The sequence below is a fragment of the Pseudomonas sp. RL_15y_Pfl2_60 genome (genome assembly GCF_963970595.1).
GTDB lineage: Bacteria > Pseudomonadota > Gammaproteobacteria > Pseudomonadales > Pseudomonadaceae > Aquipseudomonas.
Window position 1 is genome coordinate 227,263 of record NZ_CAXAOE010000002.1, and the last position, 57,671, is coordinate 284,933.

Below are 57,671 nucleotides of genomic sequence, written 5' to 3' on the forward strand. Positions count from 1 at the left end.
CTATCTCGACGCCGGCGCTGACATTCTCGAAACCAACACCTTTAACGCCACCCGCGTGTCGCAAGCCGATTACGGCATGGAGTCGTTAGCTTACGAGCTCAACGTAGAAGGTGCTCGCCTGGCGCGCCAGGTGGCTGATGCGAAGACCGCTGAAACACCGGATCGGCCAAGATTCGTTGCCGGCGTCCTCGGTCCGACCAGCCGTACCTGCTCGATCTCCCCAGACGTGAACAACCCAGGTTATCGCAACGTCACTTTTGATGTGCTGGTTGAAAACTACACCGAAGCCACCCGTGGCTTGATCGAAGGCGGCGCCGACCTGATCTTGATCGAAACCATCTTCGACACGCTCAACGCCAAAGCCGCCATCTTTGCGGTGCAGCAGGTGTATGAAGACCTGGGCGTTGAATTGCCGATCATGATCTCCGGCACCATTACTGATGCCTCAGGCCGCACCCTGTCGGGTCAAACTACTGAAGCCTTCTGGAACTCGGTACGACACGCCAAACCCATTTCGGTCGGACTTAACTGCGCCTTGGGTGCCAAGGACCTGCGCCCCTATTTGGAAGAGCTTTCCAACAAGGCCGAAACCCATGTTTCAGCCCACCCCAACGCGGGTCTGCCAAATGCCTTCGGTGAATACGACGAAACCCCAGCTGAAATGGCGGCAGTGGTCGAAGAGTTTGCAGCTTCTGGCTTCTTGAACATCGTCGGCGGCTGCTGCGGTACCACGCCAGGGCATATCCAGGCGATTGCCGAAGCCGTTGCCAAGTATGCGCCACGTGCGCTGCCTGATATTCCCAAGGCCTGCCGCCTGTCTGGCCTTGAGCCCTTCACCATCGACCGCAACTCGCTGTTCGTCAACGTTGGCGAGCGCACCAACATCACAGGTTCAGCCAAGTTCGCCCGGCTGATTCGCGAAGATAACTACACAGAAGCACTGGAAGTCGCTCTGCAACAGGTCGAAGCTGGCGCTCAGGTGATCGATATCAACATGGACGAAGGCATGCTTGATTCCAAGCATGCAATGGTCACCTTTCTCAACCTGATTGCTGGCGAGCCGGATATCTCGCGCGTGCCAATCATGATCGACTCCTCCAAATGGGAGGTGATCGAAGCGGGCCTCAAGTGCATTCAAGGCAAAGGCATCGTTAACTCGATCTCGATGAAAGAAGGTGTCGAGCAATTCAAGCACCACGCCAAGCTGTGCAAGCGTTATGGCGCTGCCGTTGTGGTCATGGCGTTTGACGAAGATGGCCAGGCTGACACTCAGGCGCGCAAAGAAGAAATCTGCAAGCGCTCCTACGACATTCTGGTCGATGAAGTTGGCTTTCCACCGGAAGACATCATCTTCGACCCGAATATTTTCGCCATCGCCACCGGCATTGAAGAGCACAACAACTACGCTGTCGACTTCATCAACGCCTGCGCATACATCCGTGACAACCTGCCCTACGCCCTGACTTCGGGCGGCGTATCCAACGTCTCGTTCTCGTTCCGTGGCAACAACCCGGTGCGTGAAGCGATTCACTCGGTGTTTTTGTATTACGCGATCAAGAACGGCCTGAGCATGGGTATCGTCAATGCTGGGCAGTTGGAAATTTACGACCAGATTCCAACCGAGCTGCGTGACGCCGTAGAAGATGTAGTGCTCAACCGCACGACCAATGGCACCGATGCCCTGCTGGCCCTGGCTGATAAATACAAAGGCGACGGCAGTGTTAAAGAAGCCGAGACCGAAGAATGGCGTGGCTTTGCCGTTCAGCAGCGCCTTGAGCACGCGCTGGTCAAGGGCATCACAGCGTTTATCGTTGAAGACACCGAGGAGTTCCGCCAACAGTGCGCGCGCCCGATCGAAGTGATCGAAGGCCCATTGATGAGCGGGATGAATATCGTTGGCGACCTGTTCGGCTCCGGCAAAATGTTCCTGCCGCAAGTGGTCAAGTCGGCACGCGTGATGAAACAAGCCGTGGCCCACCTGATTCCCTTTATCGAAGCAGAAAAAGGCGACAAGCCAGAAGCCAAGGGCAAGATCTTGATGGCCACGGTTAAAGGCGACGTCCACGACATCGGCAAAAACATTGTTGGCGTGGTGCTCGGTTGTAACGGCTATGACATCGTCGATCTTGGCGTGATGGTACCCGCCGAGAAAATCCTGCAAACCGCTATCGCCGAAAAGTGCGACATCATTGGTTTGTCCGGCTTGATCACCCCATCGCTCGATGAAATGGTCCACGTCGCCCGTGAAATGCAGCGCCAAGGCTTTACCCTGCCGCTGATGATCGGCGGTGCAACCACATCCAAAGCCCACACCGCGGTGAAGATCGAACCCAAGTACCAGAATGATGCCGTGGTCTATGTGACCGACGCCTCGCGTGCCGTGGGCGTTGCGACCCAGTTGCTGTCCAAGGAGCTGAAGGCTGCATTCGTTGAAAAGACCCGTGAAGATTACGCCGTCGTTCGTGAACGCACAGCCAATCGCAGCGCCCGCACCGAGCGCCTGAGCTACAGCGAAGCCATCGCCAAGAAGCCACAGTTTGACTGGGCCAGCTATGAACCCACGGTGCCGACTTTTACCGGCGTCAAGGTTTTGGAGGATATCGACCTGGCGGTGCTGGCTGAGTTTATCGACTGGACGCCATTCTTCATCTCCTGGGATCTGGCGGGCAAATACCCACGTATTCTCACCGATGAAGTCGTCGGTGAAGCAGCCACCGCGCTGTTTGCCGATGCCCAGGAAATGCTCAAGAAGCTGATTGATGAAAAACTGATCAGCGCCCGCGCCGTGCTGGGCTTCTGGCCTGCCAACCAAGTGCAAGACGATGACCTTGAGATTTATGGCGATGATGGCCAACCATTGGCCAAGCTGCATCACCTGCGTCAGCAAACCATCAAGCCAGACGGCAAGCCAAACTTCTCGCTTGCTGACTTTGTCGCACCTAAAGAATCCGGCGTGCAGGATTATATCGGCGGCTTTATTACCACCGCAGGTATTGGCGCAGAAGAAGTGGCCAAGGCTTACCAAGACAAAGGCGACGATTACAACTCGATCATGGTCAAGGCACTGGCCGATCGCCTGGCCGAGGCCTGTGCAGAATGGCTGCACCAGCAAGTGCGTAAAAACTACTGGGGCTACGACCCAGAAGAACAGTTAAGCAATGACGAACTGATCAAGGAAGCCTACAAGGGCATCCGCCCTGCCCCAGGTTATCCAGCGTGCCCCGACCATACCGAGAAAGGCACCCTGTTCGACCTGCTTAATGATAACCAGCAGAGCGGCGTGTTCCTCACCGAACACTACGCAATGTTTCCTGCTGCGTCGGTCAGCGGCTGGTATTTTGCTCACCCGCAGGCGCAATACTTTGCTGTCGGCAAGATTGATAAAGACCAGGTCGAAAGCTACACCGCCCGCAAGCAACAAGAACTGCGCACTACCGAGCGCTGGCTCGCACCCAACCTGGGTTATGACGATTAGACTTCATCAACCTCAGCCACAAAGAAGCCCGCAGTTGCGGGCTTCTTTGTGCTTGTCGACAGCTTAGCTGAACTTTGACTCGGAACGACGAACCAGCTTGATCGAGTGCTTCAGCGTGGGCTTGCGCGTCACGCTGATCGCCTTGCGCGATACGGTATCAATCGTAATATTCCAGAAGCCTGTGCTCGGTACAGTGATACGCACCGGGAACTTATCGAATGCGCCGCCATGATAGGTATGACGCCCGCCGTTTTTGAAACTGCGGAAATTCGCGTCGTTCATCAGGCGGATATTGCAGGTTTGTGAGCACTCGATAACGACCAGATCGTCTTCATTGAGATGTTCACGCTGATGTATAAATTTCATCGACCGCTCCACGCAGCTGTATGCAAACCAATAGCTAGTATATAGCCTGCATCGCTTAACAATCCTCTGAAAATATCTTTACGGCAGCCGACATGCATTGATTGGCTGAATTTTGCGCTGCTCATTATGTTGCAGGACGCGCAAACGCCCTGAGCGAAAACCGCTAGACTATGCGGCCATTTCCGCTAGCAAGGCTCATGGTTTGTCGCTAAATACTGTTTATCTGATGTTGCTGATGATTTGCGTTGCCGCATTGGTGGTCTTCTATTGCCTGCTTAGGGGTATCAGCAAGCGTACAGAGGCGCTACGCAGCAAGGAACAGCAGCAGGCTGAAATCCTGCGTCAGCTTCAGGCCGTGGCAGATAACAGCCAATCAAGGATCCTCTGAAAAAGATATCGAGCGCAGTAGTTTTTCAGAGGTTCCGTAACCGACGAGCAACTGAATACCAAGACGCAAGCGCTTGCCCAAGGTTTGAAACAGCTGAAATAAGCTGACTGATAGACCACGCGCCTTGCTGGCTCATCGGGGTTATCATGGCCACTGCCACAACTGTAAATGCCCCGCCACTTGATACATCACTGCTGCTAACAGACTGCCAAATGTTGATTCGTGTACTGAAACCCACTGATGCCCACGCCTACAGATCCTTGATGCTGGCCGCCTACAGTGCGCATCCGGATGCCTTTTCCTCAAGCCGCCACGAGCGAGAAAAGAAATCCCTGGCATGGTGGCAAGCTCGATTGAGTGATACGAAGCAACCAGGCTCGGTGGTTCTTGGCGCGCATGACGATGCAGGCGAGCTTTGCGCGGTGATCGGTGTGTCTTTCAAAAGCCAAGAAAAAACCCGGCATAAAGCCACATTATTTGGCTTGTACGTTGTGCAAAACCACCGTAGCCAGGGCCTTGGCCGTAGCCTTGTCGAGCAGGCCCAGCAACTGGCAAGCAAGCGCGATGGTATCAAGCAGATGCAACTCAGCGTCAGCGAGACCAACCCCGCCGCTATTGCGCTTTATCGCAGTTGCGGCTTTGAGCAATTTGGCCTTGAGCCGATGGCAATAGCGCTGGCTGACCGCTATATCAGCAAACTGCATATGGCATGCCTAATTGGCTAGTGCTTAATTAACGACGCGCCACCACTTCAGCCCAATGCGGTATCAAGAAACATCATCAAGGCAAAACCGCCCATCAACCCCAGTGTTGCACTGGTTTGGTGACCGTTACGGTGGGTTTCCGGAATAATTTCATGGGACACCACAAACAACATGGCACCTGCAGCCAAGCTCAGGCTGATCGGGTAAGCCAATGCATAGCCGCTTGAAATACCCACGCCAATCAATGCACCAATGGGCTCCATCAAGCCCGTTGCAATCGCGATCAGTGCAGCGGTAAGCGTCGACAGCCCAGTGGTACGAAGCGCCAAGGCCACGGCCAGGCCCTCGGGTATGTCTTGAATCGAAATAGCACTGGCCAATGGAATGCCTACACTCAGATCACCGCCCGCAAACCCCACGCCCATTGCCATGCCTTCTGGCAAGTTGTGCAACGTGATTGCAAATATGAATAACCAGACCCTGTTGATGCGCTCCGCGTTTGGCCCGCAGGGCCCGGTACTTTCATGCTCATGCGGAGTAAAGTGATCCAGACCGAGCATTAACAGCGTGCCTAGTCCCAGCCCGAGCACCACAGTGGCAGCTGATAAAAAGCTGCTGCCGGTAATATCTTTTGCAGCGTCCAACCCCGGAAGAATCAGCGAAAATGAACTGGCTGCAAGCATCATCCCAGCGGCAAAGCCAAGCATGCAGTCCTGGGTGCGGTTGCTTATTTGTTTAAGCGCGACGGCCAACACAGCACCAAACCCAGTTGCAACAAAGCCCGCCCCGCCAGCATAGAACGCATAACGCAGGCGCTCGGCATGATCAGCATCAGCAGCGCTGAGCACAGCGGTAACCAGCAGGTATACAACCGCCAGTACTGCGCCAAAAAAGCCAGCCGTCACCCAGGGATTTGCCTGAGCCTGGGCGACCCAGGCAGCCCGAAAGTTTGCATAGTCGGCTTGCGTTGAATCCATAGCAGTAAACACTCCAAAGTTGAATGGCTACTATCTACGCACGAGGTTGGCTATACAAGGTCAAAGCACTTATCACGGCCATAGAGGAAAAACATCATGGGCTGGGGTCAACAGGCAACAGACGCAGCCCTGGTCGAGTCGTTATGCATTGGCCAGAAAACCATCAAAGCTTCTTGGCATTTGTACGCCATAGCCTTGGACAAAATCCACGCCCATGTCGATCAATAACTGGCGGATTTCTTGGTTCTCGACGTATTCAGCCACAGTGACGCGACCCAGTGTATGCGCTACCTCATTGATTGAACGAACCATCGCCAGATCGCTGGATGAATGAACGATCTCACGCACGAAACTGCCGTCAATTTTTACGATATCAACAGGCAAGCGCTTGAGGTAATCAAACGAGGAAAAACCAACACCGAAATCATCCAGCGCGAACGAACAGCCAAGTTTCTGCAAACGACGAATCAGGTCTGCGACCTTGGCCAGGTTGGCAACTGCCGTGGTTTCAGTAATTTCAAAGCAAATGCGCTGCGGCTCTATCGCATAGCGCTCAAACAGATCCTCGATAAAAGCCAGCAACCCACCATCATTCAAACTGTTGCCCGACAAGTTGATTGAGATTGAAGAACAGCGCTGCCACAAATCCGGGGCTTTTTCGAGCTGGCTAAATGCCTGCTCAAGAACCCAGCGATCGACCTTTGCCATGCGGTTATAGCGTTCGGCAGCCGCAATAAAATCTTCGAGCGGCAGGTCATTCTCCATCACCAGCAACAACTCGTAGTGAGGAAGTTGATGCGCGTCAATGTCGGTGGTAGCAATCTGTTGAACGCGTAACGAGAGATTTTCACACCTGATTATCTCGTCAATCCGAGCCGCGATGGCCAACAGGCCCACTCGCTCATCATCGGCTGAAACACTAAACCGATGGACCCGGTTACGGCCAGCTTCTTTTGCGTGATTGCACGCCGCGTATAGATTGCTGAATACACTGGCGACATCATAGCTATCAGCGCTGCTGACGATGCCAATGCTCAGGGTTACGGTATGACTTTGCCCTTGCCAGTCGAATGCGTCATTTTCTACACCTGCCCGCAACTTCTCAGCCAATACAAAGGCGTTGATCTCATCGCATTGCGGAATCATTGCCGCAAACTCGACCCCATCAAGGCGCGCAAGCAATCCTTGTTCGGGCAACATGCGCTGTAGCGCCTGGGCTACATGTTTGAGACAAGTATCACCGGCAATCAGACCCAGGTGACTATTCAGGACACTAAACTGGTCAATCTGCGCAATCAAATAGATTGTCTCAGGCTCGCTGGGCAAGCTCTTGGCTACTACGGTTTCAAAACTTCGCCGATTGAGCAAACCGGTCAACTCATCATGACTGCGTGCGTGGGTAATTTCACGGTAAAGACGCCCCACAATGCCTTGCAGTGCGCGCTGGATAATACCTTGACCGCCGCTGCCACTTTGCGCAATCAACAACAGTCCTTTAGAGACGAGCTCGCTCAGTTCGGCAATCGTCAAGTCACTTACCTCGTTACCTTTTTTATCAACCAGCACAAATTGGTCTTTTTGCGAACTACGCCATACCAACTGCAGTGGCTGTCCATCGGCATTTTCCAGCCAGTCGCCTTCCTCAAGGTTTTCAAGGGACTCCTGCCAGCGCTGTAACGCCGGGGGCACTTGCGAACGTGGCATTTCAGGCACATCAAGCTCGCCCAACTCAACCTCTTGCCCGGCGAACATCTGCTCGCGCATCGTTTTGAGTATCAATTTGCAATTGGCATTGGCGATACCAAAGTCGTCGAGCTTGCGTGCTATGCACGACAGCAGGTGATCAACATCCTGGCTACGTTTATCCCTTTCGCGCTCGCCTCTCTGTGCACGAGACGACAGCAGATCATCTGCCAACACGCGAGTCAGTTCCAAGTCTGCGCGCCATTGATCCTGACGACCACCTGCCCTTATCAGCTTGTACACCAAAAAGTCACGCCAGCCAGCTTGCAACCACTGCAGCAACAACTTCGGCGGTCGAGCCCCCAGCACCGCACTCAATCCCTGGTCGACCTCGCGCCTGGCATTCAGCAAGGCTTCTTGGCCACGGTAGAGTTCCACCACCCGCTCAACACTGCGCCGATACGCGCGCTGCTGAATCTCAAGTAGGTCATCCAGTTCCGCATCAAGGCTGGAAAACACAAGGCTATTACCCTGGTAATGGGTCACCAAGTAATCGATTAGAACTTCAAGACGCGCCTCAAGCGATCTGTTTGGCGGATCGGATGATTCAGCCAGCTGCAGCAGACGATCCAGAGTTGCGCGCACAGGGTGGCGCTCATCGGCGATGGCAGCAGACTCTCGGAGCGTTGCATCCAGCACCGGCAGTAATAGCTTGCGCAGTGCGGGCTTTAGCGAATTGGCCATTGCCTGTTCATGCTGCAATGACTGGAACACGCCACTGACCAAGTGGGTGTCTTCGCGCTGGCGCTCATTGAGATAGAAACCGTTGCTCTCGAAATGTCTTAGTAAACCCTCGGCTGTCCAACCTTGTTCGGGTGGCGGACATTTCAACAGGCGTTCAAGAACATCGCACTGGATAGGGCTAAGTGCCGCTTCTTCTGGCTGTTTAAGTTGGGCGGTACGGCCATCCAATCTGTTGACCTGATAGTCAGCATCGCGTCTTTGCTGGATCGAGAACCTTGGTTCAGGCAAAAGAGGCGTGATGCGCCGCCAGGCAAACTCTGCGGCGAGCGCCGCGAAATAGGCAGTCAATGACTGCGGCAGAACCCTACACATCTGCCGAAAAAAAATTCGCCGAATCGATTCGCTACGCGTGCCCAGGCCTAATGCCTTGAGCCAGTGAAGAATCAAATAGTCGAGGGAGAAAGGGTTATCGACATTGGCAACATGCTGCCCAGCCACCTGACTGAAGCAGCCACACAAGTTCAGCTCCTGTTCGGCCAAGGTTTCACGAAGGTGGCTTACAAGTGCATCTGCCAGCAACTGGTTTTCGACGTCTGCGAACTCGACCAGCGCCAGCTCTTGCTTACCCATATAGGCTTGCTGGGCAGAGCTGGGCTTTCGCAACAGGCCGTTGTGAATGCTGCTTACGCACTCACTGATCAGCTGCTGCCCTTGAAGCTCGTAAAATGTAGAGGCATCTTCAAAGGCTAGAGCCTCTTGGTTGGAAAATGCCTGAATGGCGTTATCCTTCAGCTCCACCACTAAAACGCTAAGCAATTGACTGAGTGCTTTAGGCAGCTGGACTTGCACAATCGAATTCAGCGCGTTCGTAAGCGCGAGTAATGAGGTATTTGATATCAAACGCATGCCTCCTGCATGAGATTGCTTCCCTGCTGAAACCACTGTTATTTTTCTACTCAGTGGCCTTCTCTAGACAAACGAGCGATTACTGGCATTAACGCTCCAATGTCATTATGCCGTATACCATGAGTCTAGAGCCCACCGCTCAAGTCACGGTTCGAATTAAGGCGTTCAAATGACTGAATACACAGCTAAAGTTATGTGGGTCAGAGGGACTCAAAGTTTCCTAGATAACCGCTACAGCCGAGCCCATAGATGGCAGTTTGATGGCGGCATACAGGTGCCAGCATCCTCTTCCCCACATGTTGTTCCACTGCCCTATTCCGATCCTGCTGCAGTCGATCCTGAGGAGGCATTTGTCGCCTCATTATCGAGCTGCCACATGCTGTGGTTTTTAGCTATCGCCGCCAAACAAGGCTTTGCTATTGATCAGTATGAAGACAACCCAGTCGGAGTCATGGCCAAGAACGCACAGGGGCGACTGGCCATGACCCAAGTCACCCTGTACCCACGGGTAACATTTACCGATAACAGCCCAACTCAGAAGCAACTCGACGATTTGCATCACCAAGCCCATGAGCAATGCTTTATCGCCAACTCGGTACTCACTACCGTGGACTGCAAACCTGTGCTTGCCTGAACGTTTCGCATGCTCAAGAGCAAATGCGTCAGCAACGGCAGAATCTAGACTTGGCCAATAAACAGCTAAACTGAAGGCTCACACTCATGAACAGGGACCCCTTATGAGTGACAATCAAGATGACAAGCCGCTGACCATCTGGGAAATGCTGCAAAGTGTTTTCGCCGCTGCACTTGGTGTGCAAAGCGGCAAGAACCGGAGTCGCGACTTCAGCCGTGGAAAGCCAAGCCAGTTTATTATCCTGGGGCTGCTGTTCACGGCAGGATTTGTTTTGTTGATCGCCGCCATCGTGCAGCTGGTGCTGTACTTCGCGGGCGTCTGAGCTGCGAGGCTGGTCTCCACATAAAACAAACCGCACAAAAGTGCGGCTTGTTTTCATGCGATTGTCTTAACAGATCTACTGGTGGCTGACCCAGTACACGGCGGTCGCCACGGCAATAATGATCAAGGCAAATATTGCCTTGGCGTCGATAGCACTGTCGGCCGGATCTGGCTCGGTTTGATCATTCATAGGCAACCCCTCGCAGTTATTATGATTATGGCTGATACGCCTTGAGTAAAGACCAGGTATGCGACTTGCTCAAGGGCTGTGGTTATGCATGGCCAGTCACTTAGAGCTTTAAGTTCTTTCCATATATTGAAACATCACTTTTGCGCATAACCCTGAACTGGTATCTTCCATCGCCTCCGTATGGAGTGCGCGGCCGTGCGCGCAGTTTTGCTGTAAATAGCTATTTATGCGTTTCGCTGAATGATTGACTGAATGCCTGCCGCCTTAATTGCCGGCGGCAAAACATAAATAGAAGCTACGCAGCCTGATAACAGGACCCGTCATGTACGTTTACGACCAGTACGATCAAACCATCATCGAGGACCGCGTCAAGCAGTTCCGTGATCAAACACGCCGTTACCTGGCTGGCGAACTGAGCGAGGCTGAGTTCCGCCCGCTGCGCCTGCAAAACGGTCTGTATATCCAGCGCTACGCGCCAATGCTGCGCATTGCGGTTCCCTATGGCCTGCTTTCTTCACAGCAAGTGCGCAAGCTGGCAGACATTGCCCGCGACTACGACAAAGGCTATGCGCACATCAGCACCCGTCAGAACGTACAGTTCAACTGGTGTGAACTGGAAGACATCCCAGAGATCCTTGCCGAGCTATCGACCGTGCAAATGCACGCGATCCAGACCAGCGGTAACTGTATTCGTAACACCACCACCGACCAGTTCGCCGGTGTTGCCAAGGACGAACTCATTGATCCGCGCCCATGGTGCGAAATCATCCGCCAGTGGTCGACATTCCACCCGGAGTTCGCCCATCTGCCGCGCAAGTTCAAGATTGCCGTTAACGGCGCTGTTAGCGACCGTGCAGCGATTGAAGTGCACGACATTGGCCTTGAAGCGGTCAACAATGAGGCTGGCGAGCTGGGCTTTCGCGTATCGGTTGGCGGCGGCTTGGGCCGCACGCCTATCGTTGGCAGCTTCATCAACGAGTTCCTGCCGTGGCAGCACTTGATCAGCTACCTGGATGCCATCCTGCGTGTTTATAACCGCTATGGCCGTCGTGACAACAAGTACAAGGCACGCATCAAAATCCTGGTCAAAGCACTGACTCCAGAAGTCTTTGCTGAGCGTGTCAACGCCGAATGGGCACACCTCAAGGATGGGCCAACCACCCTGACCGAGGCTGAAGTCCAGCGTGTCGCGGCACACTTCGTCGACCCGGACTACAAGACCCTGCAAGACCAGGACGCCGAACTGGCCGCCCTTGACGCTGAGCACCCAGGCTTTGCCCGCTGGCGCCAACGCAACACCTTTGCCCACAAAAAGCCGGGCTATGTTGCGGTCACCCTGTCGCTCAAGCCTACAGCCGTTGCGCCTGGCGACCTGACCGACAAGCAGCTCGACGCCGTTGCCGACCTCGCTGATCGCTACAGCTTTGGCGAAGTGCGCAACAGTCATAACCAGAACATTATCCTGGCCGACATTGAACAAGCCCAGCTTTTCACCCTCTGGGGTGAGTTGCGTGAAAAAGGTTTTGCCACGCCAAACGTTGGCCTGTTGACCGATATTATCTGCTGCCCGGGCGGCGACTTCTGCTCGCTGGCCAACGCCAAGTCGATTCCGATCGCCGAAGCTATCCAGCGTCGTTTCGATGACCTCGACTACTTGTTCGACATTGGTGAAATCGACCTCAATATCTCAGGTTGCATGAACGCCTGCGGTCACCACCACGTTGGCCACATCGGCATCCTGGGTGTGGACAAGAAAGGCGAAGAGTTCTACCAGATTTCACTGGGTGGCAGCGCTGGCCGTGACGCCAGCCTGGCAAAAATCCTCGGCCCGGCCTTTGCACAAGATGATGTGGCTGGCGTGATCGAGAACATCATCAAGGTTTACGTTGAAAAACGTGACGATGAAGAAAGCTTCCTCGACACCTTCCGCCGCGTCGGTGTGGACCCGTTTAAGGAGCGCGTATATGCAGCGAATAATTAAGAACGGCCAGATCATCGACGAAACCTGGCATCTGCTGCCTAAAGACGCGACGCTCGAGGGGCTATCAAACTGCGACGACCTGATCGTGCCGCTGGAGTTATGGTCTGAACACGCCCACGCCTTGAAAGCCCGCGATGGCGGCCTAGGCGTTTGGCTCGAAGCCGGTGAAGAGATCGAAGAGATTGCCGATCAACTCGACAACTTCCAGGTCATTGCCCTGAACTTTCCAGCCTTCACCGATGGCCGTCACTCATCGACTGCCTATATGCTGCGCACTCGCTATGGTTACAAAGGCGAAGTCCGCGCTATCGGTGACGTACTGCGTGACCAACTGTTTGCTCTACAGCGCTGCGGTTTCGATGCCTTCGCCCTGCGCGAAGACAAAGACCCGCAAGATGCCTTGAAAGCCTTTACTGAATATTCAGAAGTCTACCAAGCGTCGAGCGACCAGCCTTTGCCGCTGTTCCGCCGTCGCGCATAAGGTACCTCTCAAAAACTACTGCGCTACATTTTTAAGAGGTCCTTGTTCAACTCAGGCAATAAAAAAACGCCCGCGGCAGTGATGCACCGGGCGTTTTTTTACGACGCAATTTAAGGCTTTGGCTCGACGCTCAATACATCACTGAGAAAGCCCGGAGCGATATAGCGCTCATAGTGCGCCTCGGAAAGAATGAAGAACTCACGATCAATGGCATCGCGCAGCTCCGGCAACGACCAGTTGCGAAACTCAGGCAACAGCACCATGCCGTAGGCCTCAAGCTGATTGATCACGCGCGCCCCCCGGGCAATTAACTGATACGCCCAGCAATAAGGCGACTGATTGGGCACAAAGCGAATTTGGCGCTGCACCAACTGTTCGCGCAAGCGCGGCGCATCGAACACCTCGACCTTTGCCTCCATCACCTGCACCAGCAGCACTTCTAGGCGCTGCCATACGGCTTGCTTGGCTTGCTCGTCATAGCCGTTCCAGGCAATCACCTCATGGTGAAAACGCTTGCAGCCGCGGCACACAAGGTCGCCATAGACCGTAGAACACAGGCCAACACAGGGCGTTTTAATCGGCTGACTGGACATAGCAAAAACAACATTCACATGACTAACAGGCGGGCATATTAGCCCTTTGTCTAAGTCAGTTCACCCAGGAAAAACTGTGTGAATAGATGTTTTTCTAAAAATGCCGTTTCCGACAAAAGATGACAAAACTGCCATTATCTCGACTCACAAGACATTAAAATCGGCGCGTGTAGGATTTTTAAGCCGCTTTTGATTGTTTTTTGTACAAACATGCGCAATCAAGGCTTTAGCTTAACTTTACTCGCGCTTTCCAGTAGAATCGTCGGGCCTTTTATAGGCGCCAAAGTCCGTTGGAAGCTGTTTTCAAAGCGTCACGAGCACAGTTAATCCTGCAGGTACGATGTTGGCACCGCTATTTGGTTACCCCAAATACTGGTGCCAGCCCTCATCGATCTCGTCCTGCCGGCGTAAAACTTTGAAAGCAGCTTCTGGAAGAAATCCCTGAAATCTCGGCTGATTGGCCCATAAAGCCTTTACAGCGCTTGATTCGGTGTTTTCTGGATATGCGTCCCGGACAGAATTTGGGACCACTGATGAGGGTAATAACTGTGCTTGAAGCCTATCGCAAACACGTAGCAGAGCGTGCCGCTCAGGGTATCGTGCCCCAGCCGCTGAACGCCGAACAAACTGCAGGTCTTGTTGAACTGCTGAAAAACCCGCCTGCTGGCGAAGAAGAATTCCTCGTCGACCTGATCACCAATCGCGTACCACCAGGAGTGGACGAAGCCGCCTACGTCAAGGCAGGTTTCCTCTCTGCTGTCGCCAAAGGTGAAGCAACCTCCCCACTTATCGACAAAAAGCGTGCTGTCGAACTGCTGGGCACCATGCAAGGCGGTTACAACATCGCCACCATGGTTGAACTGCTCGAAGACGCCACCCTGGGCGCCGTTGCCGCCGAGCAACTGAAGCACACCCTGCTGATGTTCGACGCATTCCACGACGTCGCCGAAAAAGCTAAGGCAGGCAACGCCAACGCTAAAGCAGTGCTGCAGTCCTGGGCAGACGGCGAATGGTTCACCAAACGCGCTCCAATCGCTGAGAAGTACAGCCTGAGCGTGTTCAAGGTGACCGGCGAAACCAACACCGACGACCTGTCACCCGCTCCAGATGCATGGTCGCGTCCAGATATCCCGCTGCACGCCCTGGCCATGTTGAAAATGGCTCGCGACGGCATCGTGCCTGAGCAACAAGGCGTGACTGGCCCACTGAAGCAGATCGAAGAGATCCGCGCTGCTGGTTTCCCAGTTGCCTATGTAGGTGACGTAGTCGGTACCGGCTCTTCGCGTAAATCCGCGACCAACTCGGTACTCTGGTTCTTCGGTGACGACATCCCTTACGTGCCAAACAAGCGCGCTGGCGGTTTCTGCTTCGGTAACAAAATTGCGCCAATCTTCTACAACACCATGGAAGATGCTGGCGCCCTGCCGATCGAATTTGATGTAACCAACATCGCCATGGGCGACGTCATCGACGTATACCCATACGCCGGTAAAGTGTGCAAACACGGCACTGACGAAGTTATCACCACCTTCGAACTGAAAACCCCTGTGCTGCTCGACGAAGTTCGTGCAGGCGGCCGTATTCCGTTGATCGTGGGCCGTGGCCTGACCGACAAAGCACGCGCTGAGTTGGGGCTTCCACCTGCTGACCTGTTCAAAAAGCCTGAGCAGCCAGCCGACAGCAACAAAGGCTTCACCCTGGCGCAGAAGATGGTTGGCAAGGCTTGCGGCGTAGCAGGCGTGCGTCCTGGCACTTACTGCGAACCGAAGATGACCACCGTCGGCTCACAAGACACCACAGGTCCGATGACCCGTGATGAACTGAAAGACCTGGCGTGCCTGGGCTTCTCTGCTGATCTGGTGTTGCAGTCGTTCTGCCACACTGCGGCTTATCCAAAGCCAATCGATGTGACCACTCACCACACTCTGCCTGACTTCATCCGCACCCGCGGTGGTGTCTCGCTGCGTCCCGGTGACGGCATCATCCACAGCTGGCTGAACCGCATGCTGCTGCCAGATACCGTTGGTACTGGTGGTGACTCGCACACCCGTTTCCCAATGGGTATCTCGTTCCCTGCAGGTTCGGGCCTGGTTGCATTCGCAGCAGCTACCGGCGTTATGCCGCTAGACATGCCGGAATCCATCCTGGTTCGTTTCAAGGGCAAAATGCAGCCTGGTATCACCCTGCGTGACCTGGTCCATGCAATCCCTTACTACGCGATCCAGAAAGGCCTGCTGACTGTTGAGAAGAAAGGCAAGATCAACGCCTTCTCCGGCCGTATTCTTGAGATCGAAGGTCTCGACGAACTGACCGTTGAACAAGCGTTCGAGCTGTCTGACGCCTCGGCAGAGCGTTCCGCTGCTGGTTGCACCATCAAGATGCCGGAAAAGGCAATTGCCGAATACCTGCAGTCGAACATCACCCTGCTGCGCTGGATGATCAGCGAAGGCTACGGCGATGCACGCACCATGGAACGTCGCGCGCAAGCGATGGAAGCATGGCTGGCTAACCCGGAACTGATGAGCGCTGATGCTGACGCCGAATACGCTGAAGTCATCGAAATCGACCTGTCAGAACTGAAAGAACCAGTTCTGTGCGCTCCAAACGACCCAGACGATGCTCGTCTGCTGTCGAGCGTTCAGGGCGAGAAGATCGACGAAGTGTTTATCGGCTCGTGCATGACCAACATTGGTCACTTCCGCGCGGCTGGCAAGCTGCTGGATAAAGTCAAAGGTGGCATCCCTACTCGTCTGTGGCTGTCGCCGCCGACCAAGATGGACGCTCACCAACTGACTGAAGAAGGCTACTACGGCATCTTCGGCAAGGCTGGCGCACGCATGGAAATGCCGGGTTGCTCGCTGTGCATGGGTAACCAGGCACGTGTAGAAGCCAACTCCACAGTGGTTTCCACCTCGACGCGTAACTTCCCGAACCGTCTGGGCGATGGCGCTAACGTGTACCTGGCCTCTGCCGAACTGGCTGCGGTCGCTGCAATCACCGGCAAACTGCCGACGGTTGAAGAGTACATGGGCTACGCGAAAGACATCGACAGCATGGCTGCTGATGTTTATCGCTACCTGAGCTTCGACCAGATTGCTGAGTTCCGCGAAGCAGCTGCGAACGCCAATATCCCGGTCGTTCAAGCCTAAGCGTTACTAGCATCGAAAAAGCCCCGCCCAGTGCGGGGCTTTTTTTTGCGTGTGATCACGCCCTTTGCTCAAGTCCGCTGGCACATGGATTGCTTTGCTAGACACACAGCAAGCAGCTCCAACTACGGATCTCGCTTATCGACAATGGCGTCGTCTCGGTACTGCTCTGCGCAGCGACTGGAACGGCGCTTTTTTGTGTTGTAAAGGGAATGCTAAATGGGTGATCAAACACTTAACCGCACAGATGTACTGGATTGGGTTAACGGCTCCGATGGCCCAGAAAAGAGCGTCCTCAATCTTGGGTTTATGGCCCTGACAGACTCGGCATCATTGATTGTGGCTGCCACACAAGGCTTTGCCCAACCCTATGGCTTGACCCTCAATCTGCAGCGCCAATCATCTTGGGCCACCCTGCGCGACAAGCTGCTGAGCCGCGAGCTCGACGCTGCACAATCACTATACGGCCAAATCTACGGCACCCACTTGGGAATTGGCGGCCAGCCCACCGAGATGGCAATTCTGATGGGCCTTAATCACAACGGCCAGGCGATTAACCTCTCGGAACAACTCAAGCGCGAAGGCGTGACCAATGGCGATGCACTCAAACAATACGTGCATCAAAGCAGTGCAAAACTTACTTTCGCGCAAACCTTTCCCACCGGCACGCACGCCATGTGGCTTTACTATTGGCTGGCCAGCCAAGGCATACACCCGCTCACTGACGTCAATACCGTAGTGGTGCCGCCCGCACAAATGGTTGCACACCTTAACGCGCAACGTATCGACGGTTTCTGCGCAGGCGGGCCATGGGGAGCCTTGGCAGTAGACCAAGGTCAAGGCTTTACCGTGGCTACGACTCAAGCGATCTGGCCAGACCACCCGGAAAAGGTATTGGGCCTCACACGCGAGTTCATCGAGCTTTATCCCAATACCGCGCGAGCCCTCACCATGGCCGTCCTTGAAGCCAGCCGTTTCATTGACGAAAACCCGGAAAACAAACGCAGCACGGCCAAGCTGATCAGCAGCGCCGACTATGTTGACGCTCCCTTGTCTGCCATAGAACCGCGATTTCTTGGCAACTACCAAGACGGTCTCGGCAATGCCTGGGCCGACCCGCACCCACTGCGCTTCCACGCCGGCGGCGCAGTCAACATGCCGTATTTATCCGACGGCATCTGGTTTATGACCCAATTCCGCCGCTGGGGCTTGCTACGTGATGATCCCGACTACCTGGGTATCGCGCAGCGTATCCAGCAAATCGACATCTACAGCCAGGCGGCGCAGGCATTGAACATCCCGGTGCCACCTGCGATGCGCAGCAGCACCCTGCTCGATGGCAAAAGCTGGGACGGCAGCAACCCGGTGGACTATGCGCGAGGTTTTGCCCTTCACGCCTTGAGCGATAACTCAGTCACCGCCCAATAACTGGCAGGAGGCCAAGATATGCTGCGCATACTGCTGATAAACGACACACCGAAAAAAGTCGGCCGGCTCAAAGCGGCACTGACCGAGGCCGGATTTGAAGTCATCGACGAATCCGGCTTGACCATCGACCTGCCCGCTCGGGTTGAGGCTGTGCGCCCGGATGTAATCCTGATCGACAGTGAATCCCCCAGCCGTGACGTCATGGAGCAAGTGGTGCTGGTGACTCGTGACCAGCCGCGCCCAATTGTCATGTTCACTGACGAACACAACCCCAGCGTCATGCGCCAAGCCATTCAGTCGGGCGTCAGTGCTTACATAGTGGAAGGTATTCACGCCCAGCGCCTGCAACCGATTTTAGATGTGGCAATGGCCCGCTTTGAGAGCGATCAAGCCTTGCGCGCGCAATTACACGCACGCGACGCACAACTGGCTGAACGCAAACGGATTGAGCTGGCCAAGGGCTTGTTGATGAAAATGAAAAGCTGCGATGAAGAAGCCGCCTACACCCTGATGCGTCGCCAAGCCATGAGCCGCCAACAAAAGCTCGCACAAGTGGCCGAGCAGATTATTGCCATGCACGATTTGCTCGGCAAATAAGCGGACTGTACCGCTTGGGGCGCCACTGTTCTGCTCGCACCTGTCACGGACAGCAAACTGTATAGCCGGCTCAATGGCCGGTTGTATCTGCGCCAGCAACTGTTCAATGGCTAAGATCAAGTATCAGCAGCCACCAACAGTGAACTCAACATGCCCCAGCAAAGTGACGAGCGCCTGCTTCTTGCCGAAGCAGACCAGCGTGCCCTCAACTACCTCGACAGCCTGCCACAGCGCCCGGTATTCCCCAGTCACCAAGCCATTGCCGGACTCAAGACGCTTGACCTGCCATTCAGTGAACAAGGCATAGCTGCAAACCAGGTGTTAGCCCTGCTTGATGACATCGCATCCCCGGCCACAGTCAGCTCCAACAGCTCGCGCTATTTCGGCTTTGTTATCGGCGCCACCCTCCCCGCCGCTGCGGCAGCCGAACGCATAGTGCTCGCCTGGGATCAATGCGCTTCGTCGTTCGACAACTCCCCGGCCGTTGATGCAATCGAGCGCATTGCCGGGCGCTGGGTGCTCGAAGCTTTGGGGCTAGCTAGTAACAGTGCAGTCGGCTTTGGTACCAGCGCAACGGCCTGCACCCTGGCGTGCCTATCTGCAGCCCGGCGCTCACTGCTGGCACGCAAAGGCTGGGACTTTGACGGTGATGGTTTAATTGGCGCGCCCGAGATACGTGTCGTGGTATCAGCTAGCGTACACATCACCGTGAAGAAGGCTTTGCGCGTACTGGGTTTTGGCATGAACCGGCTAGTCGTTGCGCCTGTGGACGAGCATGGCCGGATTGATCCACTGCAGTTGCCAGCGCTGGATGATATGACGATCCTTTGCCTACAGGCAGGCGAAGTCAATACCGGCGAGTTCGACCCCTTCTGCAGCCTTATTCCCAGCGCCAAAGCAGCGGGTGCATGGGTCCACGTCGACGGTGCTTTTGGTTTGTGGGCTCGCGCCTCATCTGCTGCTGAACTCGTCGACGGCGTCGAACTGGCGGATAGCTGGACCACCGACGGACACAAATGGCTAAACACACCATACGACGGCGCCATGGCTATTTGCCGTGATGCGGATGCACTTGCTGCGGCGATGAACAGCGATGCGGCCTACGCCACGGCATCAAAGGATGCACAGAAAAACCTGACCCTGGAGTTCTCGCGCCGGGCGCGCGGGGTGCCGATCTGGGCGGCTCTCGCCTCACTTGGCCGCGAGGGGTTGCGCCAGATGATAGACAACCACATTCGTCAGGCCAGCCATCTGGCTGAACGGCTGCGCACTGCCGGATATCAGGTGCTCAACCGGGTTGTACTTAACCAAGTTCTGGTGCGGGCAGATACTGATCAACAGACCACTGCAATCCGCCTGGCCGCCCAGGCATCCGGACAAGTCTGGTTTGGACCGACAATCTGGCAAGAACGCCCTGCCTTTCGCCTGAGTATTTCATCCTGGCGCACCACTGATGCGGATATCGAACTACTCGCTGACCTGCTGATTGCACTCAAACAGCAAACCAGCAGCTGAACCTGTAATTGCAGCGCAACCACTCGACAACCCTGGCTCACTGCGTATATCTTCATCACCGGCCACCGCAGTGGCCAGCGTCGCTCGGACGGTTCCGGGCGCTTACGTACGTTGAGGTTTACATGGCTGAGCAAGCTAAGCGCCGCTTTGCGCGCATCGATCGTCTCCCTCCCTATGTTTTCAATATCACCGCTGAACTGAAGATGGCAGCCCGTCGCCGTGGCGAGGACATCATTGACTTCAGCATGGGCAACCCAGACGGCCCGACGCCTCCCCATATCGTTGAAAAACTCTGCACTGTTGCCCAGCGTGAAGACACCCACGGCTATTCGACTTCGCGCGGTATTCCGCGCCTGCGCCGAGCGATCTCACGCTGGTATGCCGACCGTTACCAGGTGGATATCGATCCTGAAGATGAGGCCATCGTCACCATCGGCTCCAAAGAAGGCTTGGCTCACCTGATGCTAGCGACGCTGGATCATGGTGATACGGTACTGGTGCCAAACCCCAGCTACCCGATCCATATTTATGGTGCCGTGCTTGCTGGCGCCCAGGTACGTTCAGTGCCGCTGGTGCCAGGTGTCGATTTCTTTGCTGAGCTGGAGCGCGCCATTCGCGAGTCCATCCCTAAGCCGAAGATGATGATTTTGGGTTTCCCATCCAACCCGACGGCGCAGTGTGTCGAGCTGGACTTCTTTGAGCGCGTAGTGGCGCTGGCCAAACAATATGACGTGTTGGTGGTGCACGATCTCGCCTACGCCGATATCGTCTATGACGGCTGGAAGGCGCCATCGATCATGCAGGTTCCGGGCGCCAAGGATGTCGCCGTGGAGTTCTTCACCCTGTCCAAGAGCTACAACATGGCTGGTTGGCGGATTGGCTTCATGGTTGGCAACAAGGAACTGGTTAATGCCTTGGCACGAATCAAGAGCTATCACGACTACGGCACCTTTACCCCGCTACAAGTGGCTGCTATCGCCGCACTTGAGGGTGACCAGCAATGCGTACGCGACATTGCCGAGCAGTACCGGCAGCGGCGCAACTTAATGGTCAAAGGCCTGCATGAGCTGGGTTGGATGGTTGAGAATCCGAAGGCCTCAATGTATGTCTGGGCCAAGATACCTGAGGCCTATGCCGAGCTTGGCTCACTGGAGTTTGCTAAAAAACTGCTGGCGCAAGCCAAGGTCTGCGTCTCACCGGGCATTGGCTTTGGCGATTATGGTGATGACCATGTGCGCTTCGCCTTGATCGAGAATCAGGATCGCATTCGTCAGGCCTTGCGCGGCATCAAGCATATGTTCAGAACCGATGGCGTGCTTGCCCAGCCCATCAAGTAACGCCCAGCAACCTACAGCATCCATTCACAGCGAGCGCCCGGTAATCCATGATTACCGGGCGCTCGTCGTTTAGAGATCCTTTGAAAAATGTCGCGCTCGACCTTAGTGGTCTAATCGGGGCCAAACTGAAGCTCATTCAACCGAAAGGCTGTGAGCCGTTTTTCAACGACGCAAGGGCTGCACAGTAATATCGAGCGCAGTAGGTTTTCAGAGATTCATTAGCTTGAATAATCAAGCACAGTCCAGATGCTGCTCACGCCTTCCCCGATCACGCAATTGGACGCAGTCAACGCCTTGTTGTAGCTGAGCGCCATCAAACTGGTCGCGCCATCGACCACATCATCATGTTGCGCCATCCACTGCACGCGCCCGCAATTGGGTGTGTCAATTACATAGCTGTTGGCCACGGCGGCGCCCCTTGCAGGCATACCGATCACATCCACAACTAATCCGTGCTCCTCAACCCGCTTGCCATCAGAAATGACCACGGCCCAAGCATCGTTATTGTCGATCACTAAATAGGTGCCATTGGCTTTGGGTTGCTCAAGAGATGGTTGCGCGCATCCGCCGAGCATGACCAATACCAAAACTGTCATCAGCATCTGTTGCATTGTTTGCTACCCCTTTGCCTAAACGATGGGCTGGGGCTTGGTTACCTTCAGGCCATCGCAATGAGTGAAATTTGCAGCGCGATGGCAAGACTATTAACCAATACTGTTTATTTGTACAGTGTTTTTGTACTAAACTCATTTACGCCATCTGACAGATACCGTACAGGCTTGATTGGGAGCGCAACGATGCTGGACGTAATGCAATTAAAACAAACAGTTAACCTAATGCCCCTGGAAAAAGTACGGGCCACAGTGGACGAGCTTCACCTTGAAGGGATAGTCACTGAAGGCAAAACCCCCTTCAACAGGCTGCACTTCAACACCTGCTTTGCGGAAATAGAGGCGCTTCTCCAGCGTGCGGGATATCACCGGCCACTTGATGTTGTTGGCTACCAGGGCTTGGTCTATGCGATGTTCGACCCCACGCGCTGGGAAGCTGTTGAAGTCCTGCGCTGGCTCAAGGACTTCGTCGAGGAGCCTCGCAAACGCCCAGCCAGCTAAGTCCTGTACTTGCACCCAAAAGCCAGGTCAATCGCTGCGCTGTTATTGCGCACGTTAGGCGGCACGCTAATGAACCACGCACCAGCCTGGCTCAGAGCCGAGCGCTATTGATGCTTGTACAGCCGCCAGCAAAATCTCTATTCAACTTTAAAATACATAGGTAATTTATTGTTTTTAATGACTTTTTATCTTATATAAAAATCTTCATACAGCATCTGAGCCGGAGTCTGGCAAGGGCCTTGCAATAACCTCACTACATCCGTCTTCGGGTCGCCAACGACGGTGATCGAGACGAAATAGACAAAGACGTCAAGGCTGCACGCATTGTTATCGCGTGCAGGTTTAGACGTCTTTTTTCGTTTCTGATAGCTGAGGAATTTCAATGCGCCATTCCATACGACCGTGCTCATTATTCAAGAAGGCCTTGGCCCGTGTCAGCTGCGCCGCGCTTCTAGTACTCGCTGCGCCTTTTAGCAGTGCTGCAGAGCCAGAAAAAGCAGAGCTCAAACTAGGCTTTATCAAGCTCACTGACATGGCGCCCCTGGCAATTGCTTATGAGAAAGGTTACTTCGAGGACGAAGGCCTGTATGTCACCCTTGAGGCCCAAGCGAACTGGAAGGTACTACTCGACCGGGTGATCACTGGCGAGCTCGACGGCGCACATATGTTGGCCGGCCAACCACTTGGCGCAACAATCGGCTTTGGCACCAAGGCGCAGATTGTCACTGCGTTTTCCATGGACCTCAATGGCAACGGCATCACTGTTTCCAATGCGGTCTGGGCTGAAATGAAAAAGCACATCCCGATGGAAAATGGTAAACCGGTTCACCCCATAAGCGCCGCCGCGCTAAAACCGGTTATCGAGCGCTATAAGGCTGAAGGCAAGCCGTTCAACATGGGCATGGTCTTTCCCGTGTCCACCCACAACTACGAGCTGCGGTACTGGTTGGCGGCTGGCGGAATCAACCCCGGTTACTACGCCCCTGCCAAGGGCGATATTTCCGGCACATTAAATGCCGATGCCCTGCTCTCGGTCACACCTCCGCCGCAAATGCCTTCGACCATGGAAGCCGGGACCATCAATGGCTACAGCGTGGGAGAGCCCTGGAACCAGCAAGCGGTGTTCAAAGGCATAGGCGTACCAGTCATCACCGACTATGAAATCTGGAGAAACAACCCGGAGAAAGTCCTCGGGGTATCTAAAAAATGGGCCGATGCCAACCCTGAAACCCACAAGCGCCTAGTCAAGGCCCTGATCCGCGCCGCCATGTGGCTGGATGAAAACAATAACGCCAACCGCCAGGAGGCCGTGGATATTCTGTCACGCCCTGAATACGTGGGTGCCGATGCCAAAGTCATCGCCAACTCCATGACCGGAACATTCGAATACGAGAAAGGCGACAAGCGCAGCGTGCCGGACTTCAATGTGTTCTTTCGCTACAACGCCACCTACCCCTTTTACTCCGACGCAATCTGGTACCTCACACAAATGCGCCGCTGGGGGCAAATCGCCGAGTCCAAGCCAGACAGCTGGTATTTCGATATCGCCAAGCAGGTCTACCAACCCGCGGTATATCGCCAGGCTGCCGAGGAGTTGATCGCTGAAGGCAAGGCTAAAGCCAGTGATTTTCCAGCTGCGAATGAAAGCGGATTTCGCGCGCCGACCCATGAATTCATCGATGGTCTGACCTACGACGGGCGCAAGCCCAACGCCTATATCGAACAAATGAAAATTGGCTTGAAGCAAGACTCAGTGCTCTAAGGCGCTTGTGACAATTAGAGCACTGCAACCGCCCCTGCGGCTCAGTGCCACCAGATAACCCGTCTTCAGCTTTGCTGGAGGCTGTATAAGCCGAGGATTGGACGATGAGTAACCCTGCCATCTCCGAACAAATTACCCAGACCGTGAAGAGCGCGCGTAGCGCGGCATTCAAGCGCTGGCTGCCCAACCTGCTGATGCCAGTTATTGGGCTAGCTGCATTTCTGTTGTTCTGGCAAATGATTGCCGGCAGCATCAATACCAGCTTGGGAACCTTTCCTGGGCCTGCACAAGTCGCCAGACAGTTCAGCAACCTGGTGGCCGAACACCAACGCGAAGCCTCGCGTGAAGCGGCATTCTATCAACGCCAGGAAGTACGCAATGCCACCCTGCTCAGCAAAAACCCGGAGGCTGAGGTAAAGATCCGTTCTTACACCGGCAAACCAACCTTCTTCAAGCAAATCATCACCAGCCTCTACACGGTCATGACCGGCTTTATCATTGCTTCACTGATAGCCATTCCACTGGGAATTGTTTGCGGCCTGAGCAAGCCTCTGTACAACGCCATTAATCCACTGATCCAGATATTCAAACCCATATCACCATTGGCCTGGCTGCCACTGGTGACCATGGTGGTCAGCGCGGTCTACACCAGCACCGATCCGTTGTTTGCCAAGTCATTTATCACCTCGGCCGTGACAGTCGCTTTGTGCTGCCTGTGGCCGACGGTAATCAATACCATTGTTGGCGTCGCGAACCTGGATAAAGACCTGCAAAACGTCAGCCGTGTACTCAGTTTGTCACCGCTCAGCCATATACGAAGAATCGTCCTGCCAGCCGCCATACCGATGATTTTCACTGGCCTGCGCTTGTCACTGGCAACTGGCTGGATGGTGTTGATCGCCGCTGAAATGCTCGCGCAAAACCCTGGCTTGGGTAAGTTCATTTGGGACGAGTTCCAAAATGGCAGCTCGAACTCGCTTGGCAGAATCATGGTTGCCGTAATTGTGATTGGTTTGATCGGCTTTGCTTTAGACCGGCTGATGCTGGCCCTGCAAAAATATGTGAGCTGGGACAAAACCGCTGACCTGCGCTAACACTGAGGATATTTTATGAACACTGCACACCTTGAACTGACAGGCGTAGGCATTAGTTTCCCGACGGATAAAGGCCTGTTTTGCGCGCTTAAGGATGTTGATTTGAAAATTGCCAAGGGCGAATTTGTCTCACTGATTGGTCACTCGGGCTGCGGCAAGTCCACCGTACTCAATATTGTTGCTGGGCTGTATCAAGCCACCACTGGCGGGGTGATTCTCGACAACCGCGAAGTCAATTCGCCCGGCCCTGAGCGCGCCGTGGTGTTTCAGAACCATAGCCTGCTGCCTTGGCTCAGTTGCTACCAAAACATCGAACTGGCGGTGCGCCAAGTATTCAAAAACAGCAAAAGCAAAGCGCAGATGCGTGAGTGGATTGAGCACAACTTGGCGCTGGTGCACATGACGCACGCCCGCGACAAACGCCCCAGCGAGATATCCGGCGGCATGAAACAGCGTATCGGTATTGCCCGGGCCCTGGCTATGCAGCCAAAAATCCTGTTGATGGACGAACCCTTTGGCGCACTTGATGCCCTAACCCGTGCGCATCTGCAGGACTCACTGATGGAAATTCACGCCGATCTCGGCAACACCGTAATCATGATCACCCATGATGTTGATGAAGCAGTCTTGCTCTCCGATCGCATTGTCATGATGAGCAACGGGCCTTCGGCAACAGTCGGCGAGATTCTTCAGGTCGACCTGGCCAGACCCCGTGAGCGCATGGCCTTGGCTCACGATCCTCGCTATCACGAGTATCGCGCCGCAGTGCTTGAATTCCTGTATCAAAAGCAACATCGCCCTGCAGCTTGAAGCAGATAGGCTAATGTCAAATAGATGCCATAAGCCCTCTAGAACAACGGTTTGCAGTCCGTTGGTCAGATACGTTGAACCTAGCACAGCGAAGGTCGCCGAACAGTTGCAATTAAATTGTTCACTGAGCGGCGCCCCTCTAAGGACCTAATGTGTTTGATCTGTCCACCTGGAATCTATCTGTCCCAACACCTCCAACCCCCACCGAAATCAGCGCGGCCCGTATACAAAGCGGTTACTCGAGCCAATATTTTCGCAATGATGGTAAGCAAACCGTCGTATTTTGGGTGCCTGTAACCGGCTCACGCACCGAGGATGCCAGTTACCCGCGTAGCGAACTACGGGAAACCTATGCCGATGGCACATTGCACAACTGGTACTACAAAGATGGTGATAACTATTTAAATGCCGTACTGGCGGTCAACGTGGTGCCAAGCAAGAACAAAGTTATTGTCGGTCAAATCCACAGCAAGGATCAGCCCGGAAGTGAAAATGACCCATTGGTAAAGCTGCAATATCATTATAAAAACGGTACGGGAAGGCTCGAACTTCTGTATCGAGCACAGCCGGGAAGCTCGACGGTACGAAATATACTTCTGGCAGAAAACGTCGACCTTAATGAACGCTTCAGCTACCAGCTTCGCATTACCTCGACCGGGCGTTTAGGCGTGACGGTGAAAAGCAGCGGCGACAATGGTTCGTTTTATAAACAATTGAGCAGCAGTTGGAGCCGACAACTGCTGTATTACAAAGCGGGCGCCTATATACAAGACAACCAGGGCTATTCAATCGAGGGGGGGCGCGTAACCTTCTATTCACTCAATACCTTGCACCGCCACTAGGAATAGCTGGAAACGACTGCGCTCGATATTACTGGGTAGCCCATGCTGCGTTAAAAACAGTTCAAAATGCTCACTTACAACACTTAAAGTCGAGCGCGACCTCGGCCGTTACTTCGCTTTTTTCGACGCGCTCCCCTCGCCCTTCGGGCCAGCCTTTGGTTGTTACTCCGGCTGGTCGTTGTACCTTGGCCTATCTTGCTCGTTACATTTTACAGAGGATCCCTAAGCCTGGTTTTGGGCAGTTGAAATGTGACTGCCCATCATCCAGCCGGCGCCGTACAATAGGGTTTTTTCCATGCCCAAACAGCTGCGGCTGTCGATGAGTACTTATGGCCCGCCTGACACTTAACTTTCCCCATGATCAATTTTGCTTCAGCACCCAGCTGACCGTGCGCGTAACAGACATCAATGCGGCCAACCACCTTGGTAACGACTCGATGATCTCCATGATTTCCGAAGCCCGCGCCCGCTTTCTGTTTGACTTTGGTATCGAGGAGGTGAGCGAAGAAGGGGTCGGGATAATCGTCACCGACCTGGCCACCACTTATCGAGCAGAAGCCCATGCACGGGATCAGCTGTTGTTTGAAGTCGGGGTCATGGATTTCAACAAATACGGTGGCGATATTACCTTTCGCATTACACGGCCAGCCGATCAAAGCTTAATAGCAATGGCCAAGTCGGGTTTTGTATTCTTCAACTATAAAACAAGTCAGGTGGCGCAAATGCCCGGCGCATTCAGTGATAAGTTTCCACGGGTTAACTGGATATAACGCCGTAATACCGGGCTCGGTAATTTCCAAAGCCGCCATAACGGCACATTCAATGCATAAACTTAATGCAACGTAAAAAGGCGTTGCAGAAAGTGACACTTCGCACAAACCCTCTGCTTCGCTTTTATGCATTCTTATGTATTAAGCGCTCCATTACAAAGCAGGGGGAACTGTAATGCCGATCACATTGAGCCACACCCGCTTGGCTGGGCTAACAACCAATTTTCTCGCCATCGCGCTACTCGCACTGCCCATTCCAACCCACGCGACGCTTAAACAATCACTGGATAACACGGCATCACATGTAACGCTGCAGCCTGCAAACGCCGTTATGTGCCTGAACAGAAGCCATACCCTATAGCAGCTTCACAATCCGCCCAGCCGAGTGGGTTGCTAACCCAGCCCCCACTTGCACGCACTGCAACTGAGCAAGGCGCTTTAAAGCAGTGCACAACAACTGCGCCTTAAGGTTCCTTATTGAGCAAATCAGGCTAAACCACTGGCTTAGCTTACTTGGCACACAGCCTGCATAAGCATTCTCACAATTTAAATAAAGCGCGATCTTCAACGAAGAAGACTGCTCTTCCCGATAGAACGGGACTTGGACAAAGGCGTCCTCGCTAGGTAACTGGCGGGACGCCTTTTTTGTTTTCTGCATTTTTTATCCGGGAGAAAGTCGGGATGAAAAAGCTCAAGTTAGTGATGATCGGCAACGGCATGGCGGGGGTTCGCACCCTGGAAGAGTTGATCAAACTCAGTCCCGAGCTTTATGACATTACGGTATTCGGTTCCGAGCCACATCCCAACTACAATCGAATCCTGCTTTCGCCTGTGCTTGCTGGCGAGCAGACCTTTGATGACATAGTGCTAAACCAGCGCAGTTGGTACGCTGATAACAACATCAAACTGTTACTGGGACGTAAAGTTACCCAGATCAATCGCTCCCAGCGCCTGGTAACCGCCAACGACGGCAGCACTGCACTATACGATCGCCTGCTCATCGCAACGGGCTCTACTCCCTTTATGTTGCCAATACCGGGCAACAAGCTTGAAGGCGTCATCGGCTATAGGGATATTGCCGATACACAAATGATGATGGATACCGCCCAAACCCACAGCCATGCTGTAGTCATAGGGGGTGGATTATTGGGGCTAGAGGCTGCCAATGGGCTAAAGCTGCGCGGCATGGATGTGACAGTCGTACACATTGGCCAGACCCTGCTTGAGCGCCAACTCGACAGCACAGCAGGCAAGTTGCTACAAAAATCCCTTGAAGATCGCGGCCTGAAATTCATGCTGTCAAAGCAGACGACCGAGCTGCTCGATAATGGCCAAGGTCGAGTTTGTGCGGTTAAATTCACAGACGGTGACGTGATTGCCGCCGACCTGGTGGTGATGGCAGCCGGTATACGCCCCAACACCCAGTTGGCAGAAGCCTCAGGGATCGCCTGCAATCGCGGAATCCTGGTCAATGACACCCTGCAAACCTTTGACCCCAGGATTTATGCGATTGGTGAATGCGCCAATCACAGAGGCACCGCTTATGGCCTGGTTGCGCCGTTATTTGAGCAAGCCAAGGTTTGTGCCAATCATCTCGCTCAACTGGGTTACTCGCGCTATCAAGGCTCTGTGACATCAACCAAGTTGAAAGTCACGGGCATCGACCTGTTCTCAGCCGGTGAATTTATCGGCAGCGAAGGCACCGAAACCATTACCCTGTCGGACCCCATTGGCGGCATCTACAAGAAGCTGGTGATTCGTGATGACGTGCTTGTCGGCGCCTGCCTATATGGCGATACAGCCGATGGCGGCTGGTATTTTCGGCAAATACGCGAGAAGCACAACATCAGCCAGGCCCGCGACCACCTGATGTTTGGCGAAAACGCCACTCGCGATGTCGGCCATCAGGGGCAAAATAAAACTGTAAGCACGCCCGACAGCCCGGAAATATGCGGCAATAGCGGTGTTTGCAAATACAACATAGCCACAGCCATCCAAACCGATGGGCTGGAGCATAATCATGAGCTGTGCTGAAAACACCCGGGTAACGGCCTCAACTTGCTGTTACTGCGGTGTGGGTTGCGGTGTATTGATCGAGCACAGCGGTGACAAGATCATCGCCGTTTCGGGTGACCCTGCGCATCCTGCAAACCGTGGCAAGTTATGCAGCAAAGGCGCAACCCTGCACCTGACCGGCGATATTGACGCACGGGGTTTATACCCACAACTACGGTTGGAGAAATCCCAGCCCCCTACAGGCTGCGATTGGAACAGCGCCCTTGATCATGCCGCTCGGGTATTCGCCCAGACAATCAAAGACCATGGCCCGGACAGCGTGGCATTCTATATCTCTGGCCAGTTGCTTACCGAAGACTATTACGCATTCAACAAGCTCGCACGTGCGCTGGTTGGCACCAACAATATCGACAGTAATTCGCGGCTGTGCATGTCATCTGCTGTGGTCGGGTATAAACGCAGCCTCGGTGCAGACGCCCCGCCTTGCAACTATGAAGACATAGAACTCAGCGACTGCATACTCATCGCCGGCAGCAACATGGCCTATGCGCATCCGGTGCTGTTTCGCCGCCTTGAGGAAGCCAAATCAAAGCGCCCAGAAATAAAGGTAATAGTGGTCGACCCACGCCGAACTGATACCTGTGACGCCGCTGACCTGCATTTAGCCATACTGCCCGGCACAGATGTGGCGTTATTCCACGGCATCCTCCACATCTTGATGTTGGAAGGCATGTTGGATCACGACTTTATCGCCCAACATACAGATGGCTTTGATGCGCTTAAAGCGCGGGTCCAGGACTTCAATCCAGCAGCAGTTGCGGACATATGTGGTATTTCAGAAGCACAATTAAACAGCTGTGCCCAGATGATTGGCCAGGCTCATAGCTTTCTCTCGCTGTGGTGCATGGGGCTCAATCAATCAACGGCTGGCACCGCGAAAAACAGCGCCCTGATTAACCTCCACTTAGCCACCGGACAGATTGGAAAAGTGGGTTCAGGCCCCTTCTCCCTTACCGGCCAGCCCAATGCAATGGGCGGACGCGAAACTGGCAGTCTCGCCAACTTGTTGCCGGGGCACCGAGAAGCAGACAATGCGCAACATCGAAACGAAGTTGCACTGTATTGGGGAGTCGATGCACTGCCTGAAATACCAGGCCTCAGTGCAATCGAACTGTTCGACCAGGTACACAGCGGCAAAATCAAGGCCTTGTGGATTGCCTGCACCAACCCTGCGCAATCACTTCCAAATCAAACCCGGGTCCACCAGGCATTAGCCAGCTGTCCCTTTGTTGTGGTTCAGGAAGCATTCTTCACCACCGAAACCTGTGCCTATGCCGACCTGCTTTTACCCGCAAGTAGCTGGGGCGAGAAAGAAGGTTCCGTGACCAACTCTGAGCGCAGGATTAGCCATGTTCGCAGCGCAATAGCCGCGCCTGCTGAAGCCAAAGCGGACTGGCAAATAGCCTGTGAGTTTGCCCGTAAGCTCGAGACGCTGATACGCCCTGGCCTGCCGAGCCTGTTCAACTTTACCAAGCCCGAGCACCTGTTCGATGAATACAAGGCCCTGACCCAAAACCGTGATCTGGACATGAGCGGCCTTAGCTACGCCATTCTCGACCAAAATGGGCCGCAACAATGGCCATTCCCCAAAGGTGCGCAACAGGGAACGGCCCGCTTGTATCAGGATCATGTATTTGCCACGGCCAATGGCCGGGCGCAGTTTCATGCTGAAACTTATTGCGCGCCGGTCGAAACGACTGATACAGGTTACTCACTGGTGCTCAATACCGGGCGCTTACGCGATCACTGGCATGGCATGAGCCGTACCGGCACGGCTGCTCGCCTGTTTGGTCACGTAGAAGAAGCAGTGCTGAGCCTGCATTCTGACGAATTGCGCCGCAGAAAACTGAATAATGGCGAGCTGATAAAGCTGCGCAGTCGCCGCGGCTCTTTGATAGTACCGGTACAAGCCGATGACGATATCCGTCCGGGGCAGGCATATTTGCCAATGCACTGGGGTAATCGTTTTCTCAAGGGTTTGGGTACCAATGTATTAACCCAGCCCGAGTTCGACCCTCACTCAAAACAACCTGAGCTCAAGCATGCGACTGTCGATATCGATAAAGTCGAGCTGCCCTGGACCTTCTTTGCCTTGGTCGAAGGCGACGTCCAAAAGCGCTTCAAGCAACTTCGCCCCTTGTTTGAGGCTTTTGCCTATGCCAGTTTCACATTGACCGGCTCCGAGCACCCTGCCCTGCAAATTCGTGCAGCCAACACAATTGCGCCCAGTGAAGAACTACTCGCAAGCATAGACAAGCTACTCAATATCGACTCAGGACTGGCGTTGGCCTATGACGACCCCAAGCGCGCCATAGGCAAACGCGTTCGCCTGGATTCTGGACGGATCATCGCACTCCGCCTGGCGGGAGAAACCAGCGCCCAAAACTGGCTTAAAAGCATGTGGCGTGAGGAAAAGATCGACGATCAGCTACGTCGCTGGCTGCTTGCCCCCTTGTCCGCAACACCACGCCCAGGCAATAGCGATGGCAATAAAACCCTGTGCAATTGCATGAATGTCAGCCAGCAAGCCATCTGCATCGCTATTGAACAAGGCATGGATCTGAACCAACTGAAACAAAACCTGGGTTGCGGTACCAGCTGCGGCTCCTGTGTACCTGAAATTAAACGACTGCTGCAGACAGCACTTGCTGTTTGCTGAACGGCTAAGCCATTACGCGAGGTTTGTATGAGCACTAAAGTCTGGTTGGTGGGCGCAGGCCCCGGAGACCCTGAACTCCTGACTCTCAAAGCTGTTCGTGCGCTAAACCAGGCGCAGGTTGTGATGATTGATGACCTGGTCAATCCAGCTGTGCTTGAGCACTGCCCACAGGCGCGCGTCATCACCGTTGGTAAACGTGGTGGCTGTCGCTCGACACCACAAGACTTTATCCAGCGCCTGATGCTGCGTTATGCGCGCCAAGGCAAATGCGTTGTTCGCCTCAAGGGCGGCGATCCGTGCATTTTCGGACGGGGCGCCGAGGAATATAACTGGCTGTGTTCACAGGGAATACAGGCTGAGCTGGTCAATGGCATCACAGCTGGCCTGGCCGGAGCGACCAATTGTGCAATCCCCTTGACCCTGCGCGGCGTTGCGCGCGGAGTCAGTCTGGTTACAGCTCACACCCAGGACGGTAGCGAACTTAACTGGCAGGCACTGGCAGCAGCCGGCACAACGCTGGTGGTTTATATGGGAGTCGCCAAGCTAGCGGATATTCGACAGCAACTGATCAAGGCTGGCATGCGTGCTCAAATGCCAGTTGCGATGATCGAGAATGCTTCACTGCCTGAGCAGCGTGAACGACGCAGCACACTCGATCGACTGCTCGATGACGCGCAGGACTTCCGGCTCAAAAGCCCTGCAATCCTGATTATTGGCGAGGTCGCGAGCAACAGCTCAGCGCAACTCAATCAATTAAGCGCTTGATAGCCTGACGATTGAGTCCTTGCCAGTATTAAATCCTGGGCAAAGAAAAACCCGGCCGAAGCCGGGTTTTTCATTTCAGCTTTAAACCAATTACTTGGCTTCAGCTTCTACAGCAGCTTCAACGCGACGGTTGATAGCGCGGCCTTCAGCAGTAGCGTTGTCCGCAACTGGCTGAGACTCGCCGTAACCAACAGCGTTTACACGCTCGCCGCCAACACCGTACTGGTTAACCAGTACGTCACGAACTGCGTCAGCACGCTTCTCAGACAGAGTCTGGTTGTAAGCGTCAGTACCAACGGAGTCAGTGTGACCTTCTACGGTAGTAGAAGTTTGTGGGTATTGGTTCATGAAGTCAGCCAGGTTTTTGATGTCGCCGTAGCTTTCTTCTTTAACCTGAGTCTTGTCGAAGTCGAACTTAACGTCCAGCTCAACACGAACGATTTCAGCTGGCTCTTCAACAACTGGAGCTGGCTCTGGCTCAACTACAGCAGCAGCCACAACTGGCTTGGAACCACCGAAGTTCAGACCAACACCAACGCCAGCTTGCCATTCGGTTTCGCCTTGGTCGATGTTGTACAGCGCGTCAACGCCAGCACGGGCATAGAGCATTTCAGTGAAGTAGTACTTCGCACCAGCGCCAGCAGTGGCGAAAGTGGAATGATCACGGCCGCTAGAAGCAACGTTGCTGATGCTCTGGTGGGCGAAGCCGCCAGAAACGTAAGGGCGCAGACCTGGGCCAGGCTCACCAAAGTGGTACAAAGCCTTAAGGTCAGTCATGTTGCCTTTGATGTCTTTGTTACCCAGCGCTTTGTCACCGTTCAGGCTATGGTATTCGCCATATGCCAGAGCCAGTTCGACATCCTTGGTCAGGAAGTAACCAATGGAGCCGCCATACTGGCTGCCTTCATCGTGAGCAAAGTTGCGGCTCGAGTCGGTGAAGTACTCGTTCACAAAGCCTTCCACCTCGACTGCGCCTTGACCTTGAGCCATCACGCCCATGGAAGAAGCAGCGACAAAGGAGCCAATGACTGCGCCTAAGGTGTTTTTAAGTTTCATCCGTAAATCCCCATCTTGGTGATTGATTGCACTACGTACAGGTAGACACGCAGAACTTCGACAAGTTTATCAGAACTTGCCTTTATGCCAAAGAATATTTGCATCCGAACTAACTTTCGGCGATACCCGCAAATTTCTCACGCAATTTGTCAAGGGCCCTTTTGTAACGCATTTTCGTTGCACTAAGCCCCATGTGCATAATATCCGCTATTTCTTGAAACTCTAGCTCTGCGACAAAGCGTAGCACTAAAATTTCACGGTCAATCGGATTTACATGTACCAGCCATCGGTCCAAACCACCTCGTTCCGCTATCTCAGGCGTCTTGTCTTCAGACGCCTCCTCTAGAGGGTCGAGACTTAAGGCATCCATCAAGCGACGTTTACGTCGCTCTTTGCGGTACTGGGTAATACACTCGTTATAAGTAATGCTGTACAGCCAAGTCTTAAACTTAGACTTGCCCTCAAAGTTCTTTAAACCATAAAGCACTTTAAGCATCACTTCTTGACAGACATCATCCGCATCACGTTCGTTCCCTAAATAACGCGCACAGACGTTAAATAATGTGCGCTGGTAGCGACGCATGAGCTCTTCATAAGCGCGCGTGATGTGGAACAACTCACTATGCGCGCGCACTACAAGCTCCTCATCTGTGAGCTCGAGTGGGTCATAACGCATAGGCAACGATTGGGCTTTATTCAAATCGAGTCGGACCGACAGTCAGGTCAAAGCCGCCATCAGCTGCGAACAGCCTGCTGGAGGGCGGCATAGATTAGCAGAATTTGGGTCTAGTGACTGCGCACCCGCTGTTCAAGCAGGATGCGGTTCGCCACTGAGACAAGTTCTCCGGCATCAGTAAGGAGCGTCGTCTTCACTGTGCCGATTTCCTCAATCTGCCCTTCGACATCATCGACCTGGACATGTTGCCCCACTTGATACAGCTCACGCACATAAATACCAGCAAGGATCTGCCCGGCGATCTCACGACTGCCAAGCCCCAACGCCAAGGCGGCGGCCAAGCCGATGGTAATCAGCACGATTGCAATGACGTAGTTGAGCAGCTCGGTTTTCACCTCAAGCTGACCAATGGCCACTGAAATACTGATGATAATGACCAAGCCTTGGGCGATACGCGCAACACCATGGGCATATTCAAGGCCCACGCTGTCGGCCGCACCTCGCACAATGCCGCTTACCAAGTGCGCCAGCAGCACACCAATAACCAGCACCAGCGCGGCGCCAAATACTTTTGGAAGATACAGCGCCAGCACATCAAGCGTTGCAGATACCCGCTCCAAGCCCAGAGACTCAGCAGCAGATACCATGAAGATCAGCAGAATGAACCAGTAGACGATGCGCCCGATTAATGTCGAAACGGGCACCTGGAAGCCGGCACGGCTGAGCAATTTGGTCAAGCCAGTGCCCGCCATCAGGCGATCAAGGCCGACCTTCCCGAGCAATTTGGAGATCAGCGTATCGAGCAGCTTGGCCAGCACAAAGCCGATCAGCACCAGAATCAGCGCGACAAAAAGGTTTGGAATAAAACCAGCGACTTTAGTCCACAGAGCGGTCATGGCCGCCACCAGGCTTTGAGTCCAAGGATCGAGTTCCATTTATTCAGCCTTATTAGTAGTACGAGCAGTTGGTTTGCGGCGTGAAACTGGAGATAGGTGTGCAGAGCCCTTGTTCAGGGCGATCATCAACGCCTCAACCCAATGCCCCATGAGCGCGAACATATCCCCCGCACCCACTTGGCGATTTGCCGTTTTCAATACGCGATTGAGCGTCGCATCGTCATCGTGATCGGATGGCGACTGCGAATTGAGCATATCGCGCAGTGATTGTTCAAATGGATCGTGCATTTACGCACCTCTACTGATGTCCTGTTTCGACGCATTAACAACAAGACAAGTCACATCAAACCCAGCGCAAGCGTCGGAACAACAGCCATTGAAGCACCGCCAATACCACCATGATCGCGCAGGCGACAAGGAAGCCATACGGGTTCTCTGAGCCAGGAATCCCGCCCACGTTGATTCCTAGCAGGCCGGTAAGGAAGCTCATTGGCAAAAATACCCCGGTGATGATGCCGAAGCGATACATGATGCGATTCATCTTCACATCCAGACGGCGATCCTCTGCCTCCAGCACCAGGCCAATGCGCTCCCGGGTGAGATCAAGCTCCTCGATATAACGCGTCAAACGGTTATTCAACTCGTTCCAGTAGTCCGCATCATCAGCAACAAACCAAGGTTGCTGATTGCGCGTGAGCTGCGCATATACCTCGCGTTGCGGCGCCAGAAAGCGACGCAAGCCCGCAGCCCGCCGACGCATTTGCAGCAAGGTATCGTGGTCAGGCTCAAAGCTGGGATCGTTATCGATTTGCTCTTCTTGCTCATCAATACCTTCAGCAAAATCACTAACCAGCGATTCAATCTTGTCGGTCATGTGATCCGCCAGGGCCAGGATAAGCTCCGAGGAGGTCTTTGGCCCCTTCCCTGCGCGCAGATCAACGAGCAAGTCCTCAACCGCCCGCAAGTGGCGCATGCGCAGGCTGATCGCACGCTTGGCCGCCGCGAAAATACGTAGCGAGACCATATCCTCAGGCACTGCACCCGGGTTCAGGTTAACCCCGCGCAGGAACAGTAGAATCTTGCTTTCCGGCAGTTGCAGGAAGCGTGGGCGGGTGTTCTCTTCGAGCAGCAGGTCACACACGAACTCATTAAGCCCGCTTTCCTTACGTAGCCAGTTCTGCGTTTGTGGATGACTTCGATCCCAGTGCAGCCACAGGCTTTCCTGATCGGCCAACACCAAGTCGGTAAGCTCGTCATAGCTGACCGGACGTCCTCCGCCCTTGCCGTCCAGCACATAGGCATGGACCAACCCCCACTGCTGATTGTCTTGTTCAGACATTCACGACTCCAAAGCTAAATACCATTTATGCCTCGCTAGCCGCGAGCGACGAATAGGCGACCCAAATTTACTCAGGCATGGCCAATGCGGTTGGCGAAACAATAATTCCGTTATTGTCAGCGTAAACGAAGTGGCCCGGACGGAAAGTCACGCCACCAAAGGTCACCGCCACATTAAGGTCACCAATGCCGCGCTTATCGGTTTTCATTGGGTGACTGGCCAGGGCCTGGACCCCAACGGCCGTTTGCGCCAGCACATCAACATCACGCACGCAGCCATAAATGATAATGCCTTCCCAGCCATTCTTGGCGGCTTTCTCAGCCAGCATGTCACCCAGCAAAGCGCGGCGCATCGAGGCGCCACCATCCACCACCATGACTTTACCTTTGCCCGGCAGCTCGACTTGTTCCTTGACCACCGAGTTGTCTTCGAAACACTTAACCGTGACGATTTCGCCACCAAAGGAATCGTGACCACCGAAATTGCTGAACATCGGCTCAACAACTTCAACCTCGGGGTAGGCGTCACACAAATCAGGGGTGATGTAATGCATGAGAAAGCTCCTTTACCCATCAAAAATCGTTATAAAGCGGTTGATTAACAGCTTTGCGCCACTGTGCGAGCCTAACCTGGACCGCAGATGTCAACGCCCAGCCTAGCGCAGTCAACGCCTACAGACCACCATTGACAACCAATGCAAAAAACGCAAAAACGCTCTAGTGAGCTTGTTGCAGCTCGTTCAAAGTGGCCACACGGTTGAGCCATTGCTCGACCCGCGGCCAGACTTCGCTTTGCGCAGCCTTGCTGACCAACATTTCAATATGTCCAAAATCACTGCTAAAGCCTTGCTCCTTGCCTAAACAGAGGAACTCTTTACTGGGCGAAGCAAACTGCTCGAATAACTTCTGGCAGGCCCATGCCGGGTCCTGATCATCGCCTTGCGCACTGACGGCTAAAACCGGCAGTTGAACCTCAGCCAACCCCGTCCACCAATCATCCTGGCCATCACCAAATCGGCCAAACAATCCATACCAGCGCAACGACTCAAGAACCACGCCAACTGGCTCATCTTCAGGGCCGCGCTTAAATCGAGAACCTGAAAGCACGCGCAAGCGCTTTAACAACAACTTAATGCCCCAGACCAATGGCGGGATTTTCAATGGCCAGTAATTGCGGCTGACCTGGCTGCCAAATAGCGCAACAGATGCAATCAGCGACTCATCAAGGTAACGCCCTCCCAAGGCCGCCGCGATTGTAGTACCACCAAGAGAGTGGCCCAGCCAATGTACAGGCTGCGGGTTTTGTTCGTGAACAAACCGGGTAATCGCTGGCAAGTCGTAGCGCGCGTAATCGCTGACCCGATTGAATAAATAGTTCTGATTGCGCGGCGAGAGCCCGTGCCCGCGCATTTCCACTATCCACACATCAAAGCCTGCACGCGCCAGATAGGGGCCAAGCCCTATGCATTTGGGCGAATACCAGAACCGACGATTGGAAAAGCTGCCGTGCAATAGAATTACCGGCGCACCACAGTGCTGATCCTGAGCTGAGCGGCCAAGACGGGTTACAACCAGCTCAACACTGGAGTCGGGGCTGTTGCCGGGCTTGAGACGATAGACATCTTCACTCAAATCACCGCGCAGCTCGGCACTGATCAGGGCGACGGGAAATAACTCGCTACTGCTTTGCATTTTATCTCTGACACAAAAAAGGGTGGGAACATGTCCCACCCTTATTTTTGAAGGGTTAGCGATTAATCAGGCCTGGCCTTCCGCCAGGAAGAACCAGGTTTCAAGTACTGAGTCAGGGTTCAACGAAACACTCTCAATGCCCTGCTCCATCAGCCAGCGCGCCAAGTCCGGGTGATCCGAAGGCCCTTGGCCACAGATACCAATGTACTTGCCTGCCTTGTTGCATGCCTGAATGGCGTTAGACAGCAGCTTTTTAACCGCCGGATTACGCTCATCGAACAGATGCGCAACGATACCCGAGTCACGATCCAGGCCCAGGGTCAGCTGAGTCAGGTCGTTGGAGCCAATCGAGAAGCCATCGAAGAATTCGAGGAACTCTTCAGCCAGAATCGCGTTTGAAGGCAACTCGCACATCATGATGACTTTCAAGCCATCCACACCGCGCTTGAGACCATTTTGCGCCAGCAAGTCAACCACCTGGCTCGCCTCGCCCAGCGTGCGCACGAAAGGCACCATGATTTCGACGTTGGTCAGGCCCATTTCATTGCGCACTTTCTTCAGCGCGCGGCATTCAAGCTCGAAGCAATCACGGAAGTTTTCGCTGATATAACGCGAAGCACCGCGGAAACCCAGCATTGGGTTTTCTTCTTCTGGCTCATACAGCTTGCCGCCGATCAGGTTGGCGTATTCGTTCGACTTGAAGTCAGACAGGCGCACGATGACTTTCTTTGGCCAGAAAGCGGCGGCCAAGGTGCTGATGCCCTCAACCAGCTTCTCGACATAGAAACCGACTGGATCGTCATAACCGGCAATGCGCTTTTCAACGCTGTCTTTGATATCGGCTGGCAGGCCGTCAAAGTTGAGCAGCGCTTTGGGGTGGACGCCGATCATGCGGTTAATGATGAATTCGAGACGCGCCAGGCCGATACCCGCGTTTGGCAGCTGGGCGAAGTCAAATGCGCGGTCTGGATTGCCGACGTTCATCATGATCTTGAACGGCAGATCGGGCATCGCATCGACCGAGTTCTGGCGCACATCGAAGCCCAGCTCACCTTCAAAGATGAAGCCAGTATCACCTTCCGCGCAGGAAACCGTTACGCCCTGACCGTCCTGCAGCAACTCAGTTGCGTTCCCACAACCGACCACAGCCGGGATGCCCAGCTCACGCGCAATGATGGCGGCGTGGCAAGTACGGCCACCACGGTTGGTGACGATAGCGCTCGCACGCTTCATGACCGGTTCCCAATCCGGGTCGGTCATGTCAGACACCAGGATATCGCCCGGCTGGACTTTATCCATTTCGCTGACGTCTTTGATAATACGTACGCGGCCCGCACCGATTTTTTGACCGATAGCGCGGCCTTCAACCAGCACTGTGCCGGTTTCTTTGAGCAAGTAACGCTCCATGACGTTGCCGCTGGAACGGCTTTTTACTGTTTCCGGACGCGCCTGGACGATATACAACTGGCCGTCATCACCGTCTTTGGCCCATTCGATATCCATCGGGCGCTGGTAATGTTTCTCGATGATCATCGCCTGCTTGGCCAGCTCGGTCACCTCGGCATCGGTCAGACAGAAACGTGCACGATCAGCGCGATCAACATCCACCACCTTGACCGACTTACCGGCCTTGGCTTCGTCGCCGTAGATCATCTTGATAGCTTTGCTACCCAGGTTGCGACGTAAAATAGCTGGACGACCGGCTTCCAGCGTGCCCTTGTGAACATAGAACTCGTCAGGGTTGACTGCGCCCTGCACCACTGTTTCACCAAGGCCATAGGCACCGGTGATAAACACTACGTCGCGAAAACCGGACTCGGTATCCAGGGTGAACATAACCCCCGCAGTCCCGGTTTCAGAGCGAACCATGCGCTGAACGCCAGCAGACAAGGCGACCAGCTTGTGGTCAAAGCCTTGGTGGACGCGGTAAGCGATAGCACGATCGTTAAACAGCGAGGCAAATACTTCTTTCGCCGCACGAATAACGTTTTCAACACCACGGATGTTGAGGAAGGTTTCTTGCTGACCGGCAAACGAGGCGTCTGGCAGGTCTTCAGCGGTAGCTGAGGAACGTACAGCCACCGCCATGTTGTCATTGCCGTTAGCCATTGCCGCGAACGCAGTACGAATCTGGCTATTGAGCTCTTCCGGGAACTCGGCCTCCATGATCCACTGGCGAATCTGAGCGCCCGTCTTCGACAAAGCGGCGATGTCATCAACATCCAATGCGTCAAGCGCAGCATGGATCTGAGCATTCAAGCCGCTCAGTTCGAGGAAGTCGCGATAGGCCTGGGCGGTCGTGGCAAAACCACCGGGAACCGAAACGCCAGCGCCGGCAAGGTTGCTGATCATCTCGCCAAGGGAGGCGTTCTTGCCCCCTACGTGCTCAACATCATGTGCGCCGAGCTTATCGAGGGAAACTACGTACTCTACCAAGGTGATCTCTCCAGTTCTGGTGTTGGAAAAGCTCAAGGGGCTGGGGAAGTGCACGGGGTTATCCGCGTGACTGTGGCCTGGCCCTGGAAAATAAGTAACAATGCAAACCTGTTAAGGCCCGCAATTCGGGGCCTATGATAGCCAAAAAACGTTCTCAGCTTAAGGCCCACAGCGCAAATGAAACGGACAGCATTTTTTATCTCTGACGGCACCGGCATTACTGCCGAAACCCTGGGTCAAAGCTTGTTGGCGCAGTTTGAAACTATCACCTTCACCAAGCTAACGCGACCGTACATCGACAGCGCAGAAAAAGCGCGCGCAATGGTACTACAAATCAACCAAGCTGCGAAAACAGACGGCGTTCGCCCGATTATATTCGATACCATTGTCAACGGTGACATCCGCGAGATCCTGGCCCAGTCCGAAGGTTTCATGATCGACATCTTCTCGTCGTTCCTGGCCCCGCTCGAACAAGAGCTCAGCTCGCACTCATCCTATTCAGTCGGTAAATCGCACTCCATTGGCCATAACTCCAATTACATGGAGCGTATCGAGGCGGTCAACTTTGCCCTTGATAATGATGACGGCGCGCGCACACATTATTATGACAAGGCCGATTTGATACTGGTGGGCGTCTCGCGCTGTGGCAAAACCCCAACCTGCCTCTATATGGCCATGCAATACGGTATTCGGGCAGCCAACTATCCGCTGACCGAGGACGACATGGAAAGCCTGCAACTGCCTGCTGCACTGAAAAAGTACAAAGACAAGTTGTTTGGCCTGACCATCGACCCGGATCGTCTCACCGCCATTCGTAACGAGCGCAAACCCAATAGTCGCTACGCGAGCTTTGCCCAATGCGAGTTTGAAGTGCGTGAAGTAGAAAACCTGTTTCGCCGCGACAACATTAACTTCATCAACTCAACCCATTTTTCTGTCGAGGAGATTTCAGCAAAGATCCTCGTTGAAAAAGGCGTTGAGCGCCGTCTGAAATAACCACATGAGCGCAAACAGCAAGGTGCAAGCCCAGGCCAGCACCTTGCTCAATCCCTAGCGCAGCATAGGCCAAGGACAAACGGAGCCCTAACCCGCCTTTAGCTCGGCACGCGCACCCAACCTTCCATCAAGACCCGGGCACTGCGACTCATAATCGCCTTGGCAACCGACCACTGCCCATCGACTTGCTTGGCCTCGGCTCCTACGGCCAAGGTTCCCGATGGATGACCGAAGCGCACACTGGTGCGCTCGCCACCACCGGCAGCAAGGTTGACCAGGGTGCCGGGAATTGCCGCAGCAGTCCCAATCGCCACCGCAGCGGTGCCCATCATGGCGTGATGCAACTTGCCCATCGACATCGCCCTGACCAGCAGGTCGACATCAGTTGCGGCCACAGCCTTGCCACTTGAGCTGGTGTAATCGGCTGGCGCAGCTACAAAAGCCACTTTGGGTGTGTGCTGGCGCTTAGCCGCCTCATCGGTATGCTTGATCAGTCCCATGCGTAAGGCACCATGGGCTCTTATGGACTCAAACATGGCCAGAACTTTGGCATCGCCATTGATTGCATCCTGCAATTCAGTGCCGGTGAAACCAATTTCTTGCGCATTGATGAAAATGGTCGGAATACCAGCATTGATCATGGTCGCCTGCAAGACACCAACCCCGGGCACCTCAAGGTCATCGACCAGATTACCGGTCGGGAACATGGAACCGCCAGCGCCCTCCTCGTCGTCAGCAGGGTCGATAAACTCAAGCTGCACTTCAGCCGCTGGGAAAGTAACGCCGTCCAGCTCAAAGTCGCCAGTTTCCTGCACCTCACCATTGGTAATAGGTACGTGGGCAATGATGCTTTTGCCAATATTGGCCTGCCAGATTCGCACGATCGCGATGCCATCGCGCGGAACACGCGCCGAATCAAGCATGCCGCTGCGAATTGCAAAGGGACCGACCGCGGCTGACAAATTGCCACAATTTCCGCTCCAGTCGACGAAAGGCTTGTCAATTGAAACCTGGCCGAACAAGTAATCAACATCATGTCCAGGTTGCTGGCTTTTCGAAACAATGACGGTCTTGCTGGTGCTTGAGGTCGCTCCGCCCATTCCGTCAATCTGCTTGGCATAGGGGTCTGGACTACCAATAACCCTGAGCAATAGCGCATCCCGAACCGCACCTGGAACCTGCGCTGCAAGGGGTAAATCATCGAGCGCAAAAAATACGCCTTTACTGGTACCGCCTCGATAATAAGTCGCGGCTATTTTTTGTTGCGGAGCATGAGCCATTTCGATATGTCCTGAATAACCCCTACGCGGCACCTGTGGCGCAGCGCAGGGCAAACAAAAGATTTACACCGCGCCGCTAGACTCTAGGAAGTCCTGAGCAAAGCGCTGCAATACACCACCCGCCTCATAAATCGAGACTTCTTCGGCGGTGTCCAGGCGGCAAATCACAGGCACTTCGACTCGCTCACCGTTTTTGCGGTTGATCACCAAGGTCAAGTTAGCGCGCGGCGTACGCTGGCCTTCGACGTCATAGGTTTCAGTGCCGTCGATGCCCAACGTGTGACGCGTTACACCAGGCTGAAATTCAAGCGGCAAAACCCCCATACCGACCAAGTTGGTGCGGTGAATGCGCTCGAAGCCTTCAGCTGCAATGGCCTCGACACCAGCCAGCCGCACGCCTTTGGCAGCCCAGTCGCGCGACGATCCTTGGCCATAATCCGCACCGGCAATGATGATCAGCGGCTGTTTGCGCTGCATGTAAGTCTCAATAGCTTCCCACATCCGCGTGACAGTACCTTCCGGTTCGATCCGCGCCAGCGATCCTTGTTTAACCACGCCATTTTCCTTGACCATTTCATTGATCAACTTAGGGTTGGCAAAGGTTGCACGCTGTGCAGTCAAATGGTCTCCACGGTGGGTCGCGTAGGAGTTGAAGTCTTCTTCAGGCAAACCCATTTTCGCCAGATACTCGCCAGCGGCGCTGTTGAGCATAATGGCGTTGGATGGCGACAAGTGATCAGTGGTGATGTTGTCTGGCAGCACCGCCAAAGGACGCATCCCCTTCAGTGAACGCTCACCCGCCAGCGCGCCTTCCCAGTATGGAGGGCGACGAATATAGGTGCTCTGTGGACGCCATTCATACAGCGGACTGACCTTGGGCCCGGTATCTTCCTCAATGGCAAACATCGGGATGTAAACCTGATTGAACTGCTCTGGCTTGACGCTTGCATTTACCACTGCATCGATTTCTTCATCCGACGGCCAGATGTCTTTCAGGGTGACCGGATTACCCTGCTTGTCGATGCCCAGCACGTCTTTTTCGATATCAAAGCGAATGGTGCCGGCAATCGCGTAGGCAACCACCAGTGGCGGCGAGGCCAGGAAGGCTTGTTTGGCGTAGGGATGAATACGGCCGTCAAAGTTCCGGTTACCTGACAATACCGCTGTTGCGTACAGGTCACGCTCAATCACTTCTTTCTGAATCGCCGGGTCAAGCGCACCGCTCATGCCATTGCAGGTGGTGCAAGCAAAACCGACGATGCCAAAACCCAGCTTTTCAAGCTCGGGCAACAACTTGCCTTCTTCGAGGTAAAGCTGAACGGCTTTTGAACCCGGCGCCAGTGATGTTTTTACCCAAGGTTTGCGTGTCAGGCCGCGCTCGTTCGCATTTCGCGCGATCAATCCAGCAGCAATCACATTACGCGGGTTACTGGTATTGGTGCAGCTGGTAATCGCCGCGATAATTACCGCGCCATCCGGCATCAAGCCTTCATCGTTCTCGACGACACCGCTAATCCCCAGGGCTGCCAGCTCAGAAGTCGGTACGCGACGATGTGGATTGGACGGCCCCGCGATATTGCGCACCACTGTCGACAAATCGAATGTCAGCACTCGCTCGTATTCGGCATTAGTCAGGGTGTCAGCCCACAAACCTGTGGTCTTGGCGTAGTTCTCTACCAGCTTGACTTGTTCGCTGTCACGCCCGGTCAATGTCAGGTAATCAATCGTCTGCCCATCGATATAGAACATGGCGGCCGTCGCGCCGAACTCAGGCGTCATATTGGAGATAGTCGCGCGGTCGCCAAGCGTAAGCGCATTAGCACCCTCGCCGAAGAACTCGAGGTAGGAAGAAACCACCTTTTCCTTGCGCAAGAACTCGGTAATCGCCAATACAATATCTGTTGCCGTGATGCCTGGCTGGCGTTTACCGGTCAGCTCAACGCCGATTATGTCAGGCAAGCGCATATAAGAAGCACGACCAAGCATCACGCTTTCGGCTTCTAGCCCGCCCACACCAATTGCAATTACGCCAAGTGCATCGACATGGGGCGTGTGGCTATCAGTCCCGACCAAGGTATCCGGGAACGCGACACCGTCGCGCGCGTGCACCACTGGCGACATCCGCTCCAGGTTGATCTGGTGCATGATGCCGTTGCCCGGCGGAATCACATCAACATTTTTAAAGGCTTTCTTGGTCCAGTTGATAAAGTGAAAGCGGTCTTCATTGCGCCGATCTTCTATCGCACGGTTCTTTTCAAAAGCATCAGCCTCAAAACCGCCATGCTCGACAGCCAATGAGTGATCAACAATCAGTTGCGTCGGCACCACCGGATTGACCTTCGATGGGTCTCCGCCTTTTTCGGCAATGGCATCGCGCAGGCCAGCAAGATCGACCAATGCAGTCTGGCCGAGAATGTCATGACAGACGACTCGCGCCGGAAACCACGGAAAGTCCAGATCACGCTTGCGCTCAATAATCTGCGACAGCGCTGCAGTCAGCATCGACGGCTCGCAACGGCGAACCAGGTTTTCAGCCAGCACCCGCGAGGTGTACGGAAGCTTGTCGTAAGCGCCAGGCTTGATCGCATCAACCGCAGCGCGAGTATCAAAATAATCCAGCTGGGTGCCGGGTAAGGGTTTGCGGTAATCGGTATTCATCAGTCAGAGCTCATCAGGTCTGTTATCGGAATGCCCCGCACGGTTAAATCCGGGGCATCCGCGCGCGATTAGCGCTGGTCGAGTGGCGGTACTGAGCGCTGTTCCACGCCAATGTACTCGGCACTTGGGCGAATAATGCGGTTGTTGGCGCGCTGCTCGAACACATGCGCAGCCCAGCCAGTGACGCGTGAACACACGAAAATCGGGGTAAACAGCTTGGTCGGGATGCCCATGAAGTGATAGGCCGAGGCATGATAAAAATCGGCATTCGGGAACAGTTTCTTCTGCTCCCACATGGTTTTATCGATTGCCTCGGAGACTGGGTAGAGCACGCTGTCACCGACTTCGTCAGCCAGTTTTTTCGACCAGGTCTTGATCACCTCATTGCGCGGGTCACAGTCTTTGTAGATGGCATGGCCAAAGCCCATGATCTTGTCTTTACGCTCAAGCATTGCGAGCGTGCCCGCCTTCGCATCTTCAGCCGATGAAAACTTCTCGATCATTTCCATCGCCGCTTCGTTAGCGCCGCCGTGCAGCGGGCCACGCAAGGTGCCAACCGCAGCCGTGACGCAGGAGTACAAATCACTCAAGGTCGAAGCGCAGACCCGGGCGGTGAAGGTTGAAGCATTGAACTCATGCTCAGCGTACAGAATCAGTGAAACGTTCATCACCTGTACATGCAATTCGCTCGGTTTTTTACCATGCAGCAAGCGCAAAAAGTGACCGCCCAGTGAGTCTTCATCGGTCACGCAATCAATACGCACGCCGTCATGGCTGAAGCGATACCAATAGCACATGATCGCCGGAAAAATAGCCAGCAAGCGATCCGCTGTATCTTGCTGCTTATCGAAGCTCAACTCTTGCTCAAGGGTGCCAAGTACCGAAGCGCCCGTGCGCATGACATCCATTGGGTGGGCATTGGCTGGGATTCGTTCCAGCACTTCTTTGAGCGACTGCGGCAGATCACGCTGGGATTTGAGCTTGGCTTTATAGGCAGCCAACTGATCGGTGTTGGGCAGCTCACCGTAAAACAGCAGATAGGCAACCTCTTCAAAGCCCACGCTGGCAGCAAGGTCGCGTACGTCATAACCGCGATACGTCAGGCCTGCGCCTTCTTGACCAACCGTCGACAGGGCTGTTTGGCCGGCGACCTGGCCGCGCAGGCCAGCACCACTCAATACTTTAGCTTCAGCCATTGCTCTCTCCTCTTGAATTTATTTTGGATACTGCAACATCGTTCGCGGCTGCTTTTAACCGCCAGCGAAACGCTTGATCTCAGGCTTTTTTGCCTGCAAACAAGGCATCGAGACTCTGCTCGAATGCGTGGTAATTGATACGCTCGTAAAGCTCCATGCGGGTCTGCATGGTGTCGATCACATTCTTCTGAGTACCGTCACGGCGCACCGCGTTGTAAACATTTTCCGCAGCCTTGTTCATCGCCCGGAATGCTGAAAGCGGGTACAGAACCAGGGAAACATCAGCAGATTTCAATTCGTCGGTGGTAAACAGGGGGGTAGAACCAAACTCGGTGATATTGGCCAGAATGGGCGCCTTGACCTTTTCAGCAAACAGCTTGTACATCTCAAGCTCGGTGATTGCCTCAGGAAACACCATGTCGGCCCCGGCTTCGACACATGCAGCAGCACGATCAAGAGCTGATTCAAGCCCCTCGACTGCCAAAGCATCAGTGCGCGCCATGATCACGAAACTATCGTCTGTGCGCGCATCCACAGCGGCCTTGATCCGATCCACCATTTCTTGCTGGGAGACAATTTCCTTGTTTGGCCGATGACCGCAGCGCTTGGCGCCAACCTGGTCTTCAATATGAATCGCCGCGGCGCCAAACTTGATCATCGATTTAACGGTTCGCGCGACATTGAACGCAGAGGCGCCAAAGCCCGTATCGACATCGACCAACAACGGCAAATCGCAGACATCGGTAATACGGCGAACATCGGTCAACACATCGTCCAGCCCGGTTATGCCCAGATCTGGCAAGCCAAGCGAGCCTGCGGCAACGCCCCCACCGGAAAGATAGATAGCCTTGAAGCCAGCACGCTTTGCGAGCAAGGCATGGTTGGCATTGATCGCACCAATAACCTGCAATGGATGCTCTTGCGCAACCGCATCGCGAAACCGCTGACCAGGAGTTTTAGAGCTCATGACTCACCTCGTGAAGTTGATGATTGTGTTGGGCCAGACGCTGACTGCTCGGCCAAGTAATGGCGTTCGATATTGCGCTTCGAAGCAGCAATGTGCCGACGCATAAGGAGTTCGGCGAGTTCGCCGTCACGTTCAGAAATGGCGTCAAGAATCCGGTGGTGTTCGGCAAATGCCTGGCGCGGACGGTTTGGCGTAGATGAAAATTGAATGCGATACATGCGCACCAGTTGATACAGCTCACCGCAAAGCAATTGGCTGAGCGTGCGATTGCCGCTGCCTTGAATGATTCGATAGTGGAAGTCGAAGTCACCTTCTTGCTGATAGTAGCCACGCCCCGCTTGAAACGCCTCGTCGCGTTCATGGGTTTCGAGCACCTGGCGGAGTTCGTCAATTTCCTGCTGCGTCATGCGTTGCGCTGCCAATTTGCACGCCATGCCTTCGAGCGACTCGCGAATTTCGTAGAGTTCAATCAACTCCTCGTGGCTGAGCGACACCACGCGCGCGCCGACATGAGGAATGCGAACCAGCAATCGCTGCCCCTCAAGCCGATGGATAGCTTCTCGTAGCGGCCCACGACTAATGCCATAAGTACGCGCCAACTCAGGCTCTGAGATTTTGCTGCCAGGCGCAATTTCACCTTTAACAATAGCCGCTTGAATTCTGCGAAACACTTGCTCAGAACGCGTCTCGCCTTCATCTTGCGCAGCCTCAGGAACCTCTATCGCATCCAGCATATTGTTGACACCAGGAAGAATATAGACAGAAAAAATACGCCTAGAAACGCCATCGGTCAAACATCTCGAAGGCTATTGTCGACAATCTACAGTCTGAAACATTTAACCCAAGAGTTTGAGTTACTATCCAAGAAACCCTTGTAAGAGCCTGTTACTGCACAAAACGGCCATGTTAGAATACATTTCACTCAGGCCAGCTAAACTGCATAACAGCCACTCTCAATCGTAGGCGCATGGATAGCGAAGCCTAATCGCCTTATTTACTCATCCATGCACGAAACATCGAATAGGACTTATGAGACTGAAGCCCTTTGCACTGATTATTTGCCTGCTTCTCTCTCCCAGCCTGAGCATTGCTGCGGGCAAGACTGTCTATGGCTTGAATGAATATGTGAACCTGTCGGGCATTAACGCTGAAGTAGCAGCCAAACTGGATACGGGTGCAAAAACAGCATCACTCAGCGCGCGAGACATCGAACGCTTCAAGCGCGATGGCGAGACCTGGGTGCGGTTCTACTTGGCCATAGATGATGCCCATGACAACCCGATTGAGCGGCCTCTGGCCCGTGTCAGCAAGATCAAGAGACGCTCTGGTGACTTTGATCCTGATGAGCAGAAAACCTACACCGCTCGACCTGTAATCGAACTAAAAGTGTGCATGGGCCAAGCCCAACGCACGATTGAAGTGAACTTGACCGACCGAAGTGCATTCCAATACCCGCTGCTGATTGGATCTGAGGCACTCAAACGCTTCAATGCACTTGTAGATCCAAGCTTTAAATACGCATCAGGGAAACCTGCATGTGCCACTGACGCAACCCTTGGCGAGTAATGTCCATGCGCTCTCTTACCCTGCATCTGAAAATCCTGATCACTATCTTGGTGAGCCTGGGTATTCTGATAACGGCATACCAAATTTTTATCCTTGGTATTCCACTGACATCAGACGAAACTGATGACCTCTGGAACATTGATGCCAAGATCGAATTCCAAGCCAGTTCAAAAGAGCCGGTCAAACTGCAAATGTTTGTACCGCCACTGAACCAGGACTACGTCAGCCTTAACGAAAGTTTTATCTCCAATAATTATGGCGTAAGCGTTAACCGCGCCGACGGCAACCGCAAGGTTACCTGGTCTGCTCGTCGCGCCAGCGGTAAGCAAACCATTTACTATCGCCTGGTTCTGACCAAGCGCTACAGCGGCGAGCAAGCGAAAGCCAAAGGCCCGATCTTCCGTGACAGCCTGCCTGTCGAGGGACCAGAGAAAATCGCCGCTGATGCCCTGCTCGCACCGATTCGCCAGCACTCGGCTGACGTTGAAACCTTCATCAGCGAAACCATCAAGCGTGTGAACAACACCAATGATGACAATGCCAAGCTATTGCTCGGCGGTGATGCTTCAACGTCTAACAAGGCAAAGGCAATTGAGTTGCTACTGTCGATCGCCCACGTGCCCATGGAACGCGTCCACACGGTGCGTCTGCTAGCTGAGACCCAGCAGTCTCCCGAGCTGTGGCTTCGTAGTTTCAACGGTGACAAGTGGCTTTACTTCAACCCGGAAACCGGCGAACAAGGTTTACCTTCAGATCGCCTAGTGTGGTGGGTTGGCGACGAAGACCTGATCAAACTAGAGGGTGGCAAACAGGCACAAGTGTCGTTCGCCCTGAACAACAGTGAAATGAATGCAATTCGCTTGGCGAAGCTGACAGACGAAAGCACTGACGCTGACTTCTTGTCCTACTCACTGTACGGCCTGCCGCTGCAGACGCAGAACAACTTCCAGATCATGATCATGATCCCGATCGGGGTACTGCTGATTCTGATCTTGCGCAACCTTGGCGGCCTGCAGACCCTCGGCACATTCACGCCTGTACTGATCGCATTGGCGTTCCGTGAAACACAGCTTGGCTTCGGTATCGTTCTGTTCACTGTGATCACCACGCTGGGCCTGTCCTTGCGCTCATACCTCGAGCACCTGAAGCTCCAGATGTTGCCTAGGCTATCGGTAGTGCTGACGTTCGTGGTGATCCTGATTGCCGTTATCAGCCTGTTCAGCCACAAGCTAGGTCTTGAGCGCGGCTTGTCTGTTGCCCTATTCCCGATGGTAATTTTGACCATGACCATCGAGCGGCTCTCCATTACCTGGGAAGAACGTGGCGCAGGACATGCCTTTAAAGTGGGCGTTGGCACTCTGTTTGCCGCCTCCCTGGCGCACTTGCTGATGAGCGTTCCGGAATTGGTTTACTTCATGTTTACCTTCCCGGCCGTGCTGCTTATTTTCGTAGGGTTCATGCTGGCTATGGGTCGCTACCGCGGCTATCGCCTGACCGAACTGTTCCGCTTCAAAGCCTTCCTCAAGGAATAAGCCATGCTAGGTCTATGGAAAACCTGGAAGGCCCTCGAAGCCAAAGGCATCATGGGAATCAATCGCCGCAACGCGGACTACGTGCTGAAGTACAATAAACGGCACCTGTATCCACTTGTGGACGATAAGATCCTGACCAAAGAGCGCGCCATCGACGCAGGCATCAACGTGCCTGAAATGTATGGCGTGATTTCTACGGAAAAGGAAATTGATAAGCTCTATGAAATCATCGGCAATCGTACCGACTTCGTAGTCAAGCCTGCACAAGGTGCAGGCGGCGACGGTATTTTGGTGGTTGCCGACCGCTTTGAAGATCGCTATCGCACGGTCTCGGGCAAAATCATTTCCCACGAAGATATTGAGCATCAGATCTCGAGTATTCTGACAGGCCTCTACTCACTGGGCGGTCACCGCGACCGCGCCCTGATTGAATACCGGGTTATTCCAGATCAAATCTTCAAAAGTATCAGCTATGAAGGCGTTCCGGACATTCGCATCATTGTCCTTAAAGGCTATCCGGTCATGGCCATGCTGCGACTGCCAACGCGCCAATCCGGCGGCAAGGCAAACCTCCATCAAGGTGCGATCGGTGTTGGTGTTGATTTGGCAACCGGCCTAACCCTAAATGGCACATGGCTAAACAACAAAATCACCAAACATCCAGATACGACCAACGCGGTGGATGGGGTTCAGTTGCCGAACTGGGATGGTTTCATGAGTCTCGCTGCTAACTGTTATGAGCTGTGCGGACTGGGCTATATTGGTGTCGACATGGTGCTTGACCAAGAAAAAGGTCCACTGATCCTCGAACTCAATGCACGCCCTGGCTTAAATATTCAAATCGCCAACGACACAGGCCTGACGCTTCGTGCCCATGCCGTTGAGGCGCACATTGCAAAGCTGGCCAAAGACGACATCCAAGAAACTCCGCTCGAACGTGTTCGCTTTGCGCAAAGCTTGTTCGGCCACAAATTTTCCACTGAAATCTAATCCAACCCAAAACCAGAAAAGGTCGCTATTAGCGACCTTTTCTTTGCCTGGTAGATCGTCGCTACGACAGCAATCTCTGCGACAGCAATCAACGGACCACAGCAAGCTCGAAGGAACCCACTCCAGAATGGGCATGCACCTGTATCCCGCCCTTATCAACCACAGCCTTCTGTAATGGCCGGTTGAATGGCTGGTTATCGAAGGTTTTTAGGCCCTTGTCTTCATCTGTTGTCAGTACTAACACATAGCTTTCGTTCGCAGCAGGCAGGACCTTGACCACGCCTTCAATAAATGCAAAACGGTACCAAGTCTCTGCATGCAACTGATACACGGCATCACTGACCAAACGAGTGGGTCGTTTCTGCGCGTCTAGAAACAATAGCGACGGGTAAACCACATGCTTGTTCGCGAAGCTGCGTATGCGCAATCCATAACTTTGTTTCACTGTGGGCAACTTTATAGCTGCGTAGTAACTGCGGCCCATTGGAAAATCAAAGCTGGGTGAAAAACGATTGAGCTCCTCAAAGCGCGGCTCATCAGTGGACAGCTGAGTAAAGTCCTCTTCAACCATTTGCGTACAACAGCTATCCATCAACTCGCTATAGAGCCCTTTCTCTGGGTCCGAGCTTGCTGCCAATAGATCATTCATTGCCGCAGTCCGTTGACCGTCAAGGCGTGGTAGTAAGATTGGGTTTTTAGCGAATTTTATTTGGCGCCCATCGGTGTACTCAACTGCAACGGTGCTGATGTCGCTCTTTGCACTGGATCGCGGATTAAGCCGAGAATTACGCATGCGTCCTTTCTCATCAACCCAGGTGTAATACTGACCTTCATCACCTTCACGCTGATAGCCACGCCCTTCCAGTACATCAGCATCGATATAATCCGAAGATGATTCCCCTGTTGCCAATACAACCTCGGAACCACCTTCCAATAAGGGTCGATTGGCATAAAAACTGTTTTGCAGCACACCACTGCTGTCCAACCAGGTGAAATAACGTCTCTTGCTCTCATTCGATGCCTGGCGTAGCAAAGTTGTGCCAGCATGGTTGAGTCGTGCCTGATCACTCAACAACGCTTGCTGGGCTGCACGACTCTGCTGCGCAGTAAATGCCTCGTTCAAAGCCGTATTGTGTACACGCCCCTGCTCATCCACCCACGTAAGGTAACGACTGCCCGCCAGCAAGTCAGCCGAGCCTAATAACACACAGGTTATGAGCAACGATTTAAGTGCAGTCATAGCAAAGCATCAGTCAAAAAGTGGTCCGATAAGTGAGGGCAAACACATAGGCTTTTACGGTCGACTTAACATCAAGATCGGCATAAGGGTTGTAGACAAGGCCATCGATATTTGAGCAATTGATACTGCAACTCGACCCTGCCGGAATACTCTGCTTACTGACCAAATAGTTGAAGCCAAGGTCAATAACCGTATCTTTGTCCCACTGATAACCAACACCCAATCCGTAAAGTGTCGCATCACCAATCGGCACCAGAACATCCGCTTTGTTACCAGGAATTGCCGAAGGCCTTGGCTCATAGCCCATGCGTAAGGTAAGGCGGTCATTGTATTGGTATTGCACGCCTAAGGCCCAGCTCCAAACAGACTTGTAACCACGGTCCAAAACTAGACTTCTAGAGGTCGCATTATCGGGCGATAGCAAACTGGCAATCGCCAAAATATCCAGCTCACGATCAAATTTGATCTCAAACTCATTCCAAGCAGCATAATCTGTCCATTTGACATCGAAATTGATTTGCCACTTGGGAGTAGGTTTAAACTTAATCCCCGTTGAGAAATGGGCAGGATAGGTCAGGTCCAGTGAAACCTTACCGCGCTCGTTATCGAATACACCGTCAGGAGTGATACTGCTAAATATTGCACCAATCAGTGAACTGTCCAAGCCCTGCCAGAAGCCCTGCCAATCATCACTGTACGAAATGTTGTAGTCCCCCTTGAGCTTCATCTTGGCTTCACTCTGGTAAACGGCTCCCAAAGCAAACCAGTCAACAGGTTCCCATAGAAAACCGATATTCCAGGTTGGTGAAAGCGACTGCTGCAGATCTAAATTAATATTTGCCACATCGGTGAACGGGCCTAAATCACCGCCGCAAATGTTTAACAAAACTTCAAAAGGATTACCTTCAATAGTGCAGAGAGCGTCTTGAGCTGCACCGGTGAAACCTGTCAACACGCCTGGTGCACGAAAATCTTCATTTAATGATAAGGCTTGATGTGAAAAACCGATGGAAAGCCCCACGGACAGTTCGTCATTCACTTGATAGGCAACCGAGGGCGATAGATAGGTAATCCTCTGCATAACAACCTGCTTACCTTGATAGCGAGCAGGGTCATTGTCATCACGAGAAAAACCAAGTGCTTGTGGAGCATAAACATTGTTTGCAAATGTAAACTTTGAGCCAGGTGGCGTAATAGAAATACCTGCAAGGGGCGCAAAAATCACAGGAACATCCCGCGCACCACCCAACCCAGGAAAATACATAGCTGGCGTAGTAGTTCGGCTCGAACGGTTCGCAACAGGGTCATCTGACAAACCAAAAAAACTATCCCCATAATTTTCAGGGGCTTTAAATTCAGATCTGATATCCAACAATCCCGTGACTACCTTTACTGCCACCTGGCGCCCTTTCAACTTAGTTAACGCAGCTGGATTATAGTGCACTGCATCTATGCCAGATGAATCTGCAGTAATAGCATTTCCAAGCGCCATGGCTTTTGGATTGCCGATTGTCAAATTTTGTGACAACTGTGCCCGTGCAGTGCACGCAAATAAAATTGTGGCAACAAACAGGCTATAAGGTATTTTATTGATAACGAGTTTCATAGCAATTACTCGTCTATTATTCAGGTTTTAGGCCGGCAATATCGAGAGGCATTGACAGCCCCAGCAATACATCAGGAGAATCTTCCGTCAAACCGAAGCCAGCATTTACATTGACGATATAATCGGGCGACGTTCTTAGGCCCAATGAAAAGTTCATGAGCGCGCTAGTTTGCTCGCGCCCTTCAAGGGTCGCATCCTCGAACTCGAATTCTGGGGCAAGGTTGTAGGCCATTTGATAAGATGCTGCCAATGAAACATCGTAGGACAAGGCATAGGCGAAGCCCATATTGAACGACAGTGCGGAACCTGTATTAACGCTTTTAAGTAACCGCCCACCACGGACCTGGTTAATATTTTTTATTGGAAAGTTGTAGGTATAACCAAGCGATCCAAACAGTACAACCGGATCAATAACATAAGATAAATTTACGCCAGCACTTATGCTGTAATTACCACTCCCCGATGATAAGTTGTCTTGAGCTTCGCTATCGTATGGGCTATCCCCCGTCGGCAGCCCTACGGAGGCATACAGTGTTGTCACAGGCTTGCCACGCTGAGCATTCCATGGCTGCCATCGTAGACTTGCGGAAATATCGCCTAGACTGTAGGCGCTAAGATCTCGTTCCGTATCGTACTTTGCTACGAACGGTAGCCTGATACTGAATGTCAGGTTATTCCAGACGCCGTAGTCAAAGGTAAATGAATTAGTAAATGTATGCTGAGCCTCCGACTGCCCCACCACACTAAAAGAGTCTTCACCCGTTCTAACGGTTTCTATAATCGTGTCTCTTACCAAGCTGTAATCAATTCCATAGGTGAGTGTTCGCTCACCTTCTTTAAGCAATGTGTAACTTTTTTCGGCCGCTTGAAAAACCTCGGCCAAGGCTTGTGCACTATCAGCGTCACCCTCCTTTTTACCTAGTGCATTCCTGGCGTTATCAACAGACTCAACATCTGCTAATACATAAACACTTTCCAACAGAAAAAACGCGCACACAACTCCAGCGCATGTAAGTCTCATTGACAGAACTCCACTATTATTATTGCTGGATATGGCATCCCACTTAGGATGGGAGAACTACTTACGACGAATATATTGTATAGCGCCGCCAGCACCGAGCTCCGTTGCTTGAGTCTCAGTAAACTTAGTAATTGATGGAAAGGTTTGGAATGCCAATAGAGACACCGTCCGGTCATCAATGATTCGCATATCCTGATCTTTTAATGCCAGTGTATTGTCCACTCCGCTTTCGCCTGGATAAATGACGAACAATACATTTTTCTCCCAAACATCCTCAAATCGAGTACGAGTAAAACTTATATTACCGATGGCAGGATCAGCTACGAAGACGTGCTCATCGTATACATCCCGCACGACCACAAAATGTTTAAACCCTGCATATTCAATAGGCACTATTACAGGATGCTCCAGGCTCTCTAGATCTGAAAACGTCGCACGAAACCCGCCACTGTTATAACCCAGCGCAGCGACCAGGCGCTTCATATCCAGTAAAGAAAACCCCCGGCGCTCTACGATCTTATCGGCCTCTCCAAATTTGAGTAGCCCTTCCATAACTTGACGTTCTTCCAAGTTTAAACCCAAGAAATAATCAAGTAACGTCGTAAGAGCGGCAGAACCACAACTATAGTCATATGACTGACGAACAACGTGCTTAAACTGCAGTTGATTTAAGGGATCTATTTTTACAGACTGTCTGAACGGACCACTACTCAGCATGTCCTGAGTTAAATTAACACGCCCATTAGGTTGCGATTTAACATCAACCGTTTCAGTGATACCGAAAAGTCCAATCAAACTTCCGAGTAGAATTTCAATCATCAGGGAGCACCTCTCTTAGATCAAGGTCCCTGCCAGTATGCTGGCAGGGTTGTCATTGCTAAGAAAGACTCGCGGCCTAGTGGCCCCATACTTTTACGGTTGTGCCAGCCATATTGATGTCGCTGATTGCGAGCGACCCAATACTTGGCGCAGCAGTACTGCCAACTTTGATAGCGCCAACTGACAACTGACCGGTCACTGACGGCAGACCTATCTGCAGTTGTTCGGTATCAGTACCGCCGATACTGGTTGTTACAACGTCAACCAAAATGGGTGCATCATCAGAAATATTAAAACCATCAAATGCAATGGTTTCGAGGCGCAGTGAACCACCAGCTGGATCGTTATCA

At 53.5% G+C, this 57,671-nt stretch carries 47 protein-coding genes and 1 pseudogene (2 of these 48 only partly in view); 25 read left to right on the top strand and 23 right to left on the bottom strand.

Annotation, left to right across the window (positions count from 1 at the left end):
• On the top strand, nt 1-3,475 hold the 3' portion of the coding sequence (metH, locus tag AACY26_RS06205) for a methionine synthase (protein ID WP_339512085.1). It extends 230 nt beyond the left edge of the window; only the last 3,475 of its 3,705 coding nucleotides appear in the window; the start codon falls outside the window, past its left edge; its stop codon occupies nt 3,473-3,475.
• A 63-nt stretch (nt 3,476-3,538) separates the two neighbouring features.
• On the opposite strand, the gene AACY26_RS06210 is transcribed toward metH, so the two are convergent.
• Nucleotides 3,539-3,841 carry a DUF1883 domain-containing protein gene (locus AACY26_RS06210; RefSeq protein ID WP_010483862.1) on the bottom strand — a complete coding sequence of 101 codons (303 nt, stop codon included), beginning with the start codon at nt 3,839-3,841 and terminating at the stop codon, nt 3,539-3,541.
• A 202-nt stretch (nt 3,842-4,043) separates the two neighbouring features.
• Between AACY26_RS06210 and AACY26_RS06215 the strand changes: the two genes are divergently transcribed.
• Together AACY26_RS06215 and AACY26_RS06220 are read left to right on the top strand one after the other, a co-directional pair.
• On the top strand, nt 4,044-4,229 hold the full coding sequence (locus AACY26_RS06215) for a hypothetical protein (protein WP_339512087.1): 186 nt from the start codon (nt 4,044-4,046) through the stop codon (nt 4,227-4,229).
• Between the two features lie 212 nt (nt 4,230-4,441).
• The gene (locus AACY26_RS06220) at nt 4,442-4,954 is read left to right on the top strand and encodes a GNAT family N-acetyltransferase (RefSeq protein ID WP_339512089.1); all 513 of its coding nucleotides are present in this window, start codon (nt 4,442-4,444) and stop codon (nt 4,952-4,954) included.
• 26 nt (nt 4,955-4,980) lie between these two features.
• Here the strand turns inward: AACY26_RS06220 and AACY26_RS06225 are convergent, their stop codons facing one another.
• Together AACY26_RS06225 and AACY26_RS06230 are read right to left on the bottom strand one after the other, a co-directional pair.
• Nucleotides 4,981-5,910 (bottom strand): ZIP family metal transporter, encoded by a 930-nt coding sequence (locus AACY26_RS06225; RefSeq protein WP_339512091.1) that lies wholly within the window; start codon nt 5,908-5,910, stop codon nt 4,981-4,983.
• A gap of 141 nt (nt 5,911-6,051) precedes the next feature.
• On the bottom strand, nt 6,052-9,243 hold the full coding sequence (locus tag AACY26_RS06230; RefSeq protein WP_339512093.1) for a DUF1631 family protein: 3,192 nt from the start codon (nt 9,241-9,243) through the stop codon (nt 6,052-6,054).
• Between the two features lie 193 nt (nt 9,244-9,436).
• Between AACY26_RS06230 and AACY26_RS06235 the strand changes: the two genes are divergently transcribed.
• The 4 genes from AACY26_RS06235 (at nt 9,437) to AACY26_RS06250 (ending at nt 12,850) form a co-directional block, all read left to right on the top strand.
• On the top strand, nt 9,437-9,877 hold the full coding sequence (locus tag AACY26_RS06235; RefSeq protein ID WP_339513098.1) for an OsmC family protein: 441 nt from the start codon (nt 9,437-9,439) through the stop codon (nt 9,875-9,877).
• A 103-nt stretch (nt 9,878-9,980) separates the two neighbouring features.
• Nucleotides 9,981-10,199 carry a DUF2970 domain-containing protein gene (locus AACY26_RS06240; RefSeq protein ID WP_339512095.1) on the top strand — a complete coding sequence of 73 codons (219 nt, stop codon included), beginning with the start codon at nt 9,981-9,983 and terminating at the stop codon, nt 10,197-10,199.
• Nucleotides 10,200-10,710: 511 nt separating this feature from the next.
• The gene (locus AACY26_RS06245) at nt 10,711-12,369 is read left to right on the top strand and encodes a nitrite/sulfite reductase (RefSeq protein ID WP_339512097.1); all 1,659 of its coding nucleotides are present in this window, start codon (nt 10,711-10,713) and stop codon (nt 12,367-12,369) included.
• Entirely contained in the window at nt 12,353-12,850 is a 498-nt protein-coding gene (locus AACY26_RS06250) for a DUF934 domain-containing protein (protein WP_339512099.1), read from the top strand. The genes AACY26_RS06245 and AACY26_RS06250 overlap by 17 nt, the downstream gene beginning before the upstream one ends.
• 110 nt (nt 12,851-12,960) lie before the next feature.
• On the opposite strand, the gene AACY26_RS06255 is transcribed toward AACY26_RS06250, so the two are convergent.
• Nucleotides 12,961-13,443, bottom strand: a complete 483-nt coding sequence (locus AACY26_RS06255) for a DUF1289 domain-containing protein (RefSeq protein ID WP_339512101.1) — start codon at nt 13,441-13,443, stop codon at nt 12,961-12,963.
• A 548-nt stretch (nt 13,444-13,991) separates the two neighbouring features.
• On the opposite strand from AACY26_RS06255, the gene acnB reads away from it, so the two are divergent.
• The 5 genes from acnB (at nt 13,992) to alaC (ending at nt 21,466) form a co-directional block, all read left to right on the top strand.
• The gene (gene acnB, locus AACY26_RS06260) at nt 13,992-16,592 is read left to right on the top strand and encodes a bifunctional aconitate hydratase 2/2-methylisocitrate dehydratase (RefSeq protein WP_339513100.1); all 2,601 of its coding nucleotides are present in this window, start codon (nt 13,992-13,994) and stop codon (nt 16,590-16,592) included.
• 216 nt (nt 16,593-16,808) lie between these two features.
• On the top strand, nt 16,809-18,017 hold the full coding sequence (locus tag AACY26_RS06265; RefSeq protein WP_339512103.1) for a CmpA/NrtA family ABC transporter substrate-binding protein: 1,209 nt from the start codon (nt 16,809-16,811) through the stop codon (nt 18,015-18,017).
• Between the two features lie 18 nt (nt 18,018-18,035).
• Entirely contained in the window at nt 18,036-18,614 is a 579-nt protein-coding gene (locus tag AACY26_RS06270) for an ANTAR domain-containing response regulator (protein ID WP_339512105.1), read from the top strand.
• Between the two features lie 150 nt (nt 18,615-18,764).
• Nucleotides 18,765-20,129: a pyridoxal phosphate-dependent decarboxylase family protein gene (locus AACY26_RS06275; protein ID WP_339512107.1), complete on the top strand. Its 1,365-nt coding sequence runs from the start codon at nt 18,765-18,767 to the stop codon at nt 20,127-20,129.
• A gap of 122 nt (nt 20,130-20,251) precedes the next feature.
• On the top strand, nt 20,252-21,466 hold the full coding sequence (gene alaC, locus AACY26_RS06280) for an alanine transaminase (RefSeq protein WP_339512109.1): 1,215 nt from the start codon (nt 20,252-20,254) through the stop codon (nt 21,464-21,466).
• A 218-nt stretch (nt 21,467-21,684) separates the two neighbouring features.
• Here the strand turns inward: alaC and AACY26_RS06285 are convergent, their stop codons facing one another.
• Nucleotides 21,685-22,077, bottom strand: a complete 393-nt coding sequence (locus tag AACY26_RS06285) for a hypothetical protein (RefSeq protein WP_339512111.1) — start codon at nt 22,075-22,077, stop codon at nt 21,685-21,687.
• Between the two features lie 186 nt (nt 22,078-22,263).
• On the opposite strand from AACY26_RS06285, the gene AACY26_RS06290 reads away from it, so the two are divergent.
• The 9 genes and pseudogenes from AACY26_RS06290 to cobA all read left to right on the top strand — a co-directional run bounded on the left by AACY26_RS06290 (nt 22,264) and on the right by cobA (nt 33,356).
• Nucleotides 22,264-22,578 carry a transcriptional regulator gene (locus tag AACY26_RS06290; protein WP_339513102.1) on the top strand — a complete coding sequence of 105 codons (315 nt, stop codon included), beginning with the start codon at nt 22,264-22,266 and terminating at the stop codon, nt 22,576-22,578.
• A gap of 382 nt (nt 22,579-22,960) precedes the next feature.
• Nucleotides 22,961-24,340, top strand: coding sequence for a CmpA/NrtA family ABC transporter substrate-binding protein (locus tag AACY26_RS06295; RefSeq protein ID WP_339512113.1), 1,380 nt, complete (start codon nt 22,961-22,963; stop codon nt 24,338-24,340).
• Between the two features lie 104 nt (nt 24,341-24,444).
• On the top strand, nt 24,445-25,434 hold the full coding sequence (locus tag AACY26_RS06300) for an ABC transporter permease (protein WP_339512115.1): 990 nt from the start codon (nt 24,445-24,447) through the stop codon (nt 25,432-25,434).
• A 15-nt stretch (nt 25,435-25,449) separates the two neighbouring features.
• Nucleotides 25,450-26,244 (top strand): ABC transporter ATP-binding protein, encoded by a 795-nt coding sequence (locus AACY26_RS06305; RefSeq protein WP_339512117.1) that lies wholly within the window; start codon nt 25,450-25,452, stop codon nt 26,242-26,244.
• 152 nt (nt 26,245-26,396) lie between these two features.
• On the top strand, nt 26,397-27,086 hold the full coding sequence (locus AACY26_RS06310) for a polysaccharide lyase family 7 protein (RefSeq protein WP_339512119.1): 690 nt from the start codon (nt 26,397-26,399) through the stop codon (nt 27,084-27,086).
• A gap of 329 nt (nt 27,087-27,415) precedes the next feature.
• The gene (locus AACY26_RS06315) at nt 27,416-27,856 is read left to right on the top strand and encodes a thioesterase family protein (protein WP_339512121.1); all 441 of its coding nucleotides are present in this window, start codon (nt 27,416-27,418) and stop codon (nt 27,854-27,856) included.
• Nucleotides 27,857-28,537: 681 nt separating this feature from the next.
• Nucleotides 28,538-29,866, top strand: a pseudogene (locus AACY26_RS06320) (NAD(P)/FAD-dependent oxidoreductase); the annotation flags it as partial.
• Between the two features lie 10 nt (nt 29,867-29,876).
• Nucleotides 29,877-32,591 (top strand): nitrate reductase, encoded by a 2,715-nt coding sequence (locus AACY26_RS06325; RefSeq protein WP_445261282.1) that lies wholly within the window; start codon nt 29,877-29,879, stop codon nt 32,589-32,591.
• A gap of 27 nt (nt 32,592-32,618) precedes the next feature.
• A complete protein-coding gene (gene cobA / locus AACY26_RS06330; protein ID WP_339512123.1) occupies nt 32,619-33,356 on the top strand; it encodes a uroporphyrinogen-III C-methyltransferase in 738 nt (245 codons plus the stop codon).
• Nucleotides 33,357-33,446: 90 nt separating this feature from the next.
• Here the strand turns inward: cobA and AACY26_RS06335 are convergent, their stop codons facing one another.
• The 8 genes from AACY26_RS06335 to ppsA all read right to left on the bottom strand — a co-directional run bounded on the left by AACY26_RS06335 (nt 33,447) and on the right by ppsA (nt 41,450).
• Complete coding sequence (locus AACY26_RS06335; RefSeq protein WP_339512125.1) at nt 33,447-34,412, bottom strand: OmpA family protein; 966 nt, start codon at nt 34,410-34,412, stop codon at nt 33,447-33,449.
• A gap of 109 nt (nt 34,413-34,521) precedes the next feature.
• Nucleotides 34,522-35,112 carry an RNA polymerase sigma factor SigX gene (gene sigX / locus AACY26_RS06340; protein WP_339512127.1) on the bottom strand — a complete coding sequence of 197 codons (591 nt, stop codon included), beginning with the start codon at nt 35,110-35,112 and terminating at the stop codon, nt 34,522-34,524.
• A gap of 86 nt (nt 35,113-35,198) precedes the next feature.
• Entirely contained in the window at nt 35,199-36,023 is an 825-nt protein-coding gene (locus AACY26_RS06345) for a mechanosensitive ion channel family protein (RefSeq protein WP_339512129.1), read from the bottom strand.
• Nucleotides 36,024-36,272, bottom strand: a complete 249-nt coding sequence (locus AACY26_RS06350; protein WP_339512131.1) for a CrfX protein — start codon at nt 36,270-36,272, stop codon at nt 36,024-36,026.
• A 55-nt stretch (nt 36,273-36,327) separates the two neighbouring features.
• Nucleotides 36,328-37,323 (bottom strand): zinc transporter ZntB, encoded by a 996-nt coding sequence (locus AACY26_RS06355; RefSeq protein WP_339512133.1) that lies wholly within the window; start codon nt 37,321-37,323, stop codon nt 36,328-36,330.
• 67 nt (nt 37,324-37,390) lie between these two features.
• Entirely contained in the window at nt 37,391-37,876 is a 486-nt protein-coding gene (gene rraA, locus AACY26_RS06360) for a ribonuclease E activity regulator RraA (protein ID WP_339512135.1), read from the bottom strand.
• Between the two features lie 163 nt (nt 37,877-38,039).
• Nucleotides 38,040-39,014: an alpha/beta fold hydrolase gene (locus AACY26_RS06365; RefSeq protein WP_339512137.1), complete on the bottom strand. Its 975-nt coding sequence runs from the start codon at nt 39,012-39,014 to the stop codon at nt 38,040-38,042.
• Between the two features lie 66 nt (nt 39,015-39,080).
• On the bottom strand, nt 39,081-41,450 hold the full coding sequence (ppsA, locus tag AACY26_RS06370; RefSeq protein WP_339512139.1) for a phosphoenolpyruvate synthase: 2,370 nt from the start codon (nt 41,448-41,450) through the stop codon (nt 39,081-39,083).
• Nucleotides 41,451-41,627: 177 nt separating this feature from the next.
• On the opposite strand from ppsA, the gene ppsR reads away from it, so the two are divergent.
• Complete coding sequence (gene ppsR / locus AACY26_RS06375; RefSeq protein ID WP_339512141.1) at nt 41,628-42,446, top strand: posphoenolpyruvate synthetase regulatory kinase/phosphorylase PpsR; 819 nt, start codon at nt 41,628-41,630, stop codon at nt 42,444-42,446.
• Between the two features lie 98 nt (nt 42,447-42,544).
• On the opposite strand, the gene prpF is transcribed toward ppsR, so the two are convergent.
• The 5 genes from prpF to AACY26_RS06400 form a co-directional block, all read right to left on the bottom strand.
• Nucleotides 42,545-43,726: a 2-methylaconitate cis-trans isomerase PrpF gene (gene prpF / locus AACY26_RS06380; protein ID WP_339512143.1), complete on the bottom strand. Its 1,182-nt coding sequence runs from the start codon at nt 43,724-43,726 to the stop codon at nt 42,545-42,547.
• Nucleotides 43,727-43,789: 63 nt separating this feature from the next.
• Complete coding sequence (acnD, locus tag AACY26_RS06385; protein ID WP_339512145.1) at nt 43,790-46,384, bottom strand: Fe/S-dependent 2-methylisocitrate dehydratase AcnD; 2,595 nt, start codon at nt 46,382-46,384, stop codon at nt 43,790-43,792.
• 68 nt (nt 46,385-46,452) lie between these two features.
• Complete coding sequence (gene prpC, locus AACY26_RS06390; RefSeq protein ID WP_339512147.1) at nt 46,453-47,580, bottom strand: bifunctional 2-methylcitrate synthase/citrate synthase; 1,128 nt, start codon at nt 47,578-47,580, stop codon at nt 46,453-46,455.
• Between the two features lie 79 nt (nt 47,581-47,659).
• Nucleotides 47,660-48,547 (bottom strand): methylisocitrate lyase, encoded by an 888-nt coding sequence (gene prpB, locus AACY26_RS06395; RefSeq protein ID WP_339512149.1) that lies wholly within the window; start codon nt 48,545-48,547, stop codon nt 47,660-47,662.
• Nucleotides 48,544-49,281 (bottom strand): GntR family transcriptional regulator, encoded by a 738-nt coding sequence (locus AACY26_RS06400; protein ID WP_339512151.1) that lies wholly within the window; start codon nt 49,279-49,281, stop codon nt 48,544-48,546. The genes prpB and AACY26_RS06400 overlap by 4 nt, the downstream gene beginning before the upstream one ends.
• A gap of 295 nt (nt 49,282-49,576) precedes the next feature.
• Between AACY26_RS06400 and rloA the strand changes: the two genes are divergently transcribed.
• Genes rloA through AACY26_RS06415 form a run of 3 tightly spaced genes read left to right on the top strand, consistent with a single transcriptional unit; the run spans nt 49,577 to nt 52,635 of the window.
• Nucleotides 49,577-50,113, top strand: a complete 537-nt coding sequence (gene rloA, locus AACY26_RS06405) for a retropepsin-like aspartic peptidase RloA (protein ID WP_339512153.1) — start codon at nt 49,577-49,579, stop codon at nt 50,111-50,113.
• A 5-nt stretch (nt 50,114-50,118) separates the two neighbouring features.
• On the top strand, nt 50,119-51,645 hold the full coding sequence (gene rloB / locus AACY26_RS06410) for an osmotic stress tolerance membrane protein RloB (RefSeq protein WP_339512155.1): 1,527 nt from the start codon (nt 50,119-50,121) through the stop codon (nt 51,643-51,645).
• A gap of 3 nt (nt 51,646-51,648) precedes the next feature.
• Complete coding sequence (locus AACY26_RS06415) at nt 51,649-52,635, top strand: alpha-L-glutamate ligase-like protein (RefSeq protein ID WP_339512157.1); 987 nt, start codon at nt 51,649-51,651, stop codon at nt 52,633-52,635.
• Nucleotides 52,636-52,723: 88 nt separating this feature from the next.
• Here the strand turns inward: AACY26_RS06415 and AACY26_RS06420 are convergent, their stop codons facing one another.
• The 5 genes from AACY26_RS06420 to AACY26_RS06440 form a co-directional block, all read right to left on the bottom strand.
• Nucleotides 52,724-53,875, bottom strand: coding sequence for a MalM family protein (locus tag AACY26_RS06420; protein ID WP_445261283.1), 1,152 nt, complete (start codon nt 53,873-53,875; stop codon nt 52,724-52,726).
• Nucleotides 53,876-53,888: 13 nt separating this feature from the next.
• A complete protein-coding gene (locus tag AACY26_RS06425) occupies nt 53,889-55,481 on the bottom strand; it encodes an outer membrane protein transport protein (RefSeq protein ID WP_339512161.1) in 1,593 nt (530 codons plus the stop codon).
• A gap of 16 nt (nt 55,482-55,497) precedes the next feature.
• On the bottom strand, nt 55,498-56,502 hold the full coding sequence (locus AACY26_RS06430) for a transporter (RefSeq protein WP_339512163.1): 1,005 nt from the start codon (nt 56,500-56,502) through the stop codon (nt 55,498-55,500).
• A gap of 57 nt (nt 56,503-56,559) precedes the next feature.
• On the bottom strand, nt 56,560-57,321 hold the full coding sequence (locus tag AACY26_RS06435) for a C39 family peptidase (protein WP_339512165.1): 762 nt from the start codon (nt 57,319-57,321) through the stop codon (nt 56,560-56,562).
• 76 nt (nt 57,322-57,397) lie between these two features.
• Nucleotides 57,398-57,671 carry the 3' portion of a DUF6160 family protein gene (locus AACY26_RS06440; RefSeq protein ID WP_339512167.1) on the bottom strand. Its footprint extends 170 nt past the window's final position, so only the last 274 of its 444 coding nucleotides appear in the window; its start codon lies beyond the right edge, outside the window; its stop codon occupies nt 57,398-57,400.

Excerpts from the sequence above, each read along its gene's own strand:
- AACY26_RS06275 (WP_339512107.1), top strand. The coding sequence starts at position 18,765 with ATGCCCCAGCAAAGTGACGAGCGCCTGCTTCTTGCCGAAGCAGACCAG.
- AACY26_RS06365 (WP_339512137.1), bottom strand. The coding sequence starts at position 39,014 with ATGCAAAGCAGTAGCGAGTTATTTCCCGTCGCCCTGATCAGTGCCGAG.
- rloB (WP_339512155.1), top strand. The coding sequence starts at position 50,119 with ATGCGCTCTCTTACCCTGCATCTGAAAATCCTGATCACTATCTTGGTG.
- rraA (WP_339512135.1), bottom strand. The coding sequence starts at position 37,876 with ATGCATTACATCACCCCTGATTTGTGTGACGCCTACCCCGAGGTTGAA.
- AACY26_RS06315 (WP_339512121.1), top strand. The coding sequence starts at position 27,416 with ATGGCCCGCCTGACACTTAACTTTCCCCATGATCAATTTTGCTTCAGC.
- prpB (WP_339512149.1), bottom strand. The coding sequence starts at position 48,547 with ATGAGCTCTAAAACTCCTGGTCAGCGGTTTCGCGATGCGGTTGCGCAA.
- AACY26_RS06255 (WP_339512101.1), bottom strand. The coding sequence starts at position 13,443 with ATGTCCAGTCAGCCGATTAAAACGCCCTGTGTTGGCCTGTGTTCTACG.
- AACY26_RS06425 (WP_339512161.1), bottom strand. The coding sequence starts at position 55,481 with ATGAAACTCGTTATCAATAAAATACCTTATAGCCTGTTTGTTGCCACA.
- alaC (WP_339512109.1), top strand. The coding sequence starts at position 20,252 with ATGGCTGAGCAAGCTAAGCGCCGCTTTGCGCGCATCGATCGTCTCCCT.
- AACY26_RS06415 (WP_339512157.1), top strand. The coding sequence starts at position 51,649 with ATGCTAGGTCTATGGAAAACCTGGAAGGCCCTCGAAGCCAAAGGCATC.
- AACY26_RS06305 (WP_339512117.1), top strand. The coding sequence starts at position 25,450 with ATGAACACTGCACACCTTGAACTGACAGGCGTAGGCATTAGTTTCCCG.
- AACY26_RS06250 (WP_339512099.1), top strand. The coding sequence starts at position 12,353 with ATGCAGCGAATAATTAAGAACGGCCAGATCATCGACGAAACCTGGCAT.
- AACY26_RS06350 (WP_339512131.1), bottom strand. The coding sequence starts at position 36,272 with ATGCACGATCCATTTGAACAATCACTGCGCGATATGCTCAATTCGCAG.
- rloA (WP_339512153.1), top strand. The coding sequence starts at position 49,577 with ATGAGACTGAAGCCCTTTGCACTGATTATTTGCCTGCTTCTCTCTCCC.
- AACY26_RS06345 (WP_339512129.1), bottom strand. The coding sequence starts at position 36,023 with ATGGAACTCGATCCTTGGACTCAAAGCCTGGTGGCGGCCATGACCGCT.
- prpF (WP_339512143.1), bottom strand. The coding sequence starts at position 43,726 with ATGGCTCATGCTCCGCAACAAAAAATAGCCGCGACTTATTATCGAGGC.
- AACY26_RS06270 (WP_339512105.1), top strand. The coding sequence starts at position 18,036 with ATGCTGCGCATACTGCTGATAAACGACACACCGAAAAAAGTCGGCCGG.
- AACY26_RS06225 (WP_339512091.1), bottom strand. The coding sequence starts at position 5,910 with ATGGATTCAACGCAAGCCGACTATGCAAACTTTCGGGCTGCCTGGGTC.
- AACY26_RS06430 (WP_339512163.1), bottom strand. The coding sequence starts at position 56,502 with ATGAGACTTACATGCGCTGGAGTTGTGTGCGCGTTTTTTCTGTTGGAA.
- AACY26_RS06400 (WP_339512151.1), bottom strand. The coding sequence starts at position 49,281 with ATGCTGGATGCGATAGAGGTTCCTGAGGCTGCGCAAGATGAAGGCGAG.
- prpC (WP_339512147.1), bottom strand. The coding sequence starts at position 47,580 with ATGGCTGAAGCTAAAGTATTGAGTGGTGCTGGCCTGCGCGGCCAGGTC.
- AACY26_RS06210 (WP_010483862.1), bottom strand. The coding sequence starts at position 3,841 with ATGAAATTTATACATCAGCGTGAACATCTCAATGAAGACGATCTGGTC.
- AACY26_RS06355 (WP_339512133.1), bottom strand. The coding sequence starts at position 37,323 with ATGTCTGAACAAGACAATCAGCAGTGGGGGTTGGTCCATGCCTATGTG.
- AACY26_RS06295 (WP_339512113.1), top strand. The coding sequence starts at position 22,961 with ATGCGCCATTCCATACGACCGTGCTCATTATTCAAGAAGGCCTTGGCC.
- AACY26_RS06325 (WP_445261282.1), top strand. The coding sequence starts at position 29,877 with ATGAGCTGTGCTGAAAACACCCGGGTAACGGCCTCAACTTGCTGTTAC.
- AACY26_RS06435 (WP_339512165.1), bottom strand. The coding sequence starts at position 57,321 with ATGATTGAAATTCTACTCGGAAGTTTGATTGGACTTTTCGGTATCACT.
- AACY26_RS06300 (WP_339512115.1), top strand. The coding sequence starts at position 24,445 with ATGAGTAACCCTGCCATCTCCGAACAAATTACCCAGACCGTGAAGAGC.
- AACY26_RS06285 (WP_339512111.1), bottom strand. The coding sequence starts at position 22,077 with ATGCAACAGATGCTGATGACAGTTTTGGTATTGGTCATGCTCGGCGGA.
- acnD (WP_339512145.1), bottom strand. The coding sequence starts at position 46,384 with ATGAATACCGATTACCGCAAACCCTTACCCGGCACCCAGCTGGATTAT.
- AACY26_RS06220 (WP_339512089.1), top strand. The coding sequence starts at position 4,442 with ATGTTGATTCGTGTACTGAAACCCACTGATGCCCACGCCTACAGATCC.
- cobA (WP_339512123.1), top strand. The coding sequence starts at position 32,619 with ATGAGCACTAAAGTCTGGTTGGTGGGCGCAGGCCCCGGAGACCCTGAA.
- AACY26_RS06245 (WP_339512097.1), top strand. The coding sequence starts at position 10,711 with ATGTACGTTTACGACCAGTACGATCAAACCATCATCGAGGACCGCGTC.
- ppsR (WP_339512141.1), top strand. The coding sequence starts at position 41,628 with ATGAAACGGACAGCATTTTTTATCTCTGACGGCACCGGCATTACTGCC.
- AACY26_RS06235 (WP_339513098.1), top strand. The coding sequence starts at position 9,437 with ATGTGGGTCAGAGGGACTCAAAGTTTCCTAGATAACCGCTACAGCCGA.
- AACY26_RS06290 (WP_339513102.1), top strand. The coding sequence starts at position 22,264 with ATGCTGGACGTAATGCAATTAAAACAAACAGTTAACCTAATGCCCCTG.
- AACY26_RS06230 (WP_339512093.1), bottom strand. The coding sequence starts at position 9,243 with ATGCGTTTGATATCAAATACCTCATTACTCGCGCTTACGAACGCGCTG.
- AACY26_RS06420 (WP_445261283.1), bottom strand. The coding sequence starts at position 53,875 with ATGACTGCACTTAAATCGTTGCTCATAACCTGTGTGTTATTAGGCTCG.
- AACY26_RS06335 (WP_339512125.1), bottom strand. The coding sequence starts at position 34,412 with ATGAAACTTAAAAACACCTTAGGCGCAGTCATTGGCTCCTTTGTCGCT.
- AACY26_RS06265 (WP_339512103.1), top strand. The coding sequence starts at position 16,809 with ATGGGTGATCAAACACTTAACCGCACAGATGTACTGGATTGGGTTAAC.
- AACY26_RS06240 (WP_339512095.1), top strand. The coding sequence starts at position 9,981 with ATGAGTGACAATCAAGATGACAAGCCGCTGACCATCTGGGAAATGCTG.